The 54,761-nt window shown below is 70.6% G+C and carries 57 protein-coding genes (1 of these 57 cut by a window edge); 22 read left to right on the top strand and 35 right to left on the bottom strand.

The annotated features are described in order from the left end of the window. The 3 genes from nrdH to J1M46_RS10935 form a co-directional block, all read right to left on the bottom strand. Positions 1–58 carry the start of a glutaredoxin-like protein NrdH gene (gene nrdH, locus J1M46_RS10945; protein ID WP_092917010.1) on the bottom strand. Its footprint begins 170 nt before the window's first position, so only the first 58 of its 228 coding nucleotides appear in the window; it begins with the start codon at positions 56–58; its stop codon lies beyond the left edge, outside the window. Between the two features lie 350 nt (positions 59–408). After that, positions 409–954 carry an RES family NAD+ phosphorylase gene (locus J1M46_RS10940; protein WP_206447832.1) on the bottom strand — a complete coding sequence of 182 codons (546 nt, stop codon included), beginning with the start codon at positions 952–954 and terminating at the stop codon, positions 409–411. After that, entirely contained in the window at positions 954–1,319 is a 366-nt protein-coding gene (locus tag J1M46_RS10935) for a hypothetical protein (RefSeq protein ID WP_206447831.1), read from the bottom strand. The genes J1M46_RS10940 and J1M46_RS10935 overlap by 1 nt, the downstream gene beginning before the upstream one ends. A 98-nt stretch (positions 1,320–1,417) precedes the next feature. Between J1M46_RS10935 and J1M46_RS10930 the strand changes: the two genes are divergently transcribed. Both J1M46_RS10930 and J1M46_RS10925 read left to right on the top strand, forming a co-directional pair. Further along, positions 1,418–1,957: a type 1 glutamine amidotransferase domain-containing protein gene (locus tag J1M46_RS10930; RefSeq protein WP_206447830.1), complete on the top strand. Its 540-nt coding sequence runs from the start codon at positions 1,418–1,420 to the stop codon at positions 1,955–1,957. A gap of 28 nt (positions 1,958–1,985) precedes the next feature. Then, positions 1,986–2,474 carry a pyridoxamine 5'-phosphate oxidase family protein gene (locus J1M46_RS10925; protein WP_206447829.1) on the top strand — a complete coding sequence of 163 codons (489 nt, stop codon included), beginning with the start codon at positions 1,986–1,988 and terminating at the stop codon, positions 2,472–2,474. 16 nt (positions 2,475–2,490) lie between these two features. Here the strand turns inward: J1M46_RS10925 and J1M46_RS10920 are convergent, their stop codons facing one another. After that, on the bottom strand, positions 2,491–3,513 hold the full coding sequence (locus tag J1M46_RS10920) for an LLM class flavin-dependent oxidoreductase (protein ID WP_206447828.1): 1,023 nt from the start codon (positions 3,511–3,513) through the stop codon (positions 2,491–2,493). A gap of 197 nt (positions 3,514–3,710) precedes the next feature. Between J1M46_RS10920 and J1M46_RS10915 the strand changes: the two genes are divergently transcribed. The 5 genes from J1M46_RS10915 (at position 3,711) to J1M46_RS10895 (ending at position 10,842) form a co-directional block, all read left to right on the top strand. Next, the gene (locus tag J1M46_RS10915; protein ID WP_206447827.1) at positions 3,711–5,228 is read left to right on the top strand and encodes a dicarboxylate/amino acid:cation symporter; all 1,518 of its coding nucleotides are present in this window, start codon (positions 3,711–3,713) and stop codon (positions 5,226–5,228) included. Between the two features lie 812 nt (positions 5,229–6,040). After that, positions 6,041–6,478: an iron chaperone gene (locus J1M46_RS10910; protein ID WP_206447826.1), complete on the top strand. Its 438-nt coding sequence runs from the start codon at positions 6,041–6,043 to the stop codon at positions 6,476–6,478. Between the two features lie 113 nt (positions 6,479–6,591). Continuing rightward, positions 6,592–9,129, top strand: a complete 2,538-nt coding sequence (locus J1M46_RS10905) for an ATP-dependent Clp protease ATP-binding subunit (RefSeq protein ID WP_206447825.1) — start codon at positions 6,592–6,594, stop codon at positions 9,127–9,129. A gap of 157 nt (positions 9,130–9,286) precedes the next feature. Further along, positions 9,287–10,258: an NAD(P)/FAD-dependent oxidoreductase gene (locus J1M46_RS10900; RefSeq protein WP_206447824.1), complete on the top strand. Its 972-nt coding sequence runs from the start codon at positions 9,287–9,289 to the stop codon at positions 10,256–10,258. Next, positions 10,255–10,842: a uridine kinase family protein gene (locus tag J1M46_RS10895; RefSeq protein ID WP_241249096.1), complete on the top strand. Its 588-nt coding sequence runs from the start codon at positions 10,255–10,257 to the stop codon at positions 10,840–10,842. Before J1M46_RS10900 ends, J1M46_RS10895 begins: the two co-directional genes overlap by 4 nt. On the opposite strand, the gene J1M46_RS10890 is transcribed toward J1M46_RS10895, so the two are convergent. The 9 genes from J1M46_RS10890 to paaA form a co-directional block, all read right to left on the bottom strand. Beyond that, positions 10,827–11,513 (bottom strand): DUF805 domain-containing protein, encoded by a 687-nt coding sequence (locus tag J1M46_RS10890; protein ID WP_206447823.1) that lies wholly within the window; start codon positions 11,511–11,513, stop codon positions 10,827–10,829. The two genes, J1M46_RS10895 and J1M46_RS10890, sit on opposite strands and share 16 nt — an antisense overlap. A gap of 134 nt (positions 11,514–11,647) precedes the next feature. Next, positions 11,648–12,322: a DUF805 domain-containing protein gene (locus tag J1M46_RS10885; RefSeq protein WP_206447822.1), complete on the bottom strand. Its 675-nt coding sequence runs from the start codon at positions 12,320–12,322 to the stop codon at positions 11,648–11,650. Positions 12,323–12,467: 145 nt separating this feature from the next. Next, on the bottom strand, positions 12,468–13,208 hold the full coding sequence (locus tag J1M46_RS10880) for a maleylpyruvate isomerase N-terminal domain-containing protein (RefSeq protein ID WP_206447821.1): 741 nt from the start codon (positions 13,206–13,208) through the stop codon (positions 12,468–12,470). A gap of 58 nt (positions 13,209–13,266) precedes the next feature. After that, complete coding sequence (locus tag J1M46_RS10875; RefSeq protein ID WP_206447820.1) at positions 13,267–14,040, bottom strand: enoyl-CoA hydratase/isomerase family protein; 774 nt, start codon at positions 14,038–14,040, stop codon at positions 13,267–13,269. A gap of 67 nt (positions 14,041–14,107) precedes the next feature. After that, entirely contained in the window at positions 14,108–15,268 is a 1,161-nt protein-coding gene (paaE, locus tag J1M46_RS10870; protein ID WP_206447819.1) for a 1,2-phenylacetyl-CoA epoxidase subunit PaaE, read from the bottom strand. Between the two features lie 16 nt (positions 15,269–15,284). Then, the gene (gene paaD / locus J1M46_RS10865; protein ID WP_206447818.1) at positions 15,285–15,794 is read right to left on the bottom strand and encodes a 1,2-phenylacetyl-CoA epoxidase subunit PaaD; all 510 of its coding nucleotides are present in this window, start codon (positions 15,792–15,794) and stop codon (positions 15,285–15,287) included. Further along, the gene (paaC, locus tag J1M46_RS10860) at positions 15,788–16,684 is read right to left on the bottom strand and encodes a 1,2-phenylacetyl-CoA epoxidase subunit PaaC (RefSeq protein ID WP_206448693.1); all 897 of its coding nucleotides are present in this window, start codon (positions 16,682–16,684) and stop codon (positions 15,788–15,790) included. Before paaC ends, paaD begins: the two co-directional genes overlap by 7 nt. Positions 16,685–16,761: 77 nt before the next feature. After that, positions 16,762–17,067, bottom strand: coding sequence for a 1,2-phenylacetyl-CoA epoxidase subunit PaaB (paaB, locus tag J1M46_RS10855; protein WP_206447817.1), 306 nt, complete (start codon positions 17,065–17,067; stop codon positions 16,762–16,764). An 11-nt stretch (positions 17,068–17,078) separates the two neighbouring features. Next, on the bottom strand, positions 17,079–18,083 hold the full coding sequence (gene paaA / locus J1M46_RS10850) for a 1,2-phenylacetyl-CoA epoxidase subunit PaaA (protein WP_206447816.1): 1,005 nt from the start codon (positions 18,081–18,083) through the stop codon (positions 17,079–17,081). A gap of 124 nt (positions 18,084–18,207) precedes the next feature. Here paaA and paaI point away from each other — a divergent pair, with 124 nt between their 5' ends. From paaI to J1M46_RS15645, 4 genes are all read left to right on the top strand, one after another. Continuing rightward, positions 18,208–18,654: a hydroxyphenylacetyl-CoA thioesterase PaaI gene (paaI, locus tag J1M46_RS10845; RefSeq protein ID WP_206447815.1), complete on the top strand. Its 447-nt coding sequence runs from the start codon at positions 18,208–18,210 to the stop codon at positions 18,652–18,654. Then, positions 18,651–19,997, top strand: coding sequence for a phenylacetate--CoA ligase PaaK (gene paaK / locus J1M46_RS10840; protein ID WP_206447814.1), 1,347 nt, complete (start codon positions 18,651–18,653; stop codon positions 19,995–19,997). The genes paaI and paaK overlap by 4 nt, the downstream gene beginning before the upstream one ends. A gap of 68 nt (positions 19,998–20,065) precedes the next feature. After that, positions 20,066–20,686 carry a TetR/AcrR family transcriptional regulator gene (locus J1M46_RS10835; RefSeq protein WP_206447813.1) on the top strand — a complete coding sequence of 207 codons (621 nt, stop codon included), beginning with the start codon at positions 20,066–20,068 and terminating at the stop codon, positions 20,684–20,686. 235 nt (positions 20,687–20,921) lie between these two features. Beyond that, entirely contained in the window at positions 20,922–21,620 is a 699-nt protein-coding gene (locus J1M46_RS15645) for a transglycosylase family protein (protein ID WP_342384353.1), read from the top strand. Between the two features lie 161 nt (positions 21,621–21,781). Here J1M46_RS15645 and J1M46_RS10825 read toward each other — a convergent pair whose 3' ends face one another. From J1M46_RS10825 to J1M46_RS10790, 8 genes are all read right to left on the bottom strand, one after another. Further along, positions 21,782–22,699, bottom strand: coding sequence for a MurR/RpiR family transcriptional regulator (locus J1M46_RS10825; protein WP_274606925.1), 918 nt, complete (start codon positions 22,697–22,699; stop codon positions 21,782–21,784). Next, positions 22,626–23,480, bottom strand: a complete 855-nt coding sequence (gene phnE / locus J1M46_RS10820; protein ID WP_206447810.1) for a phosphonate ABC transporter, permease protein PhnE — start codon at positions 23,478–23,480, stop codon at positions 22,626–22,628. Before phnE (J1M46_RS10820) ends, J1M46_RS10825 begins: the two co-directional genes overlap by 74 nt. Beyond that, entirely contained in the window at positions 23,477–24,283 is an 807-nt protein-coding gene (gene phnE / locus J1M46_RS10815) for a phosphonate ABC transporter, permease protein PhnE (protein WP_206447809.1), read from the bottom strand. The genes phnE (J1M46_RS10820) and phnE (J1M46_RS10815) overlap by 4 nt, the downstream gene beginning before the upstream one ends. Continuing rightward, entirely contained in the window at positions 24,280–25,107 is an 828-nt protein-coding gene (gene phnC / locus J1M46_RS10810) for a phosphonate ABC transporter ATP-binding protein (RefSeq protein WP_206447808.1), read from the bottom strand. Before phnC ends, phnE (J1M46_RS10815) begins: the two co-directional genes overlap by 4 nt. 17 nt (positions 25,108–25,124) lie before the next feature. Continuing rightward, on the bottom strand, positions 25,125–26,129 hold the full coding sequence (phnD, locus tag J1M46_RS10805; protein WP_206447807.1) for a phosphate/phosphite/phosphonate ABC transporter substrate-binding protein: 1,005 nt from the start codon (positions 26,127–26,129) through the stop codon (positions 25,125–25,127). An 8-nt stretch (positions 26,130–26,137) separates the two neighbouring features. Beyond that, the gene (locus tag J1M46_RS10800; RefSeq protein ID WP_206447806.1) at positions 26,138–26,839 is read right to left on the bottom strand and encodes an HAD family hydrolase; all 702 of its coding nucleotides are present in this window, start codon (positions 26,837–26,839) and stop codon (positions 26,138–26,140) included. Positions 26,840–26,919: 80 nt separating this feature from the next. Continuing rightward, a complete protein-coding gene (locus tag J1M46_RS10795; protein WP_206447805.1) occupies positions 26,920–27,570 on the bottom strand; it encodes an amino acid deaminase in 651 nt (216 codons plus the stop codon). A 46-nt stretch (positions 27,571–27,616) separates the two neighbouring features. Then, the gene (locus tag J1M46_RS10790) at positions 27,617–28,189 is read right to left on the bottom strand and encodes a TetR/AcrR family transcriptional regulator (protein ID WP_342384352.1); all 573 of its coding nucleotides are present in this window, start codon (positions 28,187–28,189) and stop codon (positions 27,617–27,619) included. 131 nt (positions 28,190–28,320) lie between these two features. On the opposite strand from J1M46_RS10790, the gene J1M46_RS10785 reads away from it, so the two are divergent. From J1M46_RS10785 to J1M46_RS10775, 3 genes are all read left to right on the top strand, one after another. Continuing rightward, positions 28,321–28,929 (top strand): NAD(P)H-dependent oxidoreductase, encoded by a 609-nt coding sequence (locus J1M46_RS10785; protein ID WP_206447803.1) that lies wholly within the window; start codon positions 28,321–28,323, stop codon positions 28,927–28,929. A 138-nt stretch (positions 28,930–29,067) separates the two neighbouring features. Further along, the gene (locus J1M46_RS10780) at positions 29,068–29,883 is read left to right on the top strand and encodes a hypothetical protein (RefSeq protein ID WP_206447802.1); all 816 of its coding nucleotides are present in this window, start codon (positions 29,068–29,070) and stop codon (positions 29,881–29,883) included. Between the two features lie 83 nt (positions 29,884–29,966). Then, positions 29,967–30,356 carry an ATP-binding protein gene (locus J1M46_RS10775; protein WP_206447801.1) on the top strand — a complete coding sequence of 130 codons (390 nt, stop codon included), beginning with the start codon at positions 29,967–29,969 and terminating at the stop codon, positions 30,354–30,356. Here J1M46_RS10775 and paaZ read toward each other — a convergent pair. The 5 genes from paaZ to J1M46_RS10750 form a co-directional block, all read right to left on the bottom strand. Further along, on the bottom strand, positions 30,274–32,346 hold the full coding sequence (paaZ, locus tag J1M46_RS10770) for a phenylacetic acid degradation bifunctional protein PaaZ (protein ID WP_206447800.1): 2,073 nt from the start codon (positions 32,344–32,346) through the stop codon (positions 30,274–30,276). The genes J1M46_RS10775 and paaZ overlap by 83 nt on opposite strands. Positions 32,347–32,471: 125 nt before the next feature. Beyond that, positions 32,472–33,368, bottom strand: a complete 897-nt coding sequence (locus J1M46_RS10765; RefSeq protein ID WP_206447799.1) for a 3-hydroxyacyl-CoA dehydrogenase family protein — start codon at positions 33,366–33,368, stop codon at positions 32,472–32,474. After that, positions 33,365–34,171: an enoyl-CoA hydratase/isomerase family protein gene (locus tag J1M46_RS10760; RefSeq protein ID WP_206447798.1), complete on the bottom strand. Its 807-nt coding sequence runs from the start codon at positions 34,169–34,171 to the stop codon at positions 33,365–33,367. The genes J1M46_RS10765 and J1M46_RS10760 overlap by 4 nt, the downstream gene beginning before the upstream one ends. Positions 34,172–34,265: 94 nt before the next feature. Continuing rightward, positions 34,266–35,450 (bottom strand): thiolase family protein, encoded by a 1,185-nt coding sequence (locus tag J1M46_RS10755; protein WP_206447797.1) that lies wholly within the window; start codon positions 35,448–35,450, stop codon positions 34,266–34,268. A 154-nt stretch (positions 35,451–35,604) separates the two neighbouring features. Then, on the bottom strand, positions 35,605–35,994 hold the full coding sequence (locus J1M46_RS10750) for a heavy metal-responsive transcriptional regulator (protein WP_206447796.1): 390 nt from the start codon (positions 35,992–35,994) through the stop codon (positions 35,605–35,607). A 99-nt stretch (positions 35,995–36,093) separates the two neighbouring features. On the opposite strand from J1M46_RS10750, the gene merA reads away from it, so the two are divergent. The 4 genes from merA to J1M46_RS10730 all read left to right on the top strand — a co-directional run bounded on the left by merA (position 36,094) and on the right by J1M46_RS10730 (position 40,176). Next, positions 36,094–37,470 carry a mercury(II) reductase gene (merA, locus tag J1M46_RS10745; protein WP_206447795.1) on the top strand — a complete coding sequence of 459 codons (1,377 nt, stop codon included), beginning with the start codon at positions 36,094–36,096 and terminating at the stop codon, positions 37,468–37,470. Positions 37,471–37,514: 44 nt separating this feature from the next. Continuing rightward, a complete protein-coding gene (locus J1M46_RS10740) occupies positions 37,515–37,925 on the top strand; it encodes an ArsR/SmtB family transcription factor (protein ID WP_206447794.1) in 411 nt (136 codons plus the stop codon). Then, positions 37,909–38,847, top strand: coding sequence for a cation diffusion facilitator family transporter (locus J1M46_RS10735; RefSeq protein ID WP_206447793.1), 939 nt, complete (start codon positions 37,909–37,911; stop codon positions 38,845–38,847). Before J1M46_RS10740 ends, J1M46_RS10735 begins: the two co-directional genes overlap by 17 nt. A gap of 84 nt (positions 38,848–38,931) precedes the next feature. Then, positions 38,932–40,176, top strand: coding sequence for an Nramp family divalent metal transporter (locus tag J1M46_RS10730; protein WP_206447792.1), 1,245 nt, complete (start codon positions 38,932–38,934; stop codon positions 40,174–40,176). A 39-nt stretch (positions 40,177–40,215) separates the two neighbouring features. Here J1M46_RS10730 and J1M46_RS15835 read toward each other — a convergent pair whose 3' ends face one another. The 4 genes from J1M46_RS15835 to J1M46_RS10710 form a co-directional block, all read right to left on the bottom strand. After that, entirely contained in the window at positions 40,216–40,929 is a 714-nt protein-coding gene (locus J1M46_RS15835; protein WP_206447791.1) for a peptidoglycan DD-metalloendopeptidase family protein, read from the bottom strand. Positions 40,930–41,607: 678 nt separating this feature from the next. After that, complete coding sequence (locus J1M46_RS10720) at positions 41,608–43,851, bottom strand: heavy metal translocating P-type ATPase (protein WP_206447790.1); 2,244 nt, start codon at positions 43,849–43,851, stop codon at positions 41,608–41,610. Beyond that, a complete protein-coding gene (locus tag J1M46_RS10715) occupies positions 43,851–45,794 on the bottom strand; it encodes a cytochrome c oxidase assembly protein (protein ID WP_342384351.1) in 1,944 nt (647 codons plus the stop codon). The genes J1M46_RS10720 and J1M46_RS10715 overlap by 1 nt, the downstream gene beginning before the upstream one ends. Positions 45,795–46,492: 698 nt before the next feature. Next, positions 46,493–47,452, bottom strand: a complete 960-nt coding sequence (locus J1M46_RS10710) for a cytochrome c oxidase assembly protein (protein ID WP_206447789.1) — start codon at positions 47,450–47,452, stop codon at positions 46,493–46,495. A gap of 327 nt (positions 47,453–47,779) precedes the next feature. On the opposite strand from J1M46_RS10710, the gene J1M46_RS10705 reads away from it, so the two are divergent. Then, entirely contained in the window at positions 47,780–48,466 is a 687-nt protein-coding gene (locus J1M46_RS10705) for a DsbA family protein (RefSeq protein ID WP_342384350.1), read from the top strand. A gap of 97 nt (positions 48,467–48,563) precedes the next feature. Further along, complete coding sequence (locus J1M46_RS10700; protein ID WP_206447788.1) at positions 48,564–49,085, top strand: DinB family protein; 522 nt, start codon at positions 48,564–48,566, stop codon at positions 49,083–49,085. Between the two features lie 3 nt (positions 49,086–49,088). Here J1M46_RS10700 and J1M46_RS10695 read toward each other — a convergent pair whose 3' ends face one another. Beyond that, complete coding sequence (locus J1M46_RS10695; RefSeq protein ID WP_206447787.1) at positions 49,089–49,514, bottom strand: nitroreductase/quinone reductase family protein; 426 nt, start codon at positions 49,512–49,514, stop codon at positions 49,089–49,091. Positions 49,515–49,616: 102 nt separating this feature from the next. Here J1M46_RS10695 and J1M46_RS10690 point away from each other — a divergent pair, with 102 nt between their 5' ends. Further along, the gene (locus tag J1M46_RS10690; RefSeq protein WP_342384349.1) at positions 49,617–50,456 is read left to right on the top strand and encodes an HAD family hydrolase; all 840 of its coding nucleotides are present in this window, start codon (positions 49,617–49,619) and stop codon (positions 50,454–50,456) included. A 52-nt stretch (positions 50,457–50,508) separates the two neighbouring features. Here J1M46_RS10690 and J1M46_RS10685 read toward each other — a convergent pair whose 3' ends face one another. Next, positions 50,509–51,681, bottom strand: a complete 1,173-nt coding sequence (locus tag J1M46_RS10685; protein WP_206447785.1) for an acyl-CoA dehydrogenase family protein — start codon at positions 51,679–51,681, stop codon at positions 50,509–50,511. Positions 51,682–51,753: 72 nt separating this feature from the next. Here J1M46_RS10685 and J1M46_RS10680 point away from each other — a divergent pair, with 72 nt between their 5' ends. Then, on the top strand, positions 51,754–52,899 hold the full coding sequence (locus J1M46_RS10680; protein ID WP_206447784.1) for a C45 family autoproteolytic acyltransferase/hydolase: 1,146 nt from the start codon (positions 51,754–51,756) through the stop codon (positions 52,897–52,899). Between the two features lie 27 nt (positions 52,900–52,926). Here the strand turns inward: J1M46_RS10680 and J1M46_RS10675 are convergent, their stop codons facing one another. The 3 genes from J1M46_RS10675 to J1M46_RS10665 all read right to left on the bottom strand — a co-directional run bounded on the left by J1M46_RS10675 (position 52,927) and on the right by J1M46_RS10665 (position 54,633). Next, complete coding sequence (locus J1M46_RS10675; RefSeq protein ID WP_206447783.1) at positions 52,927–53,331, bottom strand: type II toxin-antitoxin system VapC family toxin; 405 nt, start codon at positions 53,329–53,331, stop codon at positions 52,927–52,929. 1 nt (position 53,332) lies between these two features. Then, entirely contained in the window at positions 53,333–53,563 is a 231-nt protein-coding gene (locus J1M46_RS10670; protein ID WP_206447782.1) for an antitoxin, read from the bottom strand. A 107-nt stretch (positions 53,564–53,670) separates the two neighbouring features. After that, complete coding sequence (locus J1M46_RS10665) at positions 53,671–54,633, bottom strand: ATP-dependent DNA ligase (protein ID WP_206447781.1); 963 nt, start codon at positions 54,631–54,633, stop codon at positions 53,671–53,673. Positions 54,634–54,761: the final 128 nt, after the last annotated feature.

Genomic DNA, 54,761 nt, shown 5'->3' with positions numbered 1-54,761 from the left:
CACGAGTGGTCATCGTGCACTGCACGCAGGCGGGCTTTGAGTAGACGGTGACGGTCATGTCGGCCTTCCTCGTTGGTGTGGTGGTCGGTGCTGGGAGCTGTGCGGCCGGGGCCGGGCTCCCACTATATGTGGGGTCTCGCGTCGATCAAGGACACAAGATGGTGTGTTTCTCCACACTTGTTTCAACAACCTGTCCACAGTTGTGATTCCCGCCGCGGAACGACGCGGAAGTGCCTGTGGAGAGTGCTCGCTGACAGCTGTGCAGCGCGCCCGGAAAGACTTTTCCGACACGCCGTGCACGAGTTACAACGGTGTGGTTCGCGGTCTCCATCGGGCACCTCCGGGGGCTGTGGTGACCACTCTCCACCCGACCGCCCACATGCGGCGGGCGCGCCGTGAGCGGTGACGCTACCGCGCGATGTGGCGGACGATCCGCTCGGCGGCAGCGATGACCGCCGGGTGCTCGATCGACAGGCGCTCGGCGCTCAGGAAGCTGACGCCGCGCTCGGCGGAATCGAAGACCACGAGGTTCGTGAGCCCCGGATGGTAGAGCGAGGACCAGCGGATGCCGACGAACCCGGCATCGTGCACGTGCGCGGCGATCTGCTGTGTGCGCCGGGGGTCGCGGATGCCGACGTCGGCCACGCGCAGCTTGAACCGACTGAGCATCGCGGGATCATCGAAGTCCGCGAGTTCCAAGTCCTCGGGGATCTCGAACTCTCCGAGCCTGCGGGGGATCGGGAGGTCGTCGAACAGCGCGGGACGCCAGACCGCCATGCCGCCGAAGACCTCGCTCACCGCTCCTCTGGCCGACAGCGAGAAGTAGCCGGCAGCGTAGCGATCCGGGTTGTCCCAGCGGCCGGAGCCTTGGAGTGAGCGCGCGATGAACAGCGGATGGCCGGGTTCGCCCGCCGCCGCACCGCCGTCGAAGGGGAAGATGCGGAACGCGCGCATCAGGCGTAGACGCCCGCCAGCTCGCCCTCCAGCGCTGCGAGCACGTCGGAGGCCCGTCCTGCGCGCAGGCACTCCTTCGGGCTCGCGCCTGCGAGGAACGAGTTGCTTCCGTCGAGCCAGTCCTGGAAGATCTCGGCCGGCCAGACGCGCACAAACTTCGTCGCGACGAGTGCGACGTCGTCGACCAGGCGCTGCGTGGCGGCACTGGGCCGACCCTGGTGATTGAGCCACCGGGTCGGCTGCGACCGGTGCACGCCCGCCAGCAGCGCGAATGCGGCCGGCGAGCCGAGGCTGGCGATGGCGATGCGGAGACGTGCGTCCTCGCCCTCGCGTACTGCGCTGTCAAGATCGAGTTGCATCGTCATGCTGTCAGGATACTGCGCGCAACAAATATGTTGCAAGAGCCGTGCTCAGGTGCGGCGGGTACCGTCGCCGCCGAATCCCGAACTTGAAGGAGGCAGTCATGGCTGACATCACCGGCAAGAAGGTCGCGTTCGTGCTCACGGACGGCTACGAGGACTCCGAGCTCACCAGCCCGTGGGAGGCGGTGCAGGGCGCCGGCGGCAAGCCCGCACTGATCTCGTCGAAGGACGGCTCGGTCGAGGGCAAGAAGGGCCACACGCAGACGGTGGACGCCGCGCCCAAGGACGTGGACGCATCCGCCTTCGACGCCCTCGTGCTGCCCGGCGGCGTGGTGAACGCCGACCATCTGCGGATGGATGCGGATGCGGTGGCGCTCGTGCGCGGGTTCGTCGAGTCGGGCAAGCCGATCGGCGTGATCTGCCACGGCGCGTGGATCCTGATCGAGGCCGGCGGCGTCTCGGGGCGCACCATGACGAGCTACCCGAGCCTCAAGACCGACCTGCAAAACGCCGGCGCGAACTGGGTCGATCAGGAGGTCGCGACCGACAAGGGGCTGGTCTCGAGCCGCACGCCGGACGATCTGCCCGCGTTCAACGCGAAGATCCTGGAAGAGTTCGCCGAGGGCACGCACGCCGGCTGATGTGGGCGGGCGGCGCTAGCGTCGCCGCATGCGTGAGACCGAAGCCGAGCTCGACGACCTGCAGCGCCTGATCGACACGTCCCGCGCGGGCGGCACCAGCCACCTGCGCGAGATCATCAGCGGCGACCACGTCATGGATGCGCGTGCCGTGGCGGGCGCGCTCGACGGCATGAAGGTGCTGACCCTCGCGACGGTCACCGCTGCGGGCGAGCCCCGCGTGAGCGCCGTCGACGGGCACTTCCTGCATGGCGCGTGGACCTTCGGCACCGATGGCGCGGCCGCCAAGGCGCGCCACATCGCGGCGCGTCCGGCGGTGAGCGCCGCCCACGTCGACGGCGAGCGCATCGGCGTCTTCTGCCACGGGTGGGCGGTGCGCCTGACGCCCGACTCCGTCGCCTGGGAGGAGACGATCGCCCACTGGAGCGCCCGTTACGGATCGGATCCGACGAGCTGGGGCGACGACGTGCGGATGTACCGGATCGAGCCGCATTGGCTCGTCGGCTATCGCGGGGCCTGAAGCCGCAGAGGCTGCGTCAGCGCTCGTGCCAGCCGAGCTCGCGCGCGAGGTCGCCGAGCGATTGCAACAGGTGCGCGTTGTAGTCGTAGCCGAGCTGGCTCGGCAGTGCGAACAGCACGGTGTCGGCCGCTTGCACCGCGTCATCGGCGAGCAGGCGCCGCGCGACGTGCTCCGGCTCGCCGGCGTAGGTCGGGCCTCCGCGCACGGCGCCGCCCTCGATGCGGCCCTGGCCGTCGCGCTGCTCGTCGGCGAGGCCGAAGTAGCGGCGGTCGTCGTCGTTGAAGAAGGGGAAGGCGCTGCGCGTGACGGCAGTGCGGGGCGGGACCGCATGGCCCGCCGCGGCGTACCCGCTGAGGTAGTCGCGCACCTGGTCGGCCTGCTGCACGTGGAAGGGGCGGCCGTCGTCCTGCGTCAGCAGCGTGGAGGAGAGCAGGTGGTAGCCGTGCTCGGCGGCCCACAGCCCCGACGTGTGGTTGCCCGCACCCCACCAGAGGCGATCGGCGAGCCCGGGGGAATGCGGCTCGACGGGCAGATCCGGGCCCTTGCCCTGCTCGTGTGCGAGCGCCGAGGTCGCCTGGGGCTCGCCCCGCAGCGCCCGCCGAACGTGCGCGGCGCGGTCACGGGCATGACCCGACCAGTTCGCCCCCTCTGGCAGCGGCAGCCCGAAGCGCTGCTGCCCGTCGACGGCGCGCTCGGGTGAGCCGCGCGAGATGCCCAGCTGCAGCCGGCCGCCGGTGATGAGGTCGGCGGCGCTCGCGATCTCGGCCATCGCCAGCGGCTGCTCGTAGCGCAGGTCGATGACGCCGGTGCCGAGCTCGAGCGTCGAGGTGCGCGCTCCCATCGCGGCCAGCAGCGGATACGGGGTGCTGAGCGACTGGTCGAAGTGGTGCACCCGCACCCAGGCGCCGTCGAGGCCGGCCTCCTCGGCCGCGACCGCCAGATCGACGTGCATGCGCAGCGAGTCGCCGGCGGTCGGCACCCGCGAGCCGGGCACGTCGCGGTAGTGCCCGAAGGAGAGGAAGCCGATGCGTTTGCGCATGCTCGGTGGAACCGCCGCGCGATCGCGGGCATTCCGCTGCGCGGGTGCAGATCGGCCGTCTCGCGCGCGCAGCTCAGCCGCTCGCCCTGCACCGAATGTGACGAACCGTGACGATATGGATGCAACGGCTCGTGATGGGAGATATAACTGAATGTGCACCCGGGCGACGTGGCCCGGACACCCCACCCACCGCATCCATGAGGAGCATCGTGTCCGCGACCACACAGAGCGCACCCGCGCGCGCACCGAAGAGCCGAGCCCGCAAGCTGTTGGGCTCGTTCGGCTTCCAGATCACGCTCGCCCTCGTGCTGGGCATCGTGCTCGGCCTCATCGCCCGCCAGATCGGGCCCGGCGCCGAGGACGCGCCGAACGCGCTCGCCGAGACGCTCGGCACCATCGGCTCGAGCTACGTGGCGCTGCTGAAGACGGCCGTCGTGCCGCTCATCCTGACGGCGATCATCGCCTCGATCGCGCAGCTGCGCAAGGTGCAGAACGCGGCACGCCTGGCCGGCCAGACGCTGCTGTGGTTCGCGATCACCGCCGCCATCGCCGTCTCGATCGGTATCACTCTCGGCACCATCCTGCAGCCCGGCTCACGCGTCGACACCGGCGCGCTCGAGACCGCCGAGCCGAGCCGCGTGGGCGGCTGGTGGGACTTCCTGATCGGCCTGGTGCCGCAGAACTTCCTCGGCCTGACCGTCTCGACCAGCGCAGCCGAGTCGGGTGACATCAGCGCATCGGTCGGCTTCAACGTGCTGCAGGTGATCGTGATCGCCGCCGCCATCGGCATCGCCGCGCTCAAGCTCGGCAAGAAGGCCGAGCCCTTCCTCGACTTCACGCAGTCGGCGCTCAAGGTGATCCAGAAGGTGCTGTGGTGGATCATCCGCATCGCCCCGATCGGCACCGCCGGCCTGCTCGGCAACGCGGTCGTGCAGTACGGCTGGGAGAAGCTGGGCACGCTCGCCTGGTTCGTCGCCGCCATCTACCTCGGCCTCGTGCTGGTGCTGTTCGTCGTCTACCCGGTGCTCATCAAGACGCACGGGCTGTCGATTCGCAAGTACTTCTCGGGCGTCTGGCCCGCCGTGCAGCTGGGCTTCGTGAGCCGCTCGTCGATGGGCACCCTGCCGCTCACGCAGCGGGTCACCGAGCGCAACCTGGGCGTGCCGCGCGAGTACGCGTCGTTCGCCGTGCCCTTCGGCTCGACCACCAAGATGGATGGCTGCGCCGCGATCTACCCGGCCATCGCCGCCATCTTCGTCGCCCAGTTCTTCGGCATCGAGCTCACGCTCATCCAGTACGTGCTGATCGCCTTCGTCTCGATCGTCGGCTCGGCGGCCACGGCCGGCACCACGGGTGCGACCGTCATGCTCACGCTGACGCTGTCGACGCTCGGCCTGCCGCTCGAGGGCGTCGGCCTGCTGCTGGTCGTCGACCCGATCGTCGACATGGGCCGCACCGCGATCAACGTCGCAGGCCAGGCCCTGGTGCCGACGATCGTCGCCAAGCGCGAGGGCATCCTCGACCTCAGCCTCTACAACGCCGAGCGCGGCGACGTGCCCTTCGCGGATGAGGATGACGACCTCGACGAGGCGGTGCCCTCGGTATCGGCCGACGCGGAGGCGGCTGACCGTGCGGATGCGTCCACCGACGCAGGCGCGGACACCACGCCCGGCGGCGGTCGCGACGAGCGCCGCGAACCGGTACCGGTCGCCTGACGCGGGCCCCCAGGCGCGCCCGGCGTTGCTCCAGCTTCGCCGGGCGCGCCATCTCGTTGGGCGCCGAACTTGAGCGTTCTCCACATGAGTCACTGCGCCACTCACTGCGTACGCGCATTCGGTATACTGACGATGAGCCTCCCCCTGAGGGGTGCGAGGAAGTGAAGCCGGGAACCCGCCGCATGACGGGACCCGGCTTTCGCGTTGTCACAGGGGCAGCTCGTGCAGCACCGACCTGACCGCGCGATTCGATCCAGACGAGTTCCACGTTCAGCAGAGACAACCGATGCAGGAGACGCTCCAGGCATTTCCGCCTCGCCCGTTCCTGACGCTTCGGGTCCATCCCGGTTGCGACCACCACCTCTGCGCGGACTCCGAGCGCGGCGATGGCGGTGATACTCCGAGCGCGGCGATGGCGGTGATGATGCGACGTCGGTCGTTCGCTGACTCGTCTCGCCAGTGCAGGCGTCGACGGGGTCGATGCACCAGGGCGCGCATTGTGGCTCGCGCACGATCGAGAGCCATGCTGTCGTCGGATGCGACGACGGCGGCCAGGATGTAGCTCCTTGCCCGGGCCTGGATCGACTCATCCACCCAAGCCTGCAGCGCTTGACTTCGCGGAGCGTCTTGCTCCAACCCTTCTCGCGGCGCCATCCTTCAGTCATAGACCCGCTCTGCGTGGTACTGCTCGATCGCATACTGAGGTTGTGGAGAGTGCAACGCGATCAAGCAGGATTGGAGAAGCGCGAACGGCGGGCGGCGCGGCATGATCGGTGGCAGCGAATGCACGCCACACGAGAGGAACGGCACCCATGGCTGACGACGACGGCAAGCTCTCCGACTTCGAGAAGCAGGCGCTCAAGGAGCGCACCGCCGAGCTGCGCAAGCAGGCCGGTCGCAAGGGCGGCAGCAAGAAGGAGAAGGACCTGCAGGATGTGGTCGACACGATCGCTGGTCTGCCCGAGCCCGACAAGGCGATCGCGCAGATGATCCACGAGGTGGTCACCGAGATGGCCCCCGAGCTCGACCCGAAGACCTGGTACGGCTTCCCCGCCTACGCGCGCGACGGCAAGGTGCTGGTGTTCTACCAGCAGGCCTCGAAGTTCGACGCGCGCTACGGCACGCTCGGCTTCCAGGACAACGCGGCGCTCGACGACGGCCCGATGTGGCCGGCCTCCTACGCGATCGTCGAGGTGACGGATGCGGTGCGGAAGCAGGTGGGCGAGCTCGTCAAGAAGGCGGCCGGCTGAGTCACCTCAGGCGCGCCGCGCTCGCTGGTGGCGAACGGGAATGCGCTCGCGCCTCGGGTGTTCTAACTTGAGTCAAAGACACTCAAGTTTGGAATGACCACGAGGGGATGCACATGGCAGCCATCTACGGACCGGTCGGCGACGGATCGTTCGACGACCTCATCGCGCGACTGATGCAGCAGGGCGGGCGCACGCCCGCAGCGCGCGCGATCGACGTCACGCGCCTGATCTCACGCCGCACGGGCTCGGTCATGGCCAGCGCGCTCGAGTACGCGCGCGCCCACAAGCACACCGAGCTCGACGCGCTCCATCTGCTGCACGCGCTGCTCGAGCTGCCCGAGTTCGCCTCCGGACTCCAAGCCGCGGGCACCGACATCGAGCAGCTGCGCGAGACCATCGCCGATCGCCTGCCGGCCGAAGGCACGACGGAGGTCTCCGGACCCCCGAGCCTCACCCCATCCGCTCAGCGCGCTCTGCGCGACGCCTACCAGCTGGCGCGCGCCAACGGCTCGAGCTACATCGAGCCGCAGCACCTGTTCTTCGCGTTCCTGCTCGCCGGCGACAGCGCTGCGGGAGCCGTGCTGCAGGAGGCCGGCGTGACGCAGGAGTCGCTGCAGCGCGGCGCGATGGGGGCGCAGCGGCAGGCGCAGCAGGGGCGCACCCCGTCGAAGGCGATCGACCCGAACTCCACCACGCCCACGCTCGACGAGTACGGCTCTGACCTCACCCAGCGCGCCCGCGACGGCAAGCTCGACCCCGTCATCGGCCGCGCCGACGAGATCGAGCAGACCATCGAGATCCTCTCGCGCCGCACCAAGAACAACCCGGTGCTGATCGGCGAGGCCGGCGTCGGCAAGACCGCCATCGTCGAGGGGCTCGCGCGCGCGATCGTCGAGGGCTCGACCTCGGCCGGCACCGTGCCCAAGTCGCTCCACGGCAAGCGCGTCGTCGCGCTCGACCTGACCGCGATGGTCGCCGGCACGCGCTACCGCGGCGACTTCGAGGAGCGCATCACCAAGGCGATGGACGAGATCACCGCCCACAAGGACGAGCTGATCGTCTTCATCGACGAGCTGCACTCGATCCTGGGCGCCGGCGGTGGCGGCGAGGGCGGCATGGATGCCGCGAACATCCTCAAGCCGCGGCTGGCGCGCGGCGAGCTGCACATGATCGGCGCGACCACGCTCGCGGAGTTCCGCCGCATCGAGAAGGACGCCGCGCTCACCCGCCGCTTCCAGCCGGTGCTGGTGGCCGAGCCCTCGGTCGAGGACGCCGTCAAGATCCTCGACGGGCTGAAGTCGGCCTACGAGGAGCACCACCGCGTCAGCTACACGCCCGAGGCCATCGCGGCCGCCGTCGAGCTCTCGCACCGCTACATCAGCGACCGCTTCCTGCCCGACAAGGCGATCGACCTGATCGACCAGGCCGGCGCGCGCCTGCGCCTGCGGCTCGGCGCGAAGGTCGACGTCGACGCCCTGGTGCAGGAGAAGGAGCACCTCGAGGACGAGAAGCGGCAGGCCGTCGAAGCCGAGGAATTCGAGGAGGCCACGCGCCTGCGCGACCGCATCGGCGCCATCCAGGCGTCGATCGAGTCGGGCTCCGGCGAGGACGGCGAGGTCGACGAGGCGGCGATCGCCGAGGTCGTCTCCCGCGCCACCGGCATCCCGGCATCTCGCCTGACCGAGGGCGACAAGCAGCGCCTGGCCGTGCTGGAGGACGAGCTGCACCAGCGGGTCGTCGGGCAGACGGATGCGGTGAGCGCGGTCGCGAAGGCCGTCCGACGGTCGCGCTCGGGGCTGGGCGACGCTGCGCGCCCGATCGGTTCGTTCCTGTTCCTCGGACCGACGGGCGTCGGCAAGACCGAGCTCGCGAAGACGCTCGCCGAGAGCCTGTTCGGCTCGGAGGGCAGTCTCGTGCGCTTCGACATGTCGGAGTTCGGCGAGCGGCACACGGTCGCGCGCCTCATCGGCGCCCCTCCCGGGTACGTCGGCTACGACGAGGCCGGGCAGCTGACCGAGAAGATCCGCCGCCAGCCCTACTCGGTGGTGCTGCTCGATGAGATCGAGAAGGCGCACCCCGATGTCTTCAACCTGCTGCTGCAGGTGCTCGAGGACGGCCGCCTGACCGACGGCCAGGGCCGCACGGTCGACTTCCGCAACACGGTCGTCATCATGACCAGCAACCTCGGCGGCGAGTTCCTCGCCTCCAAGTCGGGGCCGATGGGCTTCCAGGTCGGCGATGGCGCGGCCGCGGCCGACGAGCTGCGCGCGAAGGTGATGGGCAAGCTGCGCGAGCAGATGCGCCCGGAGCTCATCAACCGCATCGACGAGATCGTGCTCTTCCAGAAGCTCGAGCGCGAGCAGCTGCGCCAGATCGTCACGCTGCTGCTCGACCGCGTCGGCGCGCGGCTGCGCGCGCAGGACATCGAGCTCGAGGCGACGGATGCGGCGCTCACCTGGCTGGCGGAGCACGGCTACGAGCCCGAGTTCGGCGCGCGGCCGCTGCGCAGGCTCATCCAGCGCGAGGTCGAGGACAAGGTGGCCGACCTCATCGTCGGCGGCTTCGAGTCCGGGACGGTGCGCGTCGACGTCGCCGACGGCGCCCTCGCGGTGACGGCCGCCGACACCGCCGAGCCTGCCCCGGACGCGTAGCGCCGCGATCTCAACGTGCGAGGTGCGCGTTCGTGCAGATAGTTGCAGCGAACAAGCACCTCGCACGTTGAGATCCGCGGAGCCGGCGATCCAGCACGCGCTGCGTGACACCGCAGCAGGTCTGCCGGCGAGAGTGCCGCCCTGAGAGGATGGCGGCATGAGTGAGCGCATCGCCGTCATCGGAGCCGGCGTGATCGGGCTCTCGATCGCGCACGAGCTGGCCGCCTCCGGCGTGCCCGGCCGCACCGTCACGGTGCTGACCGAGCTCGACTCGCTCGCCACCACCTCGGCGGCCGCCGGCGCGATCTGGTTCCCCTACGAGGCCGAGCGCTCACCCGCCGTCGACGTGATGCTCGATGCCTCGCTGCGCCGCTTCCGCGCGATCGCCGAGGATCCCGATGCGGGCGTCGACCTGCGCGACGGCATCATCATCGAGCGCGCCGGCGAACCCGACCGCTCCTGGACCCAGTGGGTCGACGCGCACGAGGCCGACGCCGGCGAGCTGCCGGCCGGCGCCACCGGCATGCGCACCCGGCTGCCGCTGGCGACCATGACGCAGTACCTGCCGTGGCTGCAGGCGCAGTGCCATGCGCTGGGCGTGAGTTTCGAGCAGCGGTCGGTCGCCGCGGCCGACGAGCAGGGCGTGGATGCGCTGGCGCACGACTTCGACGTCGTCGTCGTCGCCGCCGGGGTGCGGTCGGGCGCGCTGCTGGGCGACGACGACACGGTGGTGCCCATCCGCGGCCAGGTCGTGCGGGTGGCGAACCCGGGCTTCTGGGAGTTCCGCATCGACGACGACGGTCCGGAGGGCATCACCTACGTGCTGCCGCGGCGCGACTGCCTGGTGCTCGGCGGCACGCACGAGGTGGGTGCCATCTCGCTCGAGCCCGATCCCGAGATCGAGGCCGGCATCCTCGCTCGCGCCGCGGCGCTCGTGCCGGGCCTCGTCGGCGCGGAGATCCTCTCGCGCGCCGTCGGCCTGCGGCCGGCCCGCGCGACGCTGCGCATCGAGGAGGTGCCCGGCCATCCGCTGCGCGTCATCGCCGCCTACGGGCACGGTGGCGCCGGCATGACCCTCTCCTGGGGCACCGCCGAGCGCGCGGTGGAGCTCGTGGCGCAGGCCCGATGACCACCGTGACCGACGTCGACGAGCTGGCCGAACGCATCCGCCGCCGGGCCGAGCAGCGCGACGTGCTCGTGGTCGGCATCGCCGGCTACGGCGGCTCGGGCAAGTCGACGCTCGCCAGGGCCCTGCAGGCGCGGCTGCCCGAGGCGGCGCGGGTGCGCGGCGACGACTTCCTCGATCCGCTCGGCAGCCGCGAACGGAGCGACGACTGGGCGGCGCTGCACCGCGACGAGCTCGCGTCGGTGCTCGAGGCCATGGGCGCGGGCCGTCCGGCCATGTGCCACCCGGTCGACTGGGCCACCGGCGGGCGGCAACCGGCGCGCACGCAGGAGCCCGCGCCGATCGTGCTCGTCGACGCAGTCGGCCTGCTGCACCCCGTGCTGGTGCCGCTGCTCGACCTCACCGTCTGGGTGGATGTGCCGCTGGAGGCGGCGACGGAGCGGGGGATGCGTCGCGACCGCGAGGCGGGCGACGACCACGACGCGCTGTGGCGCGAGGTGTGGGCGCCGAACGATCGCGGCTTCGACGCGCGCTACCGGCCACGGGAGGCAGCCGAGGTGCGCTTCGCGCCTCAGGCGCGAGGCTGACCGGGCTGGTCGTACGGGCCGTTCGGCGGCTCTGCGTAGCTGCCGCTGTAGGGCTGCTGGGCTGCCGGCTGCTGCCCGAACGCCGGCTGGCCGTAGGGTTGCTGCCCGTACGCGGGCTGGCCGTAGGGCTGCTGGCCGTACGCGGGCTGGCCGTAGGGCTCGTGCCCGTAGCCCAGCTGCGCGGCCGTCTGCGCCCGGTAGGCCGGGTCGAAGCGGATGCCCTCGGGCTGGCTCGGCAGGATGCACATGATGAGCGGCACGATGCCGAGGCTGATGAGCTGCAGCAGCGCGAAGGCGCCGTGCAGGTTCGCGTCCTGCAGGCGCCGCCACATCACCGCGAGGCTCGGCAGCACGATCGCCAGCGCGACGAGCAGCATGGGGATCATCCAGCCGAGCATCGCGAACATCGCGCCCAGCATGGCGGTCGGGTCGCCGTTCGGATCGGTCGTGTCGAGCTGGATGGTCTCGATCATGAACGCGACGTAGGCGATCCAGAACGGCACCTGCGCGACCAGCATGAGCAAGGTGGTGAAGAGCATCGCCCACCAGAACTCGCTCCGGCTCGCGCGGCCCGAGAAGCTCACGTAGCCCTTCCAGAAGCGCTGGACGGCGACGCCGAACGAGGCGCCGTACAGCGGCTGGCCGACGGGGACGACGCTCAGGGTGCTCATGCTCTCATTGTCCCCCACGGCGCGAGGTCGATCCGCCGGTCGGGTGGGGAGCACTGCCCTCCGTCGGTGCCGGTGTCGGTGCCTGCCGGTGCGGGCTTGTCGGCGGCGTACCTGGAGCGGGAGCTTCGCAGGTGTCAGCGCTCCGGGTCGCGCTGTGGCTGGCCGTAGGGCGTGCCGCCGTAGGAGGCGCCCCCGTACGACGCGCCGCCGTAGCTGCCGTAGCCGGGCGCTGGCGCTTGCTGCATGGGCTGCGGCGGCGTGCCGAACCGCTGCTGGCGAACCACCGCCGGTGATGCGTAGCCGTGCTCGGACGGGACGCCGAAGGCCGGTGGCGCCGCGGGCGGAGGCGGGCCGAATCTCGCTCCCGCCGGGTTGGACCCGAAGAAGCAGATGACCAGGGGGATGATCGACAGCCCTACGAACGACAGCAGGATCCAGGCGCCGTGGAAGTTCGCGTCCTGCAGGCGCCGCCACATGACCGCGTACGTCGGGATGGTGCAGACCAGCGAGAGCAGCACGCTCGCGCCCAGCAGCACGAAGAACGTCGTCACGGACTGCTGCGCCTCCACCTGGGTGACGAGGGCCGCGCCGCCGGGCTCGCCCCACGACTGGAGCCGCACCGCGATCAGCATGGCGGGCATCAGCAGCACGAGGCTGATGATCCAGACGGCCAGCATCGCCCACCAGAACTCGCTGCGGCTCGCGCGGCCCGCGAAGTGGAAGTAGCCGCGGAAGAAGCGGCCGGTCGCCTGCCCGAGCGACGCCCCGGGCAGCGGCTGGCCGATGGGGACGGTGTGGCTGCTGGTCACACGCAGATTCTTGCGCGGCCGGTGGCGTTGCGAAACGAGAATGCATCCACCTTTGGCAGATCTTCAGGTGGGGGACAGCGGTGTCGGTGCGGCCATGGCGTCCGGGGTTCGCCGAGGGGCGGCAGGGCGTCAGGGCGTCAGCGTTTCAGGGCGTCAGCCCGGCCCGCACCACAGCCTCCGCCAGCGTCCGGTCGCCCTCCACCTCGACGCCCTCGGCGGCGAGCCGGTCGTCGTCCGGCACACCGCGCCCCCAGGCCAGCAGCGCGAGCGAGCGCGCTGGCCCTGCGATGACGACCACGGGCGCGTCGTCGGCCGCACCGCCCAGCGTCAGCGACGCATCCGCCCCCTCCGGCCGGAACACGATGCGGGCGGCGGGACGGGCGACGCGCTCGAGCCGCAGCTGCCGCGGATGCATGACGGTGACGACCTCGTCGAGGCAGTCGACCCACGCCTCGTCGCCCGGATCGAAGCCGTGGGCGGCGAGCGGCTCGCCGATCGCGGTGCGCAGATCCCAGAGGTGCACGAGCGTCTCGTGCGCCTGCCGCCGATGCCAGAAGCGCACCGTGCCGGACTGCTCGGCCTTCGGCACACCGTCGTCGACGAGCGCCCAGGCGCGGGCGTCGGGGTCGAGCTCGGCGAGCGTCTCTCGCAGCTCGGTGGCGCACTCGTCGTACAGCTGCGGCAGGTCGAAGGGGCCGCGGCCGAGCGGCGTCTCCTGCTCGCGCCGCGCCTGCCCGGCGGCCCAGTGGTGGATGCGCGCGAGGTGCACGACGAGCTTCTCGACGCTCCAGCGGCCGAGCCAGGGGATGGGCGTCGCGGGGTCGGCCCGGCGGGTGCTCGCGAGGAACTGCTCCTGGAAGCCGGCCAGTGCGCGCAGGTGATCCATGGCGGCAGGCTACGCCGCCTCGGCCGGGTGTCGCGCGCCGCTGACCGGCCGCGCCGGTTCAGCCGCGCCCGGTGAAGCTCGGCCTGCGCTTCTGCTGGAAGGCCGCGAACCCCTCGCGGAAGTCCTCCGTCTGACTGAGCGCGACCTGCGCCGCGTTCTCGGCCTCGACCGAGCGCCACAGCCCCTGCCGCTCATCGCGCAGGCCGCGCAGGATCTCCTTGCTCGCCAGGAACGCGAGCGTCGGCCCCTGCGCCGCATGCGCTGCCGCCGCCCGGGTGGCCTCGAGCACCTCGTCGTCGGCGAAGGCCCGCGAGAACAGCCCGGCCGTGACGGCCTCGGCGCCCGACATGAGCCGCCCCGAATAGATGAGGTCGAAGGTGCGATGGGCGCCCAGCCGCTCGAAGAAGAGCGCGTGCCCGCCCGAGTCGAGCGTGGCGCCGAGCGCCGCGAAGGGGCTGCCGAGCTTCGCCGACTCGGCCACGTAGACCACGTCGGTCGCGATCAGCAGGCCGAGCCCGACGCCGAGGCACGCACCGTGCGCGACCGCGAAGGTGGGCGCGGGGAAGGCCGCCATCTGCTCGAGCAGCGGCTGCAGCCTGCCGCGCAGGAAGCCGGCGGCATCGTCGGTCACCGGGTCGACCTGCGAGATGTCGCGGCCGGCGCAGAAGCCCTTGCCCTCCCCGCGCAGCACGAGCGCGCGCACGCCCGCCTGCTCGGCCTGCCGGTACGCATCCGCCAATTCCTGCAGAGCGGATGCGTCGACGGCGTTGCGCTGCTCGGGTGCGTTCAGCACCACCTCGGCCACGTCGTCGGCGATGGTCAGCTCGATCACTGCGGACTCCTTCGTCTGGGCTGGATCACCGTCTGGGCTCGATCACCTGCTCGATCACCGTAGCGGCCTACACGTCGTAGTCGACGACCACCGTGTCGGTCTTCGGGTGCGACTGGCAGGTGAGCACGTAGCCGCGCTCGAGCTCGTCGGGCTCGAGCGCGTAGTTCTCGGTCATGTTCACGCTGCCCGAGACGACCTTCGCGCGGCAGGTGCCGCAGACGCCGCCGGCGCACGCGAACGGCACGTCCGGCCGCACGCGCAGCGCGGCGTTGAGGATCGACTCGCGCGCCGCCACCGGGCTCTGCACCTGCGAGGACTGCCCGTCGAGCGTGAAGTCGAGCGTCCAGGTGTCCTGGCCCTCCTCGACGACCACCGGCCTGCCCCGGTCGCCCGCGGCATCCGTCGGCCTGCCCGTGGTGAACAGCTCGTAGCGCACGTGCGCGGGGTCGACGCCGGCGCCCGCGAGCACGTCGCGGCACAGCTGCACGAGCTCGAACGGCCCGCACAGGAACCACTCGTCGACGCTCTCGGGGCGGATCAGCTCTGCCAGGATGCGCTCGAGCCGCTGCTGGTCGATGCGGCCCGACATCAGCGGCGCCGCCCGCTGCTCGCGCGAGAGCACGTGGTGCAGGGCCAGGCGCGCCGGGTAGCGATCCTTGAGGTCGGCGAGCTCCTCGATGAACATCACGTCGAGCGTCGAGCGGTTCGAGAACAGCAGCGAGAAGGTCGAGCTCTCGCTGCCGGAGAGCACCTCGCTGGCGAGCGCCATCATCGGCGTGATGCCCGATCCGGCCGCGATGCCGACCACGTGCACGCCGTCGACCCGCTCGAGCGACGAGGTGAACGAGCCCTCGGGGCTCATCACGTCGATGCGCTCGCCCGGCTGCAGCTCGGCGTTCGCCCAGGTCGAGAAGCGGCCGCCCAGGTCGCGCTTGATGGCGACCGAGATGCTGCCGGGGCTCGGCGGCCGGCAGATCGAGTACGAGCGGCGCATCTCGTGGCCGTCGATGGTCTTGCGCAGCGCGAGGTGCTGGCCGGCGACGTAGCCGAAGGCGTCGTGCAGCTCGTCGGGCACCGCGAAGGTCACCTCGACCGACTCGGCCGTCAGCGGCCGCACCTCGGCCACCTCGAGCGCGTGGAAGCGGCCCCGGCGGCGGGCGGATGCCGTGGCGCCGGGGGCACCGCCGCCCGGCCGCAGGCCCTGACTGCCCAGGTTGATGGCGGCCATCAGTGCTCTCCCATGCTCAGTGCACCTTGAAGTGGTCGAAGGGCTCGAGGCACGCGAGGCACTCGAAGTGGCTCTTGCAGGCGGTGGAGCCGAAGCGCGAGACCTCGCGGGTGCGCAGGCTCTGGCAGCGAGGGCACTTGACGCCCAGCATCACCGGGATGGGGCCGGAGCGCTCGCCCGCCCGGTGCGTGGGCGGGGCGATGCCGTAGGCGGTGAGCTTCGCCTTGCCGGCCTCGCTCATCCAGTCGGTGGTCCAGGCGGGGGAGAGCGTGAAGTCGACGGTGATGTCGCGGAAGCCCTCGGCGGTGAGCGCCAGCAGCACGTCGTCGCGCATCTGGTCGATGGCGGGGCAGCCCGAGTACGTGGGGGTCATCGTGACGCGCACACCGGATGCGTCGACCTCGACCGCGCGCAGCACCCCGAGATCCTCGATGGTCAGCACGGGCACCTCGGGGTCGGCGACGCCTGCGGCGACCTTCCACGCGTGCTCACGCGTGAGGCCGGATGCGGTGGTCGCGCTCACCATGTCGCCCCCGGGTGGCGGCGGGCGAGCACCTGCATCTCGGCCAGCAGCGGGCCCAGGTGGGTCGAGTGGTTGCCGTGCCGGCCGCCGCCGGACGACGAGCCGATCTTGCGGTCGACGTAGTCCTCCGGCGCGATCTCGGCCTCGGCCAGCACGGCGTTCCAGACACGAACGTAGCCGGCGCGCAGGCTCGACGGGCGAGGCGCGACGCCCTCGAGCCGCTCGTGCAGCTCGTCGTCGCGGAACAGCTCCTCGGTGTACACCCACAGGTCGGTGAGCGCCTCGAGCAGGCGGCGGCGCGACTCCTCCGTGCCGCCCGCCAGGCGCAGCGTCCACTGCACGGCGTGGTCGCGGTGGTAGGCCACCTCCTTGACCGACTTCGCCGCGATCGCCGCGAGTGACGCATCCGTCGACCGCGACAGCGCGGTGTAGAGCTCCTGCATCCAGATCGCGGCGATCAGGCCGCGCACGATCGTGTGCGCGAAGTCGCCGTTCGGCTGCTCGAACAGCCACGCGCAGCGGAACTCGTGCTCGTCGCGGAAGTATGCCAGCTCGTCTTCGGTGCGGGCGGATGCGGTGCCCGCGTAGTGCAGGAGGGATCGGGCGTGGCCGAGCAGGTCGAGGGCGATGTTGCCCAGCGCCATGTCCTCCTCGAGCTCCGGTGCGCGCGAGATCCACCAGCCGAGCCGCTGGGAGAGGATCAGTGCGTCGTCGCCGAGCCGCAGCGCGTACTCGGCTTGCGTCTCGGTGGCCTTCGCCGAGGGCACGCCCGAGAGCTCGGCGGCGAGGTCGAGCTCGTCGACGGTGACGTCGCCGTGCGCGGTGGAGCTGAAGTCGGAGGCCCGGTGGGCCTCCGACGCGACCCCAGCGCTGACCGAGCTGTGCTCGGTCAGGTGAGAGGCCGCCTCGGCCTCATAGGCGGCGTTGACCGTGGCCGCGTCGCGGCCGGTGGCCGGGGGCTGGGGAGCGTTCACAGGTGCGGCACCTCCGCGCTCTTCTCGTAGTACTTCGCGTGCCGGTAGTTCTTGCCCGCCGGGCTCTCGAAGAAGGCGCCCTTCTGGTCGGGGTCGCTCGTGGTGATGAGGCTCGAGCGCACCACCCACACCGAGACGCCCTCGTTGCGGCGGGTGTAGAGGTCGCGCGCGTTGCGCAGCGCCATGTCGTCGTCGGGCGCGTGCAGCGAGCCCACGTGCACGTGGCTGAGGCCGCGGTTGGCGCGCACGAACACCTCGTAGAGCGGCCAGCCCTCGCCGGCCACATCGCCTGGTGTTGCCATGGTCAGTCTCCTCACGCGGCCCGGCGCTCGCGCGCGGCCTGCTTCTGGGCGTACGCGGCGGCGGCCTCGCGCACCCACGCACCGCTCTCGTGCGCGTCGCGGCGGTGCTGGATGCGCTGGGCGTTCGCGGGCCCGCGGCCGGCGAGCACCTCGTTGAACTCGGTCCAGTCGATCTCCGACATGTCCCACTCGCCGCGCTGCTCATTCCAGCGCAGGTTCGGGTCGGGCAGCGTCAGCCCCAGCACCTCGACCTGCGGCACGAGCATGCCGACGAAGCGCTGCCGCAGCTCGTCGTTCGTGAAGCGCTTGATCTTCCACGCCATCGACTGTGCCGAGTTGGGCGACTCGTCGTCCGGCGGGCCGAACATCATCAGCGACGGCCAGTACCAGCGGTTCACGGCTTCCTGCGCCATCCGGTGCTGCGCCTCGGTGCCGTTCGACAGCTCGAGCAGGATCTCGAAGCCCTGCCGCTGGTGGAACGACTCCTCCTTGCAGATGCGCACCATCGCGCGGCCGTAGGGCCCGTACGAGGCGCGGCACAGCGGCACCTGGTTGCAGATCGCGGCGCCGTCGACGAGCCAGCCGATCGCCCCCATGTCGGCCCAGGTGGGCGTGGGGTAGTTGAAGATCGACGAGTAGCGGGCGCGCGACTCGATCAGCTGCTCGGTCATCTCGTCTCGCGAGATGCCGAGCGTCTGCGCCGCGGAGTAGAGGTAGAGCCCGTGGCCGGCCTCGTCCTGCACCTTCGCCATCAGGATGGCCTTGCGCTTGAGGCTCGGCGCGCGCGAGATCCAGTTGCCCTCGGGCTGCATGCCGATGATCTCGGAGTGCGCGTGCTGCGAGATCTGCCGGATGAGCGTCTTGCGGTACGCGTCGGGCATCCAGTCGCGCGGCTCGATGCGCTGGTCGGCCTCGATGATGGCGTCGAAGGCGGCCTGCGCCTCGGCGACCTCTGCCTCGGTCAGCCCGCGCTGGTCGTCACGGCGAGCGGATGCGTCGGGTGCGGTGAGCGTCATCGTCGACTTCCTCCTGTGGTCGCGTCCGGAAACGAATTAGTGACCGAACGTTCAGTAAGTATAGACTCGCCCCGTGCGGGCCTGCAACGGCCCCTGCCGAGAACGCCGACGCAATGGAGCGCGCATGCCGCAGGAGACGACGAGGGACGAGTCGTGGCTGGCCACGATCATGGCCGAGACCGACCGCGCGAAGGAGGCCTTCGGCATCGAGATCGCCGAGCTCGAGCGCGGCCGCGCGGTGCTGACGATGCTGATTGCCGAGAGCATGGTGAACGGCTTCGGCATGACGCACGGCGGGCTGGTGTTCACGCTCGCCGACACCGCCTTCGCCTACGCCTGCAACGAGGATGAGTACGTGACGGTCGCCTCGGGCGCCGACATCACCTTCGCGAAGGCCACGCACGCCGGCCAGACGCTCACCGCCACCGCCGAGCGCCGCTGGAAGAGCGGCCGCAACGGCATCTACGACGTGTCCATCGTCGATGAGACCGGGGAGACGGTCGCCGAGTTCCGCGGCCGCTCCTTCACCACCAACCGCACCGCGCCGACCGGACCTGGAGGGCCCGCATGAGCACCGCATCCGACCACCTTCTTGCCAGTGACGACGGGCGTGAGCCGGATCTGCGCGCCACGGATGATCTGAGAGACAGCGGCGAGCGGCTCTCGCTCGACGAGCTGCGCACGTTGCAGCTGACCCGCCTGCAGCAGACCGTGCGGCACGCCTACGACAATGTGCCGACCTACACCGCGAAGCTCGACGAGGCGGGTGTCGGCCCCGACGACATCCGCTCGCTCGACGACCTCGCGAGGCTGCCGTTCACGACCAAGGAGGATCTGCGCCAGTCGTACCCCTTCGGCATGTTCGCGGTGCCGATGGGCGAGGTCGCGCGCATCCACGCCTCCTCGGGCACCACCGGGCGGCCGACCGTGGTCGGCTACACGCAGGGCGATCTCGACAACTGGGCCGAGGTCGTCGCGCGCTCGCTGCGTGCCGCCGGCGTGCGCCCTGGCATGAAGGTGCACAACGCCTACGGCTACGGCCTCTTCACCGGCGGGCTGGGCGCCCACGCCGGCATCGAGCGGCTGGGTGCGACCGCCATCCCCGTCTCCGGCGGGCAGACGGTGCGGCAGGTGCAGCTCATCCGCGACTTCGAGCCGGACGCGATCATGTGCACGCCGTCATACCTGCTGACGATCGCCGACGCGTTCGAGGATGCCGGCCTCGACCCGCGCGAGACGTCGCTCAAGGTCGCGATCTGCGGCGCCGAGCCGTGGACCAACGAGATGCGGGCAGAGCTCGAGCAGCGGATGGGTCTGGACGCCGTCGACATCTACGGCCTGTCCGAGGTCATGGGGCCGGGCGTCGGCAGCGAGTTCGCCTCCACCAAGGACGGGCCCACGATCTGGGAGGACCACTTCCTGCCCGAGATCATCGACGGCGAGACGGGCGAGGTGCTGCCCGATGGCGAAGTGGGCGAGCTGGTGTTCACGTCGCTGACGAAGCGCGCGTTTCCGGTGCTGCGCTACCGCACGCGCGACCTGAGCCGGCTGCTGCCGGGCAGCGCGCAGCCCACCATGCGCCGCATCGAGAAGATCACCGGCCGCAACGACGACATGATCATCCTGCGCGGCGTCAACCTCTTCCCGACCCAGATCGAGGAGATCGCGCTCGCGATCGAGCACCTCACGCCGCACTTCATCCTCGAGCTCACGCGCTCGGGTCGGATGGACCAGATGACGGTGAAGATCGAGCCGGAGCCGCACTTGCCGCACGAGGTCTCCGAGGCCGCTGCCCACATCCTGCGTGTGCGCATCAAGGACCGCATCGGCACCTCGGTGAAGGTGCAGATCGTGGAGTGCGGCTCGCTGCCCCGCTCGGAGGGCAAGTACAAGCGCGTCTACGACCTGCGCTGATGCTGCCGGTCGAGGAGCGCGCGCCAACGGCGCACGCGTCTCGAGACCTGGCTGAGAGGATTGCTCCGATGACCACCACCGAGCCTGTCGGCACTGCCGTGCGCCGCGGCCGCCCCGGCTACGACCGCGACTCGATGCTCGAGGTGGTCGTCGAGGCGTTCAACGAGCGCGGCTACGACGCCACCTCGCTCGGCGTGCTGGCCGAGCGGCTCGGGCTCTCGAAGTCGGCGATCTACCACCACTTCGCCTCGAAGGAGCAGATGCTCGAGGTGGCGCTCGCGAAGGCGCTCGACGCGCTCGAGGCCGTGTTCGACGCACCGGAGGCGACGACGGGGGCCGTCGTCAGCCGCATCCGCTTCGTGGTCCGCGGCGCGGTGCTGGTGCTGTGCGAGCGGAAGCCCTACGTGACGCTGCTGCTGCGGCTGCGCGGCAACACCCCGATCGAGCTCGAGGCGATGGCGCGGCGGCGCGCGATCGACCGCAAGCTGCGCACGCTGTTCGAGCTCTCGCGCGACGAGGGCACGCTGCGCGCCGACATGGAGCCGCAGGTGGCCGAGCGGCTGACCTTCGGCATGGTCAACTCGATCGTCGAGTGGTACCGGCCGGATGGGCCGATCAGCCCCGAGCAGCTGGCCGACTCGGTGCTGCAGCTCGTGCGCACGGGGCTGCGGGAGCCGGCGTCGCTGTAGGGGCAGTGGTCGAGACCTGCATGCTCGGCGACAACGTTTTCGGGCGAGCCCCCGCTCGATAAAGTTATCAAGATCGTTATCAAACTGTGACAATTGGTGTAGTGTCGTCACCTTGAACCGCGAAGGACGGCCGTCGCATCCGCCCCATGAGTCCTTCGTGCCATCGATTCCACACCTTTCGGTCGGGCGGACGTGCGCGCACATCGTGTGCCGAGGCGGGGCCGCGGAGTTCAATGTGATCAAGAAGCAGAGCACCACCGGCACGCGCCGATCGAAGCGATACATCGGGGGCCTCGTGGCCACCGGCATCGCCACCGTCGCAGGAGCCGTGCTCGTGCCGACCGCGGCGAACGCCGCAGACGGCTCGACCTGGGATGCCCTCGCGCAGTGCGAGTCGGGCGGCAACTGGTCGATCAACACCGGCAACGGCTACTACGGCGGTCTGCAGTTCTCGCAGTCGACGTGGGAGGCCTTCGGCGGCTCGGGCAACCCGGCGGACGCCTCGCGCGCCGAGCAGATCCGCGTCGCGGAGAACACGCTGGCCGGGCAGGGCTGGGGCGCATGGCCCTCCTGCTCAGCGCAGATCGGCGCGAGCGGCTCGGCTGAGCCGAGCAGCACGCCGGTCGACTCGGGCTCGCAGCAGGCGGCGCCCGCCCAGCAGGCCGCGCCGGCCGAGCAGGCAGCACCTGCGCAGCAGGCAGCACCCGCCGAGCAGGCGGCACCGGCCCAGCAGGCAGCGCCGAGCTACGAGCTGCCCGACGTCGAGCCCGGCGACGAGACCGTGACGATCGAGCCGGGCGACACGCTCTTCGAGATCGCCGAGGCCGAGGGCGTCGAGAGCGGCTGGCTCGGCATCTTCGCGGTCAACCAGGACACCATCTCCAACCCCGATCTGATCATGGCCGGTGAGGAGCTCATCCTCCCCGCGGAATAGCCCTCACCGCAGCGCGGTCTGCAGCGAACCGTCCTGCAGAGAACCGGTACCGCATGGTCCCCCTCGGGGCGGCCATCCGGTACCGGTTCTGCGTTGCTCGCTGTGCTTTGCGAGCGAGAAGACGCGGCAGGCCGAGCCTGCCGCAGTGAAGGCAGCGACGCTCACTCCTGCAGCGAGCCGCCCAGCACCGACAGCGAGGCCGCCCTGGCGTCGCGCCCGCGATCCCCGCGCTGCCGGATGAGCAGTGCCACGAGCTGCTCACCCAGCAGCAGTAGCGCCGCCCGCGAGGTGTGCACCAGCTCATCGTGGAAGCTGTCGTTGACCGGCGGCACGACCAGCGTCACGTCAGCCGCCTCGGCGACGGGCGAGCGAGCGAACGAGGTGATCGCGAGCACGCGCGCGCCACTCGCCCGTGCCGCGCGGATCGCGTCGAGGGAGGCGCGGTTGTCGCCGGAGCCGGAGATCACCACGCAGGCGGATGCGGGGCCGAGCTGGCGTGCGGAGATCTGCTGCGCCAGCGCGTCGAAGAGCTGCTCGGCAGGGCGGCCCGCGGCGTTGAGGCGCAGCATCAGATCCATCGCGAGCGGCACTGAGAGCCCGTTGGCGATCACCAGCACCCGATCGGCCTGGTCGACGACGTCGACGAACGCCGTCACCGCCTCCTCGGTCAGCGCCGCGATCGAGTCGACGAGCTTCGCGCCGAACCGGTGCGCTGCGGTGCGCAGCGACCCCGTCAGGGAGGCATCCCCGTCCTCCGGCACCGCATGCGACTGCTCGAGAGCGAGCTCGCGCGCAACCGCCACGCGCAGCTGCGGGTAGCCGTCGTAGCCGAGCGCCTGCGCCGCACGGATGACGGTCGTGCGGCCGACACCCACGACATCGGCGAGCTCTTGCGCCGTGCGCTCGACCGTGCCGCTGCGATCGGCGACGACCGCGTCGACCACTCGCTGCTCGGTGGGCAGCATCGAGGGGCGCAGCGACCCGATGCGCGTACTCGGTGACGCGTCAGCTGTTCCGGCCCAGGCCACGGGATCGGGCTCCTTCCATGATGCGGCGCCGGATCGCTCCGGAGATCGCATCCATCAGCATCGTCGCTGCGACCACCACGATCAACAGCATCCCTACTGTGTCCCATTCGCGGAAGTTCGTGTAGTTCGAGAGCATGCTGCCTATGCCTCCGGCGCCCACGAGCCCGAGCACGGCGGAGGTGCGGATGTTGATCTCGAAGCGGTAGAGCGCGAAGGACATGAGCGACGGCGCTGCCGCTGGCCAGAGCGCCCACCGCGCCACCTGCGCCGTCGTGCCGCCTGCCGCGCGCACGGCCTCCGTGGCACCGGAGCGGGTCGACTCGATCGTCTCGTACACCCACTTGCCCTGCGTGCCGATGCCGGCGATGCCGAGCGCGAGGGCGCCGGTGAGCGGCGTGAGGCCCGTGACGGTCAGCAGGACGAGCGCGATGATCACCTCGGGCACGGCCCGGATGACCGCGAACATCCCGCGGAGGATCGTGCGCAGCCAGCGCGGGCCGACGCCGTTCGCCGCCAGGATGCCCAGCGGGATGGAGATGACCACGCAGAGGATCGCGCCGATCCATGCCATCGAGATCGATCGCCAGGTCTCCTCGAGCGCCCGCGGCAGCTTCTCCCAGTTCGGCGCGGCGAACATCAGCCGCAGGTACTCGGCGACCTTCGCGGGCAGTGTCGGCAGCTCGGCCCAGCTGATCTGCAGGCCGGCGCCGGAGGCGAGGATGATGACGCCGACGGCGGTTGCGATCAGCGTCGGCCATAGGCGTGAGGGACGCGGCGGCACCGGCAGTGCCGTCTCGGCGAGCGTGCGCGGCTCGGCGGTGGTGACGGTCATGCGAGCCGCCGCCGCAGCATGTTGGAGAACACTTCGATGACGATCACCACGACGAGGATCTCGAGGATGATGAGGGAGACGTCGTCGTAGGCGTAGAAGGCGCGACGCTCGTCGAGGATGCGGCCGATGCCGCCCGCGCCGACGAGGCCCAGGATGGCGGAGATGCGCACGTTGAGCTCGAGCACGTAGAGCCACTGGTTGGCGAACAGCGGCCAGGTCTGCGGCAGCGCCGTGACGCGGTTGATCTGCAGCTGCGTGCCGCCCGCCGCACGACCGGCCTCCATGTAGCCGTGGTCGGCAGAGTCGATGGCCTCGGAGACGAGCTTGACGATGATGCCGATGTTGAACAGGAACAGGGTGAGCACGCCCGGCAGCGCACCGACGCCCACCATGGCGACGAGCACCGTCGCGTAGACGAGGTCGGGCACGGCACGCACGACGTTGACGGCCGTGCGCACGATGCTGCGGCCGATCGCGTTCTGGTTCGTGACCTTCGCCGCCCAGAGCGTCAGCGGCACCGAGACGGCGGCGGCACCGGCCGCGCCGACGAGCGCCATCTGCAGCGTCTCGAGCATCGGCGCGACGGTGCGGGGGAAGAAGGCGAAGTTCGGCTGCAGCAGCTGCAGCAGCTTGTCGACGCCGTTCTGCCAGTTGCGCACCAGGGCCGCCAGGTCGAGCTCGATGCCGCCGATCGCGGGCAGGCAGGTCGCGACGGTGAACGCCGCGAACGCCGCGACGATCGCGGCTGTGCGCGCCCGGTGCGTCGGCCGCACGGGGACGGCGAGCGTGCTGGCTGTGCTCATGCGGGCGCGCCCAGCCGGTCCTGCGGCCGCACGGGCCTGCCGTAGATCTTCTCGAAATCGGCATCCTGCGCCTCGTGCGCGGGGCCGTCGTAGACGACCTCGCCCCCACGCAGCCCGATCATGCGCGTCGTGTACTGCCGCGCGATGTCCATCAGGTGGATGTTGACCATCACCGTCAGCCCGCGCTCCTGGTTGATGCGGCGCAGGTCACCCATCACCGAGTGCGCCGTGGGCGGGTCGAGGCTCGCCACCGGCTCGTCGGCGAGCATCACGCTCGGCTCCTGGGTGAGTGCGCGGGCGATCGCGACGCGCTGCTGCTGCCCGCCAGAGAGCGAGCCGGCCCGGGTCCACACCTTCTCGAGCATGCCGACCGAGTCGAGCGCGCGCAGCGCGAGCTCCTTGTCGTGCGCGGTCGGGATGCCCAGCAGCGTGCGCAGCTGGGAGGAGTGCGCGAAGCGCCCGACGAGCACGTTGTGGAACACATCCGTGCGCTCGGCGAGGTTGAAGCCCTGGAAGATCATGCCGATGTGGCCGCGCGCCTCCCGCAGCGCGCGTCCACGCAGCTCGGTGATGCGGTGCGGGCCGACCTCGACGCTGCCGGCCGTCGTCGCGACCAGGCCGTTGATGGTTCGGATGAGCGTCGACTTGCCGGAGCCGGAGAGGCCGACGATCGAGACCATCTCGCCCGGCTCGATGCGCAGCGAGACGTCGCGAAGCGCCTGCGTGCCGTTGGGATAGGTGACGGACACGCGGTCGAGCTCGACGTGCCACGACGCGGAGGCCGGGGTCTGCCCGGCCTCCGCGTCCCGTGCGGGGAGATGCATCCAGTGCCTCCGGTCGGTCAGTTCGAGAACTGCTCGAGGATCTCGCCGTAGCGGGTGATCTCCTCGTCGGCGGTCTCGCTCGTCCAGTCCGACAGGCCCACGAGCTCGAACATCACCGCAGCGGCTTCCTCCGAGGAGTCGGCGTACTCGTCCATCAGCGTCGTGAGCTCGGTGACCAGCTCGTCCGGCAGCGACGACGAGACCGCCACGCCGCCGTTGGGGATCATCTCGGTGTAGGCGAAGGCGACGACCTGCTCGGCCACGTCCGGTGCCTCTTCGGCCACGGTCGTGCGTGCGTCCCAATACCCGAAGCCCACCTCGGCGTCGCCGTTGTGGACTGCCAGCACCGCGTTGTTGTTGCCCTCGACGGGAATCTGCGTGATGCCCGTGTCGGTGTCGATGCCCGCCGCGCGCATCGCGACCACCGGATACTGGTACCCGGCCGGCGAGGTGGCGGCCTGCAGCGCGACCTCGGTGCCCTCGGTGATGCTCGCGAACGCGTCGACGCCCGCCGGTCCCTGGCCGAACGAGCTCTCGCCCGCCGCCTCGATGCCGTTGCAGTACGACAGCTCGATGCCGCTGGCGTCGTAGGTCGCCATCACCGGCTCGTCTTCGCAGTACTTGTCGGGGTTGTTGGTGTACGCGACGGATGCGTAGGACGTGGCTCCGAAGCGCACGTCGCGGAGCACGAGCTCGGCGTCGTAGCGCTCGGTGGCGTTGTAGAGCGAGCCGGCGTCGGTGATGATGACCTGCGCCTGGTCAGCGCCGAGCGCCTCGACGGTGGCGGAGTAATCGGTGGCGACGACGCCGTTGACCTCGATGCCGAGGTTCTCAGAGAGATAGGCGGTGAGCGGGTCGAGCGCCTCGGCGAGGTCTTCGCCCTCGACGGAGGGCACGAGCGAGATGGTGATCGAATCGGGGGCAGCGGCGTCGCCGCCTTCGGACGCGGCGGGACTGCTGCAGCCCACCAGGGCGAGCGCAGCGACCGTGAGGGTGCTGGTGGTGACGAGGGTCTTGCGCATGCTCAGTCTTACCTTTCGATGGTGGTGGATGCGCCGGAGGGCGCGGCGGTGCTGGAACCCGCGGACGCGGCCCAGTGCTCGATGTCGACGATGATGTCGGCAAGGCTCGCGCCGCGCATCGTCGTCGATGCGGGCGATGACGCGGCCGTCGCGCCCACGAGCGCGGTGTCGGCGCCCAGCGCGCGTGCGGGTGCGAGGTCGAACGCGTCGATGTCGCCGACCGCCAGCACCGGGCCGCGCTCGATCGCGCGCGCGACCACGGCCCTCAGGCCGGCAGGCTTGCCGACAGCGAAGTGCAGCGCGTCGAAGCGCTCGCGCACGCCCCACAGCTCGAGCACGCGGTCGATACCGGCCTCTGGCGCGTTGGTCGCCAGCTCGAGCCGGGCGTGCTGCCGCAGGCGGTCGAGGAACGCGGTGAGCTCAGGCACGGTCGTCACCGGCGCGAGCTCGGTGCCGAGCTGCGCGCGGCTGCCGAGATAGGCGTCGCTCATCTGCTGCTGCCCCACACCGTCGGCCGCCGCCAGCGAGCCCACCACGTCATAGCCATCCCGGTAGCCGCCATCGCCGCGCTCGAACGCCTCGAGGGCTGCCTCCGCGCGGTGCAGGTAGTCGCTGCTCGCGTGCGGCGCGACGAGGCGCGCGTAGGCGAGCAGGGGACCCGACCCGATGGCGATGGTGCCATCGAAGTCGAACACGATCGTGGGGCGCACAATGCTCCTCTGCTTTGGACGATGCATCCAAAGTAGATCCTTTCCGTGGACGAAACGTCAACGGGCAGGTGAACGTTCGGTTACGATCCTGCGGGTGCCGCATTCCAGCGCAGCCGCGGCACTGCCACGGAGGCGTCGAGCAACGGCTGCGGGTCGCCGTCGACCGGGAAGGTCGTGATCAGTCGCAGCCCTGCACCCTCGTCGACGCCGTAGAGCAGCGCGGTCGTGCGCGCGCCGGCGGCACGGTGAAGGACGGTACGGGTGTGGCGGCCCTCGACCTCGACGTCTGCGGTCGCGGCGTCCCAGGGCGGATCGAGCAGCAGCGGCAGCGCGACATCGGTGACTCGCCGCAGCAGAGTCGTCGTGCGGCCGTCGCCGAGATGGAAGCCCTCGGGCGCCAGCCCGAACGCGCCGGCGAGCCGCCCGTCGACCCAGCGGTCGCGCTTGAGCCCGTGCGCCGTCACGATCGTCGAGAACCAATAGCCGTAGACGTGCAGCACACCGGCATTGCCGACCGGGAATCGAGCGCGGATGCCGGCGGCGGCGTGCAACTGGTCGAAGCGCTGCTGCTCGAGCACCGGCACGCCCGCGAGCTCGTCGACGACGGTCGAGGTGCCCCACAGCGCGAGGTGCCCCGCAGCGGCGTCGGCCCGCAGGTCGTCGCGCACTCGGTCGAGATCGGGGAACCGGATCGGCTCGGTGGGCGGATCGCTGCGCTGCGTCTCGGACATTGCACCACTCTGGCAGGGGCGGGTTGTCGGCCGCCGGCGCCCCGCCTCAGTCGCGCGGCAGCAGCGCGTCGAGCGCGGGGCGCAGGGCCTCACGTGGCAGGTGACCGGCCGTCGCGAGCGTTGCCAGCCCGTGCACCGCGCCCCACAGCGCGGCGCCGAAGAGCGAGGTCTGCTCGGCCGAGGATTCCGGCCGGAAGGCGGCCACCGCATCCGTCAGCAGGTCTTCGTTGGCCCGGATGCTCACCGCCATCGCCTCGGTCGGGTGGCCCGGTTCGCAGACGTCGGGGTCGAAGATGACGGCGAAGGCGTTCGGATGCGCGAGGGCGTGCTCGACGTAGGCGGCGCCGACTGCCAGCAGCCGCTCGCGGGGCAGCTGCGCGGCCTCGGCTGCTCGCTGCTGCGCCGCGAGCAGCTCGGCCATGGCCCGCTCGGCGACGCGCTTGAGCAGGCCCTGCCGGTCGCCGAAGTGGTGGTACGGGGCGTTGTGGCTCACGCCCGCCTGCCGCGCGACTTCGCGCAGGCTCAGCGCCGCCGCCGTGTGCGTCTCGAGCAGCGCCAGCGCGGCGCGCTCGAGCGTCTCGGCGAGGTTGCCGTGGTGGTACGGCGCGGATCTTGACACGCGCAACATGCTACGCCATGGTGGACACCGTCAAGATATTGGGCAGTGTCCAGATGGCCGGTCGCCCGGCTCGCCCGCATCTTGATGACGGCCGCAGCGGCGGTCGTGCACCTACCGCGAACGGAGCCCCCATGACCGCCCTCGTCATCGACGCCCATCCGAACCCCGACTCGCTCACCGCCGCGCTCGCACGCTCGTACGCCGAGGGCTTCGGCGATGCGCGCGTGCTCGCGCTGCGCGAGCTCGACTTCGACGTGCACATGCGCTTCGGCTACACGCAGCGCATGCCCACCGAGCCCGACCTCGCCGAGGCGCGTGCGGCGCTGCACGACGCCGCGCACATCGCCATCGTCACGCCCGTGTGGTGGCGCTCGACGCCCGCGCTGCTGAAGGGCTTCCTCGACCGCGCGCTGCTGCCGCAGCAGGAGTACCGCTACCGCTCGAACGGCGTGCCCGAGGGGCTGCTGGCCGGGCGCAGCGGCCGCGTCGTCGCCAGCGCCGACACGCCCGCGCTGCTCGCGCCGGTGCTGCCGGGCACGCGCCTGGCCGCCCTGCGCGGCGGCACGCTCGGGCTCTGCGGCATCAAGCCGCTGCGGATGCGGTACCTCGGCCCGGTGCGATCGTCGAGCGAGGAGACCCGGCGGGGGTGGCTCGAGCTCGTCGCGCACGACGGTCAGCGGGATGCGCAGCGGGCGCCCGCTGACCCGGCTCGGCGGGAGGCGCCGGTGACCGCCGTGTAGAGGCTTCGGACGCGCTGGCCCCCTCGCGCAGCGACTGGGCCAGCGCGCCAGCGGCGCTCACCAGCCCGAGCCCGCGTGCAAACGCCTCGCGGATCTGTCTGAGCATGCATCCCAGCGCGATGCGGCACGATCAGCGGCATGATGATCTGGAACCTCGCCAACGCGAGCCCGACGACCCGCGCCGCCTTCCTCATCGGCTTCGGCGTGTTCATGTCGGCCGCCGCGATCATCGTGCTGATCTTCGCCGGCATCACCGGCAGCGTCGCAATGTGGATCGTCGGGCCGCTCATCGTGATCGTGGCCGCGACCATGCTGATCTACGGCAGCATCATGCTGCGCGACGCCATCCGCATCAAGCACGGGGGCGACCTGCTGCCCGTCGTGCCGCGGGCCGCCACCGGGGCGCCGCAGCCGTGGTCGTGGCAGCAGCTCGCCGGCGACATCGCCGCGCGCTTCGAGGGAACCCCGTACACCGTGTCCGCGTCGGACGCGCGCATCCGCGTCACCGCCGATCTCGCCGACGCCGCCTTCCTCACGCCCGCCGCGCTGCGCACGATGCGCTTCGTCTACACGACCGAGGTGCTGCCGGGCGGCAATGGCCGGGTGCGGCTCAACGACTCGGCGGTGCAGGTCGAATCGGGCGTCGGCGCAGACGGCACGCCGAGGCTGTTCGCGGCCGGCAGCGCGCGTGGCTCGAGCGGTCGCGTGATGCAGCGCACCCGCCGCATCGAGTTCGGGGCGGATGCGCAGGGCATCGGCAAGAAGGTCGACATCGACTTCTCGAGCGGTGACGTGCGAGGGCCGATCACCGCGGCGGTGCAGGCCGCAGGGCTGCGCACGAAGATGAGCCCGAATGCCAAGGGCGCGCTGATCGTCGCCTGCATCGCGCTGCTCGCGGTGCCGCTGGTGCCACTGATGCTGTGGCTCAAGTCGATCGGCGTCATCTCGGGATAGAGGTGCTTGGCGGTGGGGTCTGCGTGGATCACCACGGTTTATGACCTCTCTGTGAACTGGGCTAAACCGACTAAGACATCGACATGGATCCCGTCCCGGATCCCTACACAGCAAACGCCGGCGCGATCCCGGAACTCATCGTTGGCCGCGACGATCAGCTGACGGCATTCGGACAGCTGCTGCAGCGACTGCAGCGCGGCCGCACGGATCAGTCGATGATCATCACTGGACTCAGAGGTGTCGGAAAGACCGTGCTGCTGTCGCGATTCGCCGAGATCGCTCGGGAACAGTCGTGGGAAGTCGTCGAGCTCGAGGCGAGCAAGTACCACGAAGATCGATTCCGGGTGGCGATCTTCAATCAGCTCAGAAGCGCATTGTTGCGTCACCGCGCTACGCCGCGACGGCGGGCTGTGTCTTCGCCACATAGGTCAGCAGGTCGTACTGCGCGACCGTCTCGTCCTCCTGGTTGGTGAGCACCGCATCCCACCGCACCTCGCCGTAGTCGTCGGTCTCGCGCGGCGTGATCTGCTTGGCCGTCAGCGTCACCCGCAGGCTGTCGCCGGGCGAGACCGGCGTCAAGAAGCGCAGGTTGTCGAGGCCGGTGTTCGCCAGCACGGGGCCCGGCGCCGGCTCGACGAACAGTCCGGCCGCGAACGACAGCAGCAGGTAGCCGTGGGCCACGCGACCCGGGAAGAAGGGGTTCGCCTCGGCGGCTTCCTGATCCATGTGGGCGTAGAAGGTGTCGCCGGTGAACTCGGCGAAGTGCTCGATGTCCTCGAGCGAGATCTTGCGCCGCTCCGAGACCACTTGGTCGCCGATCTTCAGCTCTGCCAGCGACTTCCGGAACGGATGCGGACCCTCGGTCGAGGCGGGCGCTCCCGTGTGCCAGACACCCGTGACGGCAGTGAGCATCGCGGGCGATCCCTGGACGGCGGTGCGCTGCATGTGGTGCAGCACCGAGCGGATGCCGCCGAGCTCCTCACCGCCGCCGGCCCGGCCGGGGCCGCCGTGCACGAGCATCGGCAGCGGCGAGCCGTGGCCGGTGGAGGCGCGCGCGTCGTCGCGGTCGAGCAGCAGGATGCGGCCGTTGTGCGCGGCGATGCGACGCGTCAGCTCCGCGACGAACGCGCCGTCGTGCGAGGCGACCGAGGTGACGAGCGATCCGCCGCCGCGGGCCACCAGCTCGGCGGCCTGCTCGGGGCTGCCGTACTCGACCAGCGACGAGACCGGGCCGAACGCCTCGACCGAGTGCAGCGCATCCGCCCCCGCGTCGTCGAACGCGAGCAGGGTGGGGGCGAGGAACGCGCCGCCCTCGGCGGGGCCCATGCTGCCGTCGGCCAGCCGCACCTCGCCGGCCTCGCCGCCGACCACGATCTGGCCGCCGCCCTCGCGCAGCTTCATCAGCTGCTGCAGCACCTCGTCGCGCTGCTCGATCGAGGCCAGCGGCCCCATCGTGACGCCCTCGCCGCGCGGGTCGCCGACGACCACCTTCGCGGCGATCCTGTCGCGCACAGCCGCGGCCACCGCATCCGTCATCCCCGTCGGCACGATCGCGCGACGGATCGCGGTGCACTTCTGGCCCGCCTTCGAGGTCATCTCGGCGACCACACCGCGCACGAAGGCGTCGAACTCGGGGGTGCCCTCGGTCGCGTCGGGGCCGAGGACGGATGCGTTGATCGAGTCGGTCTCGGCGGTGAAGCGCACGCCGCGGTCGAGCACGGCGGCGTGGCGGCGCAGGCTGTCGGCGGTGGAGGCGCTGCCGGTGAAGCCGACGGTGTCGCCGAGGCGCAGGTGGTCCATGAGGTCGCGGGCCGAGCCGTTGACGATCTGGATGGCGCCGGCGGGCAGCAGGCCCGACTCGGCGAGGATGCGCACCATGTGCTCGGCGACGAAGCCGGTGGGGGTGGCGGGCTTGATGAGCGTCGGCATGCCGGCGAGGAACGCGGGCGCGAGCTTCTCGAGCGAGCCCCAGACGGGGAAGTTGAAGGCGTTGATCTGCACCGCGACGCCCGGCATCGTCGTGCAGATGTGGCGGGCGAGGAACGAGCCATCTTTTGACAGCACTTCGACCGGGCCGTCGAGGTAGATCGTCGACTGCGGCATCTCGCGGCGGCCCTTCGACGAGTAGGTGAAGAGCACGCCGATGCCGCCGTCGATGTCGACCCACGAGTCCTGCTTGGTCGCGCCCGCCTGATAGCTGAGCTCGTAGAGCTCTGCCTTGCGCTCGGTGAGCGCGAGCGCGAACTGCTTCAGCAGGATCGCGCGCTGGTGGAAGGTGAGCGGGGCGAGGCTGTGCTGCCCGATCGTGCGGGCGTGCTCGAGCGCGGCGGCGGTATCGGGGCCCGCGGTGCTGACGCGCACGACCTCGTCGCCGGTGCTCGCGTCGCGCACGACGGTGGCGTCGGCGGCGTCGGCGGGCTCCCACCAGGAGTCCTGGATGTAGCTGGGCAGCAGTCGGGTCATCGTCGTCCCTCTCCTTCAGTTCCGTTCGTCGAGTAGGCCCGCAGGGCCGTATCGAGACGAATATTGGCTGTTCGATTGTCGGTGGTGGTCTCGATACGCCGCCTGCGGCGGCTACTCGACCAGCGTCAGTTCCAGTCGTAGAAGCCGCGGCCGGCCTTCTTGCCGAGGCGGCCCTCGGCGACCATGTCGCGCAGCAGCTGCGGCGGCGCGAAGCGCTCGCCCAGGTGCTCGTGCAGCTGCTCGGCGATGCCGAGCCGCACGTCGAGCCCCACGATGTCGGTCGTGCGCAGCGGACCCACCGGGTGCTTGTAGCCGAGCTCCATGGCCGCGTCGATGTCGCCGGGGCTCGCGACGCCCTCCTCGACCATGCGGATCGCCTCGAGACCCAGCGCGACGCCGAGCCGGCTGCTGGCGAAGCCCGGGGCGTCGTGCACGGTGACGGGCGTCTTGCCGAGCGCCTCCACCCAGGCGCGCGCGTCGTTCGCGAGCGAGGGCTGCGTCTGCTCGCCCAGCACGATCTCGACGAGAGCGGATGCGGGGACCGGGTTGAAGAAGTGCAGGCCCAGGAAGCGCTCGGGCCGGGCGAGGCTCGCCGCCAGCCGATCGATGGAGATGGAGGAGGTGTTGCTCGCCAGCGCCGCGCGGTCGGTGAGGACCGCCTCGACGCGAGCCAGCGCATCCGTCTTCAGTCCTTCGTCCTCCGGCACGGCCTCGATGACGAGGCCGGCGTCTGCGAACGCGGCGACGTCGAGGGCGACGCTCATGCGGCCCTCGAGCTCGACGAGCGACTCGGACCAGCCGCGCTCGACGCTCCTGCGCAGGCTCCCGGTGACGCGCTCGCGGGCGGCGTCGGCCGCCGCCTCGTCGCGCTCGACGATCACGACCTGGCTGCCGGCGAGCACGAAGGCGTGCGCGATGCCGGCGCCCATGCGGCCGCCCCCGAGCACGCCGACGCGCTCGGGGGCGCCCGCGCCGACCGCGGCGTCGGTGTCGTCGATGCTGGCGCTCGTGTGCTCGGTCATCGCTGGCTCTTCCGCTCGGTGCTGTCTGCGGTCGAGCGGCTGCGCCGCTCGGTGTCGTCTGCGGTCGAGCGGCTGCGCCGCTCGAGGAACTCGGTCATGCGGCGCTGCTTCTCGTCGCTCTCGAACAGCACCGACTGCTCGCTCAGCTCGATCGCCGGGTGGGCGCTCGCGGGGGCCAGCAGCGCGCGCTTCGTCGCCTGCGTGGCGGCCGGGTCGAGCGTGGCGATGCGCTCGGCCAGCTCGGTCGCGCGGGCCAGCGCTGCCTCGGGTTCGAGCACGGCGCTCACGAGGCCGGCGGCGAGCGCCTCGTCGGCGGTGAGGATGCGGCCGGTGAGCAGCATCTCGGCCGCGAGCGCGTCGCCGACGATCTGCGGCAGCCGCCAGGTCGCGCCGGCGGCAGCGATGATGCCGAGGCCCGTCTCGGGGTTGCCGATCTTGAGCGTCGGGGTGCCGATGCGGATGTCGGCGGCGTAGGCGAGCTCCGCGCCGCCACCGAGCGCGTAGCCGTCGAGCACGGAGATCACGGGCATCGGCAGGGCGCGGATGCGCTGGAAGCAACGGGTGTTGATGCCCTCGAGCGCGTCGGCGGCACGGCGCTCGCGCAGCTGCGCGATGTCGGCGCCGGCGGCGAAGGAGCCGCCGGCGCCGGTCAGCACCAGCGTGCGGCGCTCGACCTCGAGCCGGGCGCAGAGGGCGTGCAGCGCGTCGACCAGCTCCTGGTCGATGGCGTTGCGCTTCTCAGGCCGGTCGAGCGTGGCGAGTACGTGCGTGTCGTGCTCCTCGACGCGCAGCGTGGCGCTCATCGCCCCGCCCCGATCTCAACGTGTGAGGCGGTCGTTTGGCGCATATATCGCGGCAAGCATGCACCTGACACGTTGAGAATTCGAGCCGGGGCGCTCACACGCGCTCCAGGATGATCGCGGTGCCCTGGCCGACGCCGACGCACATGGTCGCGAGGCCCCGGTCGGCGCCCTCGCGCTCCATGCGGCCCAGCAGCGTCACGACCAGGCGCGAACCCGAGGAGCCCAGCGGGTGGCCGAGCGCGATCGCGCCGCCGTCGGCGTTCACCAGCGCGTCGTCGAGCCCGAGCCGCCGGATCGTGCCGATCGACTGCGTCGCGAAGGCCTCGTTGAGCTCGACGGCGCCCAGGTCGCCGATCGACAGCCCGGTGCGGGCCAGCAGCTTCTCGGTCGCGGGCACGGGCCCGAGTCCCATGATCTCCGGCGCGATGCCCGCGCTCGCGCCGCCGACGACTCGTGCCCGAGGCGTCAGCCCCAGCCGCTCAACGGCCGCGTCGCTGGCCACCACGATCGCCGATGCGCCGTCGTTGAGGCTGGATGCGTTGCCCGCGGTGACCACGGAGCCGCCCGTGACGACGGGGCGGAGGCGCGCCAGCGCATCCATCGTCGTCTCCCGCCGGGGGCCCTCGTCGACCGTCACCTCGCCGGCGCGCGTCGGCACCGCGACGATCTCGTCGGCGAAGCGGCCGGCGTCGATCGCGGCGATCGCGCGCTCGTGCGAGCGCAGCGCGAAGGCGTCGGCCTCCTCGCGGGTGATGCCGTCGACGCGCGCGACCTCCTCGGCGGTCTCGGGCATCGAGAAGGTGGCCTTGTCGCGCTCAAGCAGCCGCGGGTTGGTGAAGCGCCAGCCGATCGAGGTGTCGAAGGCCTCGCCGGGCTTCGCCCACGGCTTGGCGGGCTTCGCCTGCACCCAGGGCGCGCGCGTCATCGACTCGACGCCACCGGCGACCACGATGTCGGCGTCGCCGGCGCGGATCATCTGCGAGGCCATGATGATCGCCGACATGCCGCTCGAGCACAGCCGATTGACGGTCATGCCGGGGATCTCGTCGGGCAGGCCCGCCAACAGCGTCGCGAGGCGGGCGACGTTGCGGTTGTCCTCGCCGGCCTGGTTGGCGGCGCCGAGGATCACCTCGTCGATCTGCTCGGGCGCGATGCCCGCGCGGCGCACGGCCTCGCCGATGACGAGGGCCGCGAGGTCGTCGGGGCGGATGCTCGCGAGGGCGCCGCCGTAGCGGCCGACGGGGGTGCGCACGCCCCCGACGAGTAGGGCCTGAGGCATGGGACTCCTGACTCCGCGACGCTGTGATGCTCCCGATCGGTCACCGAATTAGTGACCGATCGTTCAGGAATACACTACGGCGCGCCAGCGCCTCGTGCAAACGGGATGGCCGGGTGCTGGGCTGCCGCGCTCGCAGGGGTGAGCCCGGCGAGTGTCAGAGGTAGCTGCAGATCGACGCAGGTGTGCACGCCTCCGCCGGCACCTGTTCCGCGCGGACGCTGAGTTCGGCGATGCTCGCCCGCAGCAGCGCGAGTTGCGCCAGCTGCTCATCGATCTCGACGATTCGGCGATCGAGGAGACCCTGTACATGCGCGCACGGAGAAGCGCCTGAGTCGCGGATGTCGAGGATCTGCGCGATCCGCGTGAGCGTGAGTCCGGCGGCGCGAGCCCGCTCGATGAACTCCAGGCGTTGCTCTGCCTCGTCGCCGTAGCTGCGGTACCCCGCCGGTGTGCGCTCGGGTGGGCGCAGCAGTCCGCGCTGCTCGTAGTACCGCAGCGTCGACGGCGCCATCCGCGTCCTCGCTGCGAGCTCTCCTATCCGCATCCTGCACCTCCGGCGACGTCCTTGACCTTCAACCTTACTTCAAGGTCCATGCTGGCGGATGGGCCGCACACGGGCGGTCGGGATGCGGAGGAGACGGCGATGACTGATGGCAACGCACTCGACTTGGCGGTGATCGGCACGGGCGGGGCAGCGATGTCCGCGGCGATCCATGCTCGGCTCGAAGGAGCGAGCGTGGTCGCGATCGAGTCGGGCGTCCTGGGCGGCACCTGCGTGAACGTCGGCTGCGTGCCCTCGAAGACACTGCTCGCTGCCGCGCATGCGCGCCATGCCGCACTCGCGAGTCCGTTCCCCGGCGCACCGACCTCGGCCTCGGTGGTGGATGTCAGCACACTCGTGCAGCAGAAGGACGAGCTGGTCGGCGTCCTCCGCCAGACGAAGTACGCCGACATCGCCGACGCGTACGGCTTCGGCGTCCTCCATGGAACAGCGACGTTCGCAGACCCGGGCACGCTGCTGGTCGACGGGCAGCCGCTTCGCGCCAGCTCGTATCTCATCGCGACCGGCGCAGCTCCGCACATTCCCGCGCTCCCGGGCATCGAGGACGTCGACTATCTCACCTCCACCACGGCGATGGAGCTCACCGAGCTCCCCGCCTCGCTGATCGTGATCGGCGGCGGCCACGTCGGGATGGAGCAGGCTCAGCTCTTCGCTCGTCTGGGAGTCGCCGTGTCGATCGTCGGGCGGCTGGCCCCGCACGCCGAACCCGAGCTCGCGTCCGAGCTTCGCGATTGCTTCCGCTCAGAGGGCATCGCCGTCGTGGACGATCGCGCAGTCAGCATCGCGCAGCGAGACGGCGCAGTGGAGGTAGGCACTCGCGCGGGCAGCACCGTCGTCGCAGAACGCGTCCTCGTCGCGACCGGGCGCGTGCCTCGCAGCGACCAGCTCGATCTCGTCGCTGCAGGCATTGCGACCGATGACCGCGGCTTCATCCGCGTCGACGATCGGCAGCGGACGACGAACCCGGGCGTGTTCGCCGCGGGCGATGTCACCGCTGCGCCGCAGTATGTCTACGTCGCGGCGATGGCCGGCAGGGTCGCGGCGCGCAACGCGCTGGGCCATGGTGATCGCGTCGACTACACCGGTCTTCCGCAAGTGCTGTTCACGTCACCACAGCTCGCTTCCGCTGGGCTCACCGAAGCCCAAGCGATCGCGGCGGGCCATCGGTGCGCCTGTCGGTACCTCAGCCTGGCGGACGTGCCTCGAGCCATCGCCAACCACGACACCCGCGGAGGCATCAAGATCGTCGCCGACGCTGACAGCGGCAAGGTCCTCGGCGTCCACGCCCTGGCCGAGACAGCCGGTGAGATGATGCTGGCGGCGACCTACGCGATCACCGCGGGATTCACCGTCACGCAGCTCGCGGACATCTGGGCGCCGTACCTCACCATGGCCGAAGGCATCCGCCTGACCGCGAATCTCTTTCGCAACGAGTTGCCGACCTCGTGCTGCGCCTGACGACGCCGCATTGACGTATCGCTCATTCGCGATATCATCGCTGCATGACGATGCCAGGAAGTGCAGGCGCGGCGCTTGACGCTGCTGCCACGCAGGCGTTCGCGCACCTGTTCCAAGCGTTCGCCGATGGGTCGCGGTTGAAGGTGCTGCAGCACCTCGCGCTCGGCGAGCACCGAGTGCGCGACCTCGTCGAGCACCTGGCCCTCGCACAGTCGACGGTGAGCAAGCACGTCGCCTTCCTGCTGGAGTGCGGCTTGGTCGAGGCGCGGTTCGAGGGCCGGTCCACCTGGTATCGGCTGACATCCCCGAGCCAGATCGGGGCAGTGATCATCGCGGCGGAGGAGCTCCTCGAGGCCACGGGGTCGAGACACACGTTGCACGACCATCTGACTGCCGCCGCTCGCGGCGATGAGAGGGTCACGGAAAGAGGAGGTGCTCATGGGAGCGGGTCATAGCCACGGGGCGGATCTGCAGGAAGGGGCGTCCTCGGACTTCCGCATCCGACTCGGCATCGCGTTCGGGCTGACGGCGGCGATCGTCGTCGCCCAGCTGGTCGGTTCGATCTTGACGGGGAGCCTCGCGCTGCTCACCGATACCGCCCATGCGATCACCGACGCCTCCGGACTGCTGGTCGCGCTCATCGCTGCGACGCTCATGCGCCGGCCCTCGAACTCGAGGCGCACATGGGGCTTCCGCCGCATCGAGGTGATCGCCGCCCTCGGTCAGGCCACGCTGCTGCTCGCCGTCGGCGTGTACGCGGCGGTCGAGGGCATCCGCCGGCTCTTCGATCCACCGGAGATCCCCGGCTCGGAGCTGCTGGTGTTCGGCATCATCGGGCTCGCCGTGAACATCATCGCGATCGTGGTGCTGTCGTCGGGTCGCGGTGCGAACTTCAATATGCGTGCGGCGTTCCTCGAAGTGCTGAACGACGCGCTCGGCTCGGTGGGCGTCATCGTCGCCGCGATCGTGATCTGGACGACCGGCTTCCAGCAGGCGGACGCGCTCGCGAGCCTCTTCATCGCCGCACTGATCGCGCCGCGGGCGTTCATGCTCATGAAGGAGACCGCCGGCGTGCTCATGGAGTTCACGCCGAAGGATCTGGACCTCGACGACGTTCGCAGCCACATCCTCGAGCTCGCGCACGTCCAGGGCGTGCATGACCTGCACGCCTCCACCGTCGCGACGGGACTGCCGACGATCAGTGCCCACGTGGTGGTCGCCGACGAGTGCTTCACAGACGGGCACGCAGCCGAAGTGCTGCGGGACATCCAGCAGTGCGTCTCGGAGCACTTTCCCGTGGCGGTGCACCATTCCACCTTCCAGATCGAGACGACGGCCATCAGCGACGAGGAGTCCGCCTCAGTGCGCCATGCCTGACCGGGTGCACGCGCTGCGGGACGTGCTCGCGGCACACCGCAATATTGAAATTCGGTATCCCGAAATATTCAGTACGCTGGGGCAATGCATACGCGAGCGATCACCGCCACGGGCCGGGCGCGGAAGTTCCACTCACTGATGCTGCTCGGCCCGGCGCTCGTCGCCGGGGTGGCATACCTCGATCCCGGAAACGTCGCCGCGAACGTGACGGCCGGAGCACGGTACGGCTATCTGCTCATCTGGGTTGTCATCTGCGCCAATCTCGTCGCTTGGCTCATCCAGTACCTCTCGGCCAAGCTCGGCGTCGTGACGGGCAAGAGCCTGCCGCAGCTATGCGGCGAGCGCATCGGCTCGCGTGCCGGTCGCATCGCCTACTGGATCCAGGCCGAGGGCGTCGCCATGGCGACCGATCTCGCAGAGGTGATCGGCGGTGCGGTCGCGCTCTGGCTGCTGTTCGAGGTTCCGCTGCTGGTCGGCGGGCTCATCACAGGCGGCGTGTCACTGGTGCTGCTCGTCGTGCAGTCCCGGAGGGGCCCGCGTGCCTTCGAGCGCGTCATCATCGGACTGCTCGCTGTCATCGTGCTCGGCTTCTCCTGGGGTGTCGTCGTCGCACCGCCTGACGCCGCAGGCCTCGTCGGCGGTCTTGTGCCGCGCTTCGAGGGCACGGACTCCGTCCTGCTCGCGGTGAGTGTCTTGGGCGCGACGATCATGCCGCATGCGATCTACGCGCACTCGAGCTTGGCGCGGGACCGCTTCCGCGACCGCGACGGACTCAGCACGCCGACGCTGTTGCGGGCGACCCGCATCGATGTCTCGGTGGCGATGGTCATCGCCGGCAGCGTCAATCTCGCGATGATGCTGCTCGCCGCAGCGAATCTCCCGGGCGTCGTCGGCACCGACACCATCGAAGGGGCGCACGCGGCGCTGGGTGCGTCGCTCGGGCCCGTTGTCGCCACTCTCTTCGCGGTAGGTCTGCTCGCTTCCGGATTGGCTTCAACGTCGGTAGGCGCCTACGCGGGTGCGGAGATCATGCACGGCCTGTTGCGTGTCGACGTGCCGCTGCTGACTCGCAGGCTCGTGACGCTCATCCCCGCACTGGTCGTGCTCGCGATCGGCGTCGACCCGACGCTCGCGCTCGTGCTGAGCCAGGTGGTGCTGTCCTTCGGCATCCCGTTCGCCCTCATTCCGCTCGTTCGCTTCACGGCCGATCGGCGGCTCATGGGGCAGCACGTCAACCGGCTCTGGACGACCATCGCCGGCTCGCTGGCCGCAGCAGCGCTCACGGCGCTCAACGGTGTGCTGCTCTGGTTGGTGGTCACCGGCGCGTGAGCAGACCCGTTGCGGCGGGGCCGACTGCGTCGATCGGGGTCAGCCGACCTCGAGTCGCGTCTCGCGCGTCTGCAACCAGCGAAGCGGATCGAAGGACACGTAGTCGCTGTTCTTCATCTCGAGGTGCAGATGAGGTCCCGTCGAGCGGCCGGTGCTGCCGACTCCGCCGATGACGGTCGAGATGTCGATCACCTGGCCGACCTGCACCTGGATCGAGCCCGCCTGCATGTGCGGGTACCACGACTGCACGAACTGGCCGTTGATGTTGTGGTCGACGAAGACTGCGTAGCCGCCGCCGCCAGGGTTGTTGCCCTGCCACACGGCTGAGACGACCCCGTTGGCGATGGGCCGGATCTCCTGCCCGGGAGGCAGCGGGATGTCCGTGCCGCCGTGGAATCCGCCGGACCGGTATCCGAAGCCGCTGGAGATCGGCAGCTGTGTGATCTGGGGGAACGGCGTCTGCACGTAGTCGGTCTCGAGCATCGCCCAAGTGCTGGCGAACGCGGGGCTACCGCCGTAATAGGAGCCGGGACGCTCGGAGTCCGCGACGGCCTGGAGCGCGGCGAGCTCATCCGGTGACATCAGCGCGCTCTCGAACGGGTCGTTGACGACGATGTCGTCGCGAGCGAAGAGGGTTGTCGCTTCTGCAGCGACAGGAGCCAGCGACTGCACGTCGGGCTCGAGCTGCGCGACCTCTGCGTCGAGCTCGGCGGTCGACTGCATCGCTTGGGCCGGCAGAGAGGTGACGACCACGAGTGAGCCGATGAAGAGGAGCGCTGCGCCAGCTGTGACCTTCCGCGCGATGCTGCGCGCTCGGCGCCCTGCGGCGACTCGGGGGGCAGCGGCCGCCGGGCGGACCGCGCGAGGGCTTGCGGCACGGACGGGCCGAGCCGTTGGCACGCGCACGGCGCGATGACCCAGCGCCGGCGCGTCGACGACGATGCTCGGCTCGACGTACGTCGCCTCAGAGATGCGGACCGGGAGTGCGTGTGCCGTGCGGGTGGCGGCTTCGCGCATGGCGCGCCGGCTCGTGTAGATCGGAGGCGAGCCCTCGACCACCGAGGCTCGTGCACCGGCGCGCGCCTCCACTGCGGTCTGCGCGATCGCCGCAGCCGCTCGCTCCCGTTCACGCACGGCTCTGCGAGTCAGGACCTGAGGTTCGTCCAGCGACGACCTGGATGGTCTGCGGGGGTCAGGCGTCACGCGAAAAGATGTCCTCGGTCGAGATGGTTGTCCCACGCCACCGGCAAGGCCGGGAGCGGGTGAGCCCGGATCGAGCTGCAGAGCCGACGCACGGGGAAGAGCGCGCACGGCGACACTCAAATATAACGGAACGGTAACAGATGAGCAAGGGGGCGATGAGGCTTGCCCGGGTGCTCGAAGCGCCGGCATCGACGGAGCGATAGGCGACGGGCACTGGAGCCGACGCGTTCACTCGCTGCCTTCGAAGTTCTGGAGCCTGAGGCTGTTGTAGATCACCAGGACGGACGAGATCGCCATCGCACCGGCCGCGATGAGCGGATTGAGGAGGCCGGCGGCAGCGATCGGGATGGCAGCGATGTTGTAGCCGAACGCCCAGCCGAGGTTCACGCGAATCGTGCGGAGCGTGCGCCTCGACAGTGCGATCGCATCCGGGATGACGGCAAGGTCCTCCCGAACCAGGATGATGTCCGCTGATTTGAGGGCGATGTCGGTGCCCGACACCACCGCGAGACCGAGGTCGGCGGCAGCGAGAGCTACGGCGTCGTTGATGCCGTCGCCGACCATCGCGACCCGTTCCCCCTGTCCCTGGAGGAGGCGGACCACATCAGCCTTCTGGCCGGGGAGCACCTCGCTGTGCACCGTCTCGATCCCGAGCTGGGCCGCGACGTGCGCTCCGGCCGCTCCCGAATCGCCAGTCAGGAGCACCGTCTTCAGCCCTTGGCGGTGCAGCGCCTGCACGGCCCGTCGAGCACCGGGCTTGAGGGTGTCGGTCAGGCCGATCCTGCCGATGAGCTGTCGCTGGTGGCCCACCAGCACCGACGTCTCCACGCTCGCTTCATCCCATCCGAGCTGCGCGAGGGACGCGGCGTCCACGTCGACATCATGGTCGCGCATGAACGCGAGGCTCCCGACGAGCGCGCGCTCGCCCGCCACGGCCGCAGAGGCGCCCTTGCCGGGGACGGCGCGGAAGTCCCGAACCGCCTCGATGTCGGTGATGTGCTTCGCGGCGGACACGATGGCCTTCGCGATGACGTGCTCAGACCCCTGCTCCACCGATGCCGCGATCCGCAGCAGCTGGTGCTCGGCAATGCCGGGAGCGGCAGCGATCGTGGCGACGGTCATCGTTCCGCTCGTGAGCGTTCCGGTCTTGTCGAGGACCACGGTGGTGATCGTCCCGCTGGCCTCGAGAGCGTCCTGTCCCTTGACGAGGATCCCAAGACTGGCGCCCCGGCCGATGCCCACCATGAGCGCGGTCGGCGTCGCGAGCCCGAGCGCGCAGGGGCAGGCGATGATGAGCGTGGTGATGCCGATTCCGAACGCCACCTCGAATGAGGCGCCGCCGAGCATCCACCCACCGGTCACGAGCACCGCGAGCACGATCACGGCGGGCACGAAGTACGTCGTGATCCGGTCGACCAGGGTCTGCACGCGCGCCTTGCGGGCTTGCGCCTGCTCGGCGAGCGCCGCCATCTGCGCAAGCTGGGTGTGGGCTCCCACCGCGGTCGCCTGCACGTCGAGGCGTCCGTTCATGCTGATCGTGCCGCCCACGACCTGCGCTCCCGGCCCGAGATCCGCAGGAGCGGGCTCTCCCGTGAGCATGCTCGTGTCGATCGCGGCGTTGCCGACGATGATCGTGCCGTCTGCCGGGATGGTCTCGCCGGGACGGACGACGAACCGGTCTCCCACCCGCAGCGTGGAGGTCGGATGCAGCGCTTCGACTCCGTCTCGGATGATGCGCACGTGCGTGGCCGCGAGCTGGTTCAGGGCTCCCAGGACATCGCCCGCCTTCCTCCGGGATCGCGTCTCGAAGTAGCGGCCCGCGAGCTGGAAGGTCGTCATGCCGGCGGCGACGTCGAGATAGATCGAGTTCGCGCCCTCGGGCGTGACACCGAAGCCGAGCCAGTATCCAGGTCCGTCCTCCCCGACGCCGAACAGCAGCGTGGCGAGCGCCCAGCCGAAGGATGCCGCGATCCCCAAGGAGACGAGCGTGTCCATGCTGACGTTGCCGTGGCGGAGGTTCTGCATGGTGGCTCGGTGGAACGGCCATGCCGCCCAGGTCACGATCGGGAGCGCGAGCAGCACGCACAGCCACTCCCACCCGGGGAACCTCCACCCGGGGGTCAGCGCAAGCACGATGGTGAGGTCCATGAGCGGCACGGTCAGGATCGCCGCGACCACGAGCCTGCGCCGCAACGACGTGATCCTCACCTCAGTGGCACGCCGCGACCAGGTGTCGTCACCGTCGTCGTGGACGCGTGCGCCGTACCCGGCTCGTTCCACCTGCTCCAGCGCTTCCGCGGCACGGTCTGCGCTGAGCCCGGTCACCAGTGCCCGCTCCGTGGCGTAGTTCACGCTGGCCGTCACTCCGTCGAGCCGATTCAGCGCCTTCTCCACCCGCGTCGAGCACGCCGCGCAGGTCATGCCCGATACGTCGAGCTGGAGGGGCTCGGCGAGATCCTGCTGCACGGTCATCATTCAGTCCTCTCGGTCGCGGATGTCCGCGTCGGTGCCGGGCGTGGGCCGGCGCTTCGCGCCGCGAGCTTCTCGAGCATCTGGTTGTACGCGTCGCGGTCGTCGGCGTGGCCGGTGTCCTGGTGCCGGTCGCTGCGTCGAGCATCCTTAGCGTCCTGGCGCGACCATTGGATCCCGAGCGCGATGATCACCAGGAGCAGCGGGAGCTCGCCGCCCGCCCATGCCACCCCTCCGGCGAAGTACTGCGATGCCTCCAGGTCGGCCCACGGCAGTCCGAGATTCCGATAGAAGTTCTCGGCGATGATGTCGCCGCCCGACATCAGGATGACGCCGAAGAACGCGTGGAACGGCATCGCCGCCAGCACGAATCCGAGCTTGCCGATGTGCGGGAGCGGGAGCGGTGGTCTGTCCACGCCGATCACGAGGCTGTAGAACAGGTAGCCGATGATGAGGAAATGCACGTTCATGAGCTGGTGCGCCCAATGGAAACGCATGAACTCGCCGAAGATCCCCGAGAAGTACAGCCCGTAGTAGGAGCCGACGAACAGGACGAAGATGACGAGGGGGTTGTAGATCCAGCGCAGCACACGCCAGCGCAGCGCCCACATGATCCAGTCGTGCACGCCCGCAGGGGCAGTCGGGCTCGATCGCGTCGCGCGCAGCAGCAACGTGGCGATGCCGCCCATGACGAGGAGGACCGGGGCGAGCATGTTCAGGCTCATGTGCACGACCATGTGGACCCCGAAGTCCGGCGCGGAGTACTTGCCGAGTCCGGAGCTGGTCACGAACACGACCACGCCCCAGCCAGCGATCCAGGACAGCGTGCGCCCGAGCGGCCACGCGTCACCCCGGCTGCGCAGGTTCCGCACTGCCCACAGATAGACGGTGACCGCCGCGATCGCGAGCAGGAGGAAGAGCAGGTTCGGTCGCCAGTTGGTCAGCAGCACGAGCACCGTCGGCGGGACCTCGACCTCGAAGCCCATGAACACCTGGGAGATGCTCGTCGGGACGAAGTACTGCGGCGGAGGGAACCGGGTCATCGCCGCGGTCATCCCCACCCATCCGGCGATGCCGACCGTTGCCGCCAGCGCCGGCCACGTGGCGCTGAGTCGACGCTTCCCCAGCACACGCCAGCCGAGGTATGCCGCGACGAAGATCCCCAGGAATGCCCAGCGACCGATGATCTGCCATCCGGTGACCGAGTCGAGCAGTCCCGTGCCGGCGAGCTTGAACCAGGCCAGCAGCAGATCGGACGCCGCGACCACCGGGAGCGCCACGGCCAAGATCCAGAAGATGCGGGTCATGATCTCCGGGGCGATCGGACGCCCGGTCGCGACGCGCATGATGGCGACCAGCACCACGCCGAATGCGGCGTTCGTCAGCAGGCTCTGGTACGCGCCGGCGTCGCCGCCCAGGTCGTGGTTCGGGCCCACGAGGATCTGACCCACGACGACAGGAGCGAGGATACCGAAGCAGGACGCCCACAAGGGGATCAGGAGTCCCGTCCACCGCTCGGCGAACACGCTCGCTATCCACGTCAGCAGTGCCGCGATCAGCGTGACCGTCCATGCCTTCGGGAACGCGCTCGCCTCGTAGAGGAACGGGATCGCATTGGGCTCGCTCAACTGGGACGGCGGCAGCCCGCTGCTGTCCAGCATCTCAAGCAGGATCATCGCCGCAGACACGGTTGCCCAACCGGCTGAGGAAACCCGCAGCACAGCCATCTCGAACACATCGCCCAGCTGTCCCGCGTCGCGTCCTCGCGCATCGCGCAGGAACAGCGCCGACAAGAGCGCCCCGAAGGTCACCACCGCGAACAGATCCGCAATACTCTGCCCGGCCGCGGTCAGCACTGCCACGTCGAGGCCGGGGAAGGAGGTATGGAGCAGTTCGTACGGCTCGACTCCCACCTGCACCGTCGTCACGACCGCGGGAGCGATCACCAGCAGGCAGACGAGCGCGCACGTCAGAGCGAGCCCGCCGGTGCGGCGGAAGCGGGTCGTTCGCCTGCGGACGGGGCTCGCCGCTAAGGGCCTTGTCGACGGCTGCGACGTCAAGGCGTCTGCCACGCCACGAGATCGATTCCGGCCTCGCTGACCGCTTGCTCCACAGCCGTTCGCTCCACAATTCCCTCGCTCGTGACCGTCAGGCGTCCGTTCGCATCCACAGCAATACGGCTCAGCCCCGGATGCTCGACAGGTCCTCGTGCAGTGCTTGCTGACACAGAACGCAGGTGGCCGCGTTGCCGAACAGGCCTGCCCTGTTCACCAACCCCTGCCTCCGTTCACCTTCCGACTCTGCGACCCAACTGTACAAGATCCCGACTTTCGGATTCCGGCACCCCCGGTCGCCGAGATTCATGGGCGGGTGCTGGGGCGCCGACGTCGGCGGCCGGGCCCGACCCATCCGCCCCCTCGCCCCTGCGCTGCCGGGCTGCGGACCTGAACTTCCTCGGCGTGCTCGTGACCGGCATCGTGGTCGTCTTCCTCGGTACCGCGACCGTGAACCAATACGTCGCGCCCGCGCCGCTGCCACCGGCACTGCAGACGTGCCGGCTCGTGACCCACCTGTTCGTGGCACGCCTGAGGCCGCTACTGGGGCGGGGACGCCACACAGGCCGACGCATCCATCGGGTCGCTGTTCAGCTCCGCCGCCCGCTGTCGCCGTCCTGAGCGCGCTGCTGCATCTGCTGCAGGTACTCGTTGTAGGCGTCCATCTCCTCGTCGGCACTGTGCTGGTCCTCCCGCGCCCGCTTCCTGTCACGTCGTTGCCATCGCGCCAGCGTCACGACCAGCATCGCGAGCAACGGCAGCTCCCCGAAGGTCCACGCCAGGATCCCCGCTATTCCCTGGTCACGAACCGGGTCGACCTCCCACGAGTCCGGAGCGGCGGTCGCGAAGTAGCGGACGACTGGGGTCGCGGCGAACAGCGTCACCAGCCCGAATGCGGCATGCACCTGCATCTCAAGGAAGATGTCGAACATCCGACTCGGATACGAGGTTCGCCGCGGGAGGGGATCAGATGACACGAGCGGTGCCGTGATCAGGATTCCCACGACCAGGAACACCGCTTCGAGAACGGTATGGCCGATCGGGGAGCGCAGCATCACATCCGCGATGCCACCGAGATAGAGACCGAAGAAGCACAGCAGCATCAACGGGATGACCAGCGCCGGATGCAGTGCGAACCGAGCCGCTCTCGATCGCAGCCCACACAGTGCGATGCGGAGCACCGTGTTGCCGATGCCGCGATGCGGCACGGCTCGCAGCAGCAGGGTCCCGGGAGAGCCGAGAACGAGCAACGGCGCGATCACCATCATCAGCGTGAGCTGCTGGAACATGAAGATCGAGAACATGAGCTGGCCATACGCGTCGACCCGAGCGCCGGTGACCACTGCCAGCAGCAGGCAAGCGAGCAGGAAGCACACGGTGCGCAACCAGGGCCAGCGCTGGCCGCGTCGTCGCAATCGCACGACGCCCGCCACGTAGGCCGCGGCGAGCAGCACAGCGACCACCGGCAGCAGGGTGATGGACGAGGGTCCAAGGATCAGGAATTGATCGAAGCTCGGGGGCGGCAGCGCACCGGCGTCGGCAGAGCTCATCGCGCCGGCTCGCGATCCGGGGCGAGAGCCCGGCGACGACCGCCAGGCGGACGCTGGTGCTGGGTGAATCGGGGGCGACCCACGCCGACTGTCACCTGCGACATGGTTCCGCTCCTGATTCGATGCCTTCGAGCCGCCATCAGCTTCCAGATCTGGCACAGAGCGCATCGGTCCGGCGCTGCGATCCTTCGGAGGATGCTGGACGAACTCGGCGCGCAAGCCGACGTCCCACGCCATCATAGGACAACTGCGCGCGGCACCCCCAGGCACGTGAGATGGAGGGCGCGCGTGGCAGTCGGGCCGACGTGGCGCGGTAGAGTGAGGAAGGTGCGCACTCGCCCCCTCATCGCTGTCTCCATCATCGTCGCTGCTGTAGCGATCGTCGTCGCAGCGGTGCTGCTCATCGTTCGGCCGTGGGAGGGCGGTAGCCCGCCTCCAGCGAGCGGGGAGTCGAGCGAGTCTGCCGCGTCGCCCTCAGCGGCGCCGCCACTCGTGGAGGAGTCGACGCACATCTTGGACGACGCCGGCCCGGACGCCCCGGTGGTGGTCGAGTTCCTCGACTTCGAGTGCGAGGCGTGCGGCGCCGTGTACCCGACGATGGAAGCCCTCCGCGGGGAGTACGGCGACGAGGTGACGTTCGCGGTGCGGTACTTCCCGTTGCCGGGGCACTTCAACTCCGGCAACGCGGCGGTCGCCGTCGAGGCCGCTGCGCAGCAGGATGCGTTCGAGCCGATGTACCAGCGCATGTTCGAGACGCAGGCCGAGTGGGGCGAGGCGCAGGTCTCCGAGGCCGGACGCTTCAGAGGCTACGCCGAGCAGCTGGGTCTCGACATGGCAGCGTACGACGCAGCGATCGAGGATCCCGCCACGCTCGCCCGCGTCGAACAGGATTTCCAGGCCGGCATCGCCCTCGGCATCGACCGGACGCCGACGATCTTCATCGACGGGGAGCGGCTGGAGCTGTCGCAGATCAGCGACATCGAAGCGGCGATTCAGGCGGCACTCGGCGAGTAGGCGAAGCTGCGCGGCGGCCGCGCGACCACGATGCGGGCCGTGCATGCGCGCATCCATCGCCTCGAACGGGCCGGTGGGCGCGTGAGAGAGTGAAGCCATGCCGATCGAGCCCGATACCAAGGACTGGACGTGGGTGCTGCACGAGCGCTGCCCCGAGTGCGGGTTCGACCCGCTGGAGGTCGATCGCGACGACCTCGGCCGCCGCATCCGCCATGCCGCCGCAGCGATGCACCAGCGTCTGCACGGGGCAGCGGTCACCGAGCGCCCGGATGACGCCACCTGGTCGCCGCTCGAGTACGCGGCGCATGTGCGCGACGTGTGCGGCGTGATGGAGACCCGGCTGCACCAGCTGCTGCACGAGGACGACCCCGAGTTCGCGGACTGGGATCAGGACCGGGCGGCCGTCGACGACGACTACGCGAGCCAGGATCCCGAGCGCGTGGCCGCCGAGCTCGACCTCGCCGCGGCGAGCCTGGCCAATGCGGCGGATGCGGTGCCCGCAGACGCGTGGGATCGGCCAGGCAGGCGCTCCAACGGCTCGGTGTTCACGGTGCGCACGCTGCTGGAGTACGCGCTGCACGACCTCGAGCACCACGCCTGGGACATGACGAAGCCGTAGCCGTCAGCGCGGCGTCAGCACCGCGATCGCGAAGGGCCGATCCGTCTTCTTCTCGTAGGAGGCGAACGTCGACCCCTCGACGAGGAACCGCGCCCACAGACCCTGCCGCTCGGTCTCCGGTGCGATGCGCACGTCGACCTCGCGCGGCCCGTCGCGCAGGTCGATCGTCGCCTGCGGCGCGACCCGTAGGTTCTTGAACCACTGCGGCTCCTCCGCCTGGCCACCAGCGCTGGCGACGACGGCGTAGCCGCCCTCATGCTCCAGGTAGACGACGGGTGTCGTGAACGGCTTGCCGCTGCGCCTCCCCGTGACGGTGAGCAGCAGGATGGGCAATCCTGCGATGCGGTGGATCTTCGGCGAGCTGAGCCTGCGGAACAGCGCCGCATGGAAGTCGGCAGCACCGCGCTTGATCGACCCCTGGAGTCCCACGGTCTGAGTATGGCCCTCATTGCACGCTCGCGGCCGGCGAATTCGCCCACAGCGGCGACGCATGCGCGCCGTGGCTGCGCGCCGGCCTGCGACGATGGTGGCGTGGACACCCCCGCACCCGTCGCCGACGCGACCTCCGAGCTCCCGACCGGCCTCGACATCCGTCTCGTCGTCTGCGACATGGACGGCACGCTGCTCGACGGCGACGGTCTCGTGCCCGACGCGTTCTGGCCGCTGCTCGAGCGCATGCAGGCGGCCGGCATCGACTTCGTGCCCGCGAGCGGCCGGCAGCTGGCGACGCTCGAGCACCTCTTCGCCCGCGTCGGCACGCTCTCGTGCATCGCCGAGAACGGCGCCATCGTCACCCACAGCGGCGAGGTGATCGGCACCACGACCGTCGAGCCGGATGCGGTGCGGCAGATCGTGCATCGGGTGCGGGAGTCGGCGGGTGAGCTGGAGCTCGTGGCGAGCCGCCGCGACGTCGCATCGATCGAGTCGCGCGACCCCGAGTTCGTCGCCCAGGCGCACAAGTACCACGTGGCGTTCGAGTCGGTCGACGACCTGCTCGAGTGCACCGATGACGTGCTGAAGCTGGCGATGTGGGCGACCCCCGACTCCGTGAGCGCCGCGGCCCGCTGGCTCGAGCCGGCGCCTGCGGGGCACCGCGTGGTGATCGGCTCGCCGCACTGGATCGACGTCATCCACGAGACCGTCGACAAGCGACTGGGCGTGGAGGCGCTGCAGCGCGAGCTGGGCGTGACACCGGCGCAGACGGTCGTCTTCGGCGACTACCTCAACGACCTGGGCATGCTCGCCGACGCCGAGCACACCTTCGCGATGGCCAACGCGCACCCCGAGGTGCTGGCGGCCGCCCGCTACCGCGCGCCGTCGAACCTGGAGCACGGCGTGGTGCGGGTGCTGGAGCGACTGCTGAGGTCGTAGGTCGAGGAGGCCGCGGCCCGCAGGGCAGCAGCCGTCGCGAGACCGGAGCCACTCAGCCCCGGAACGCGCTGATGCCCGTCAGCGCCTGCCCGATGACGAGGGTGTGCACCTCGTCGGTGCCCTCGTAGGTGCGCACGCTCTCGAGGTTGGCGGCGTGCCGCATGGGGGAGTGCTCGAGCGAGACGCCGTTGCCGCCCAGGAGCGCCCGCGCCTCGCGGCAGACGTCGATCGCCGCGCGCACCGAGGCCAGCTTGCCCATCGAGACCTCGTGCGGCCGCAGCTGGCCGGTGTCCTTGCGGCGGCCCAGGTGCAGCGCGAGCAGCTGCGCCTGCTGCAGCGACAGCGCCATCTCGGCCAGCCGCGCCTGCGTCAGCTGCATGGCGGCGAGCGGCCGCCCGAAGACTTCGCGCTCACCGGCGTAGGCCAGCGCGACCTCGAGCGCATCGCGGCCGGCGCCCAGCGCACCCCAGGCGATGCCGAAGCGCGCCTCGTTCAGGCACTCGAAGGGCGCCCGCAGCCCGCGCGCGTCCGGCAGCCGCGCGGACTCCGGCACGCGCACGCCCTCGAGCACGATGTCGCACTGGATCGACGCGCGCATCGACAGCTTCGGCTCGATCGGCGTCGCCGTGAAGCCCGGTGTCGGTTCGCCCTGTGAAGCGGTCTCCACCAGGAACCCCCGCACCCCCTCGTCGGTCTGCGCCCAGATGACCGCGACATCCGCGATCGACGCGAGCCCGATCCACCGTTTCGCGCCGTCGAGCACCCAGTCGTCGCCGTCGCGGCGCGCGAAGGTCTGCATCGCGCCCGGGTCGCTGCCCGCGTTCGGCTCCGTGAGCCCGAAGCAGCCGATCGCCTCGCCGCGCGCCATCCGCGGCAGCCACGCCTCGCGCTGCTCCTCCGAGCCGTGCTTCGCGATCGCCGTCATCGCGAGCGAGCCCTGCACCGACACGAAGGTGCGGATGCCGCTGTCGCCCGCCTCGAGCTCCTGCATCGCGATGCCGTACTCCACGGCCGAGCGACCCGCGCATCCGTAGCCGGTCAGGTGCATGCCCAGCAGCCCCGCCTCGCCGAGCACCGGCACGAGCGCGCGCGGGAAGTGCGCCCGCTCGAACCAGTCGGCGATGTGCGGCCTGATCTCGCGGTCGACGAGCCCCCGCACCCGCGCCCGCACGGCGCGCTCCCCGTCGGTCAGCAGCGACTCGAGATCCAGCAGGTCGGTGGTCATGGCCACATCCTGCCGCAGGCGACGGCGAGAGCGGCATCGACCGCCTCCCGGCGCGGTGGCATCATCGCGGGTATGCAGGTGGTCGAGCTGAGACTGGCGGATGCGTCCCCGCGGCCGCGCGGTCGGGCCTACGGCGCCGCCGTGGTCGCCGAGATCCGCGACGCGGTCGAGCGCTACCGGCGGGCCTACGCCGACCTCGGCGTGCCGGCCGGCTTCGCCGAGCGCATCGCGGCCGGCTCGATCGACGTGACGCGGGCGTGGGCGCCAGAGCAGGCGGCGGAGCTCGAGGGCATCGCCGAGGGTGCGGGCGTGCCGCTCGCCGAGCTCATGCTGCTGAACGCCCGCACCGAGATCCTCGCCCACGCGCCGGCGCGGCCGACGGAGTGCTCGACGGTGGTCGCGCTGCACGACGACCGCCGCCCGCAGACGCTGCAGACGTGGGATTGGAACGGCGACCTCGTGCCCACCGCGGTGCTGCTCGAGGCGCAGCTCGGCGATCGCGTCGTGCGCACCTTCACCGAGACCGGCATGCTCGGCAAGATCGGCGTCGCGCAGCTGCCCGACGGGCGCGGCCTGGGCGCCCACTTCAACATCCTCCATCACCGCTCCGACCGCTCGGCGATCGGGGTGCCGGTGCACGTGGTGCTGCGCCGCATCCTCGACGAGGCGACCGGGCTCGACGACGCCATCGCGATCGCCGGCAGCGCGCCGCTCGGCGCCTCGACGGTGCTGACAGTCGTCGAGGGCGCGGCTCGCGCGGCCGCGGGCGGGCGCGAGCGCCAGCAGCCCGAGCGCGAACGGCGCGAAGGCACACACGCCACTGCCGGCGCGGCGAGCCTCGAGCTCTCGCCCGCCGGCGTCGCCGCGGTCGCGCCGACCGCCGGCTTCCTCGCCCACACGAACCACTACCTCGACCCGGCGCTCGCCGAGGGGGAGGCAGCGCGACCGAGCTCCACCACCTGGCGGCGGCTCGAGCATGCGCTCGCGCAGCGCGAGCAGATCATGGTGGCGACGGATGCGGTGGCGATGGCCGGCGCGATGTGCGGCGCCGCGGGTGCCCACGCCCCGGTGTGCGTCGTCGCCGCGCCGGGTGCCGCGTTCGCCGACCGCTGGTCGACGCTGCTGACGGCCTCGCTCGACGTCGAGGCCGCGGCGATCGACTGGTTCGCCGGCCCGCCCAGCGGCCTGACGGCCGCGACCGTGCGCCGCTTCGGCTGACGAGGCCGCCACCGACCTGCGGTTCGACTACGCCCAGGTCTCGATGGCGGTTCCCTGCCCGGGGGCCCTCTCGAACTTCCGGTCGTCGGTGAGCAGCGGCATGCCGAGCGCTTCTGCCAGTACGAGAGAGAACGCGTCGTAGGCGGTGCAGTTGACCCGCAGCGCCAGCGCTCGCCGCTGGAAGGGCGCCATCGGGTAGCGCTCGAGCGGCAGATCAGCGAAGTCGTCCAGCATCTGCTCCGCACGGCTGACACTGATCTCGATCTCGGGTTTCGAGGTCATCAGCAGCCCGCGTATCGCCGATGCCACCTCGGCGTCGACGAGCGCCGGCGCATGCAGCCGGCGTTCACGGGCGAAGCGCTCGCGCAGCCCAGCATCGCCGCGCCGATTCTGCAGGAGGCGCACGACAATCGAAGCGTCGACGACCGTCATCTCAGCGGTGGTCGTCGTCGATGAACGACCGGATCGCCGCAGGGCTGGCCTCGACGCCGTCTCGTGACGCGATGCGCGACAGCACCTCGGCCATCTCCGGTCGGGAGGCGTCGTCGTGGATCAGCTCGCGCAGGTAGCTCGACAGCGACATGCTGCGGGCGGCCGCGCGCGCTCGCAGGGCGCGGGCATCCTCGGCCGGCACGTCGCGCACCTGGATGATCTCGCTGCTCATGCCCCACAGCGTACCCGCGCTTCATGAACGTTGCATGCATCGCCTGTCCGGCGTCACGTGCGCTGATGCCTGCATGGGCGAACCGCCGCTGCGCGCCCGCGGCGCCCTTACTCGGGGTTGAGGTCCGCGAGCGTCTTCTCGGGCCGCAGTCCGCGCCAGACCGGGTGCCGCAGCGCGCCGGAGGCGGTCTGCTCGGTGTGCTCCACCTCGCCGACGGCCGCTCGCACCCAGCGGGCCTTCCGCGCCACGTCGGCCGGCAGCCCGTCGATCGCGGGCACGGTCGTGCGCGGCCGCAGCTGGTCGCGCAGCCGATCCCGGTCCGCGCCCGAGAAGCCCGTGCCGACGCGGCCGGCGTAGCGCATCCGCCCGCCCTCGCCCGGCAGCGCGAGCACGAGCGAGCCGACGGTGCCGGCGAGCGAGCCGTTGCCCTCGAGCCAGCCCACCACCACCACCTCGCGCATCAGCTGGTGCTTGAGCTTGCGCCAGTCGCTCGAGCGGGCGCCGGGTCGGTAGCGGCTGTCGTGCCGTTTGGCGATGACGCCCTCGAGGCCCCGCTCGGCGGTCACCTCGAGGATGCGCTCGAGCGAGCCGCGCAGCGGCTTCGAGATCTTCACCCGCGCGCTCTCGTGCACGAGGTCGTCGAGGTGGGACTGCCGCTCGTCGAGCCGCTGCGTGACGAGCCGCTCGCCGCCGACCTCAAGCAGGTCGAACAGCATGATCGTCGCCGGCGACTCCTTCGCGGCGCGCGCCGCCTGGCGGCCCGAGAGCCCGGCGCGATCCTGCAGCGCCTCGAAGCTCGCCGAGCCGCGCGAGGGACCGGAGCGGTGCAGCACCGTGATCTCACCGTCGAGCACCGCGTCGCCCGTGCGCACGCCGTTGCCGAGCGCCTCGACCAGCTCGGGGAACGCCGCCGAGAGGTCGCGGCCATTGCGGCTCAGCAGCCGCAGCGAGCCGCCGCTCGCCGGGTCGCCGACCTTCTGCACGATCGCCCGCCAGCCATCCCACTTCACCTCGAACGACCACTCCCGCTCGTCGTCGATGTCGGATGCGTCGCCGGCGGCCGCGAGCATCGGCCGCAGGTCGGTCGGGCGGTCGCCCCGGCTGAGATGTGCACGCGCCCGGCGGGTGCCGCGCGCGACTCCGCCCGAATTCCCGCCCGCACGGTGGAGGGGAGGCGGCCGGTGGAGACCCGCTCGCC

It is taken from the genome of Agrococcus sp. KRD186, assembly GCF_017168255.1.
Classification (GTDB): Bacteria; Actinomycetota; Actinomycetes; order Actinomycetales; family Microbacteriaceae; genus Agrococcus.
The sequence above is the reverse complement of the archived record's forward strand: the minus strand, read 5'-3'. Positions and strand labels throughout refer to the sequence as shown.

Excerpts from the sequence above, each read along its gene's own strand:
- J1M46_RS10940 (WP_206447832.1), bottom strand. The coding sequence starts at position 954 with ATGCGCGCGTTCCGCATCTTCCCCTTCGACGGCGGTGCGGCGGCGGGC.
- J1M46_RS10935 (WP_206447831.1), bottom strand. The coding sequence starts at position 1,319 with ATGACGATGCAACTCGATCTTGACAGCGCAGTACGCGAGGGCGAGGAC.
- J1M46_RS10930 (WP_206447830.1), top strand. The coding sequence starts at position 1,418 with ATGGCTGACATCACCGGCAAGAAGGTCGCGTTCGTGCTCACGGACGGC.
- J1M46_RS10925 (WP_206447829.1), top strand. The coding sequence starts at position 1,986 with ATGCGTGAGACCGAAGCCGAGCTCGACGACCTGCAGCGCCTGATCGAC.
- J1M46_RS10920 (WP_206447828.1), bottom strand. The coding sequence starts at position 3,513 with ATGCGCAAACGCATCGGCTTCCTCTCCTTCGGGCACTACCGCGACGTG.
- J1M46_RS10915 (WP_206447827.1), top strand. The coding sequence starts at position 3,711 with ATGAGGAGCATCGTGTCCGCGACCACACAGAGCGCACCCGCGCGCGCA.
- J1M46_RS10910 (WP_206447826.1), top strand. The coding sequence starts at position 6,041 with ATGGCTGACGACGACGGCAAGCTCTCCGACTTCGAGAAGCAGGCGCTC.
- J1M46_RS10905 (WP_206447825.1), top strand. The coding sequence starts at position 6,592 with ATGGCAGCCATCTACGGACCGGTCGGCGACGGATCGTTCGACGACCTC.
- J1M46_RS10900 (WP_206447824.1), top strand. The coding sequence starts at position 9,287 with ATGAGTGAGCGCATCGCCGTCATCGGAGCCGGCGTGATCGGGCTCTCG.
- J1M46_RS10895 (WP_241249096.1), top strand. The coding sequence starts at position 10,255 with ATGACCACCGTGACCGACGTCGACGAGCTGGCCGAACGCATCCGCCGC.
- J1M46_RS10890 (WP_206447823.1), bottom strand. The coding sequence starts at position 11,513 with ATGAGCACCCTGAGCGTCGTCCCCGTCGGCCAGCCGCTGTACGGCGCC.
- J1M46_RS10880 (WP_206447821.1), bottom strand. The coding sequence starts at position 13,208 with ATGGATCACCTGCGCGCACTGGCCGGCTTCCAGGAGCAGTTCCTCGCG.
- paaE (WP_206447819.1), bottom strand. The coding sequence starts at position 15,268 with ATGGCCGCCATCAACCTGGGCAGTCAGGGCCTGCGGCCGGGCGGCGGT.
- paaD (WP_206447818.1), bottom strand. The coding sequence starts at position 15,794 with ATGGTGAGCGCGACCACCGCATCCGGCCTCACGCGTGAGCACGCGTGG.
- paaB (WP_206447817.1), bottom strand. The coding sequence starts at position 17,067 with ATGGCAACACCAGGCGATGTGGCCGGCGAGGGCTGGCCGCTCTACGAG.
- paaA (WP_206447816.1), bottom strand. The coding sequence starts at position 18,083 with ATGACGCTCACCGCACCCGACGCATCCGCTCGCCGTGACGACCAGCGC.
- paaI (WP_206447815.1), top strand. The coding sequence starts at position 18,208 with ATGCCGCAGGAGACGACGAGGGACGAGTCGTGGCTGGCCACGATCATG.
- paaK (WP_206447814.1), top strand. The coding sequence starts at position 18,651 with ATGAGCACCGCATCCGACCACCTTCTTGCCAGTGACGACGGGCGTGAG.
- J1M46_RS10835 (WP_206447813.1), top strand. The coding sequence starts at position 20,066 with ATGACCACCACCGAGCCTGTCGGCACTGCCGTGCGCCGCGGCCGCCCC.
- J1M46_RS10825 (WP_274606925.1), bottom strand. The coding sequence starts at position 22,699 with ATGCGATCTCCGGAGCGATCCGGCGCCGCATCATGGAAGGAGCCCGAT.
- phnE (WP_206447810.1), bottom strand. The coding sequence starts at position 23,480 with ATGACCGTCACCACCGCCGAGCCGCGCACGCTCGCCGAGACGGCACTG.
- phnE (WP_206447809.1), bottom strand. The coding sequence starts at position 24,283 with ATGAGCACAGCCAGCACGCTCGCCGTCCCCGTGCGGCCGACGCACCGG.
- phnC (WP_206447808.1), bottom strand. The coding sequence starts at position 25,107 with ATGCATCTCCCCGCACGGGACGCGGAGGCCGGGCAGACCCCGGCCTCC.
- phnD (WP_206447807.1), bottom strand. The coding sequence starts at position 26,129 with ATGCGCAAGACCCTCGTCACCACCAGCACCCTCACGGTCGCTGCGCTC.
- J1M46_RS10795 (WP_206447805.1), bottom strand. The coding sequence starts at position 27,570 with ATGTCCGAGACGCAGCGCAGCGATCCGCCCACCGAGCCGATCCGGTTC.
- J1M46_RS10785 (WP_206447803.1), top strand. The coding sequence starts at position 28,321 with ATGACCGCCCTCGTCATCGACGCCCATCCGAACCCCGACTCGCTCACC.
- J1M46_RS10780 (WP_206447802.1), top strand. The coding sequence starts at position 29,068 with ATGATGATCTGGAACCTCGCCAACGCGAGCCCGACGACCCGCGCCGCC.
- J1M46_RS10775 (WP_206447801.1), top strand. The coding sequence starts at position 29,967 with ATGGATCCCGTCCCGGATCCCTACACAGCAAACGCCGGCGCGATCCCG.
- paaZ (WP_206447800.1), bottom strand. The coding sequence starts at position 32,346 with ATGACCCGACTGCTGCCCAGCTACATCCAGGACTCCTGGTGGGAGCCC.
- J1M46_RS10765 (WP_206447799.1), bottom strand. The coding sequence starts at position 33,368 with ATGACCGAGCACACGAGCGCCAGCATCGACGACACCGACGCCGCGGTC.
- J1M46_RS10760 (WP_206447798.1), bottom strand. The coding sequence starts at position 34,171 with ATGAGCGCCACGCTGCGCGTCGAGGAGCACGACACGCACGTACTCGCC.
- J1M46_RS10755 (WP_206447797.1), bottom strand. The coding sequence starts at position 35,450 with ATGCCTCAGGCCCTACTCGTCGGGGGCGTGCGCACCCCCGTCGGCCGC.
- J1M46_RS10750 (WP_206447796.1), bottom strand. The coding sequence starts at position 35,994 with ATGCGGATAGGAGAGCTCGCAGCGAGGACGCGGATGGCGCCGTCGACG.
- merA (WP_206447795.1), top strand. The coding sequence starts at position 36,094 with ATGACTGATGGCAACGCACTCGACTTGGCGGTGATCGGCACGGGCGGG.
- J1M46_RS10740 (WP_206447794.1), top strand. The coding sequence starts at position 37,515 with ATGACGATGCCAGGAAGTGCAGGCGCGGCGCTTGACGCTGCTGCCACG.
- J1M46_RS10735 (WP_206447793.1), top strand. The coding sequence starts at position 37,909 with ATGGGAGCGGGTCATAGCCACGGGGCGGATCTGCAGGAAGGGGCGTCC.
- J1M46_RS10730 (WP_206447792.1), top strand. The coding sequence starts at position 38,932 with ATGCATACGCGAGCGATCACCGCCACGGGCCGGGCGCGGAAGTTCCAC.
- J1M46_RS10720 (WP_206447790.1), bottom strand. The coding sequence starts at position 43,851 with ATGACCGTGCAGCAGGATCTCGCCGAGCCCCTCCAGCTCGACGTATCG.
- J1M46_RS10710 (WP_206447789.1), bottom strand. The coding sequence starts at position 47,452 with ATGAGCTCTGCCGACGCCGGTGCGCTGCCGCCCCCGAGCTTCGATCAA.
- J1M46_RS10700 (WP_206447788.1), top strand. The coding sequence starts at position 48,564 with ATGCCGATCGAGCCCGATACCAAGGACTGGACGTGGGTGCTGCACGAG.
- J1M46_RS10685 (WP_206447785.1), bottom strand. The coding sequence starts at position 51,681 with ATGACCACCGACCTGCTGGATCTCGAGTCGCTGCTGACCGACGGGGAG.
- J1M46_RS10680 (WP_206447784.1), top strand. The coding sequence starts at position 51,754 with ATGCAGGTGGTCGAGCTGAGACTGGCGGATGCGTCCCCGCGGCCGCGC.
- J1M46_RS10675 (WP_206447783.1), bottom strand. The coding sequence starts at position 53,331 with ATGACGGTCGTCGACGCTTCGATTGTCGTGCGCCTCCTGCAGAATCGG.
- J1M46_RS10670 (WP_206447782.1), bottom strand. The coding sequence starts at position 53,563 with ATGAGCAGCGAGATCATCCAGGTGCGCGACGTGCCGGCCGAGGATGCC.
- J1M46_RS10665 (WP_206447781.1), bottom strand. The coding sequence starts at position 54,633 with ATGCTCGCGGCCGCCGGCGACGCATCCGACATCGACGACGAGCGGGAG.